The 44,524-nt window shown below is 67.8% G+C and carries 44 protein-coding genes; 29 read left to right on the forward strand and 15 right to left on the reverse strand.

Going from position 1 to position 44,524, the window contains the following annotated elements:
* Positions 1 to 124: 124 nt before the first annotated feature.
* From GD1_RS09690 to GD1_RS09700, 3 genes are read right to left on the reverse strand one after another with little or no spacing between them, the layout of a single operon-like run.
* On the reverse strand, positions 125 to 1,657 hold the full coding sequence (locus GD1_RS09690; protein ID WP_059036855.1) for an AMP-binding protein: 1,533 nt from the start codon (positions 1,655 to 1,657) through the stop codon (positions 125 to 127).
* 9 nt (positions 1,658 to 1,666) lie between these two features.
* Positions 1,667 to 2,800, reverse strand: a complete 1,134-nt coding sequence (locus tag GD1_RS09695) for an acyl-CoA dehydrogenase family protein (protein WP_059036856.1) — start codon at positions 2,798 to 2,800, stop codon at positions 1,667 to 1,669.
* A gap of 33 nt (positions 2,801 to 2,833) precedes the next feature.
* Positions 2,834 to 4,051, reverse strand: coding sequence for an acyl-CoA dehydrogenase family protein (locus GD1_RS09700; RefSeq protein ID WP_059036857.1), 1,218 nt, complete (start codon positions 4,049 to 4,051; stop codon positions 2,834 to 2,836).
* Positions 4,052 to 4,215: 164 nt separating this feature from the next.
* Here GD1_RS09700 and GD1_RS09705 point away from each other — a divergent pair, with 164 nt between their 5' ends.
* The 12 genes from GD1_RS09705 to GD1_RS09760 all read left to right on the forward strand — a co-directional run bounded on the left by GD1_RS09705 (position 4,216) and on the right by GD1_RS09760 (position 16,039).
* Complete coding sequence (locus GD1_RS09705) at positions 4,216 to 4,407, forward strand: ferredoxin (protein WP_059036858.1); 192 nt, start codon at positions 4,216 to 4,218, stop codon at positions 4,405 to 4,407.
* Positions 4,408 to 4,507: 100 nt separating this feature from the next.
* Positions 4,508 to 5,398 carry a 3-oxoacyl-ACP reductase gene (locus GD1_RS09710; RefSeq protein ID WP_059036859.1) on the forward strand — a complete coding sequence of 297 codons (891 nt, stop codon included), beginning with the start codon at positions 4,508 to 4,510 and terminating at the stop codon, positions 5,396 to 5,398.
* Between the two features lie 95 nt (positions 5,399 to 5,493).
* A complete protein-coding gene (locus GD1_RS09715) occupies positions 5,494 to 6,258 on the forward strand; it encodes an MlaE family ABC transporter permease (protein ID WP_053776188.1) in 765 nt (254 codons plus the stop codon).
* Position 6,259: 1 nt separating this feature from the next.
* Positions 6,260 to 7,111 carry an MlaE family ABC transporter permease gene (locus tag GD1_RS09720; RefSeq protein WP_059036860.1) on the forward strand — a complete coding sequence of 284 codons (852 nt, stop codon included), beginning with the start codon at positions 6,260 to 6,262 and terminating at the stop codon, positions 7,109 to 7,111.
* Positions 7,112 to 7,114: 3 nt separating this feature from the next.
* Positions 7,115 to 8,296: an MCE family protein gene (locus tag GD1_RS09725; RefSeq protein ID WP_083534025.1), complete on the forward strand. Its 1,182-nt coding sequence runs from the start codon at positions 7,115 to 7,117 to the stop codon at positions 8,294 to 8,296.
* The gene (locus tag GD1_RS09730; RefSeq protein ID WP_059036862.1) at positions 8,289 to 9,350 is read left to right on the forward strand and encodes an MCE family protein; all 1,062 of its coding nucleotides are present in this window, start codon (positions 8,289 to 8,291) and stop codon (positions 9,348 to 9,350) included. Before GD1_RS09725 ends, GD1_RS09730 begins: the two co-directional genes overlap by 8 nt.
* Positions 9,347 to 10,570 carry an MCE family protein gene (locus GD1_RS09735; RefSeq protein ID WP_053776190.1) on the forward strand — a complete coding sequence of 408 codons (1,224 nt, stop codon included), beginning with the start codon at positions 9,347 to 9,349 and terminating at the stop codon, positions 10,568 to 10,570. The genes GD1_RS09730 and GD1_RS09735 overlap by 4 nt, the downstream gene beginning before the upstream one ends.
* A 1-nt stretch (position 10,571) precedes the next feature.
* The gene (locus GD1_RS09740; protein ID WP_020790506.1) at positions 10,572 to 11,846 is read left to right on the forward strand and encodes an MCE family protein; all 1,275 of its coding nucleotides are present in this window, start codon (positions 10,572 to 10,574) and stop codon (positions 11,844 to 11,846) included.
* Positions 11,846 to 13,048, forward strand: a complete 1,203-nt coding sequence (locus tag GD1_RS09745; RefSeq protein ID WP_059036863.1) for an MlaD family protein — start codon at positions 11,846 to 11,848, stop codon at positions 13,046 to 13,048. The genes GD1_RS09740 and GD1_RS09745 overlap by 1 nt, the downstream gene beginning before the upstream one ends.
* Complete coding sequence (locus tag GD1_RS09750) at positions 13,048 to 14,472, forward strand: MCE family protein (protein ID WP_059036864.1); 1,425 nt, start codon at positions 13,048 to 13,050, stop codon at positions 14,470 to 14,472. The genes GD1_RS09745 and GD1_RS09750 overlap by 1 nt, the downstream gene beginning before the upstream one ends.
* Positions 14,469 to 15,404 (forward strand): Rv1363c family protein, encoded by a 936-nt coding sequence (locus GD1_RS09755; protein WP_244882631.1) that lies wholly within the window; start codon positions 14,469 to 14,471, stop codon positions 15,402 to 15,404. The genes GD1_RS09750 and GD1_RS09755 overlap by 4 nt, the downstream gene beginning before the upstream one ends.
* Entirely contained in the window at positions 15,404 to 16,039 is a 636-nt protein-coding gene (locus tag GD1_RS09760; RefSeq protein WP_373855293.1) for a hypothetical protein, read from the forward strand. The genes GD1_RS09755 and GD1_RS09760 overlap by 1 nt, the downstream gene beginning before the upstream one ends.
* 223 nt (positions 16,040 to 16,262) lie before the next feature.
* Here GD1_RS09760 and GD1_RS09765 read toward each other — a convergent pair whose 3' ends face one another.
* The 3 genes from GD1_RS09765 to GD1_RS09775 form a co-directional block, all read right to left on the reverse strand.
* Entirely contained in the window at positions 16,263 to 17,744 is a 1,482-nt protein-coding gene (locus GD1_RS09765) for an aldehyde dehydrogenase (protein ID WP_059036867.1), read from the reverse strand.
* A 134-nt stretch (positions 17,745 to 17,878) separates the two neighbouring features.
* On the reverse strand, positions 17,879 to 18,502 hold the full coding sequence (locus GD1_RS09770; protein WP_059036884.1) for an LON peptidase substrate-binding domain-containing protein: 624 nt from the start codon (positions 18,500 to 18,502) through the stop codon (positions 17,879 to 17,881).
* Positions 18,503 to 18,546: 44 nt separating this feature from the next.
* Complete coding sequence (locus GD1_RS09775; RefSeq protein ID WP_059036868.1) at positions 18,547 to 18,855, reverse strand: antibiotic biosynthesis monooxygenase family protein; 309 nt, start codon at positions 18,853 to 18,855, stop codon at positions 18,547 to 18,549.
* A 104-nt stretch (positions 18,856 to 18,959) separates the two neighbouring features.
* Here GD1_RS09775 and GD1_RS09780 point away from each other — a divergent pair, with 104 nt between their 5' ends.
* Positions 18,960 to 19,754, forward strand: coding sequence for an alpha/beta fold hydrolase (locus GD1_RS09780; protein ID WP_083534031.1), 795 nt, complete (start codon positions 18,960 to 18,962; stop codon positions 19,752 to 19,754).
* 153 nt (positions 19,755 to 19,907) lie between these two features.
* Here GD1_RS09780 and GD1_RS09785 read toward each other — a convergent pair whose 3' ends face one another.
* Together GD1_RS09785 and GD1_RS09790 are read right to left on the reverse strand one after the other, a co-directional pair.
* The gene (locus tag GD1_RS09785) at positions 19,908 to 21,050 is read right to left on the reverse strand and encodes a hypothetical protein (protein ID WP_059036870.1); all 1,143 of its coding nucleotides are present in this window, start codon (positions 21,048 to 21,050) and stop codon (positions 19,908 to 19,910) included.
* Between the two features lie 96 nt (positions 21,051 to 21,146).
* The gene (locus GD1_RS09790) at positions 21,147 to 22,046 is read right to left on the reverse strand and encodes an iron-sulfur binding domain-containing protein (RefSeq protein ID WP_059036871.1); all 900 of its coding nucleotides are present in this window, start codon (positions 22,044 to 22,046) and stop codon (positions 21,147 to 21,149) included.
* On the opposite strand from GD1_RS09790, the gene GD1_RS09795 reads away from it, so the two are divergent.
* Both GD1_RS09795 and GD1_RS09800 read left to right on the forward strand, forming a co-directional pair.
* Positions 22,045 to 22,731 carry a carbonic anhydrase gene (locus tag GD1_RS09795; RefSeq protein ID WP_053776197.1) on the forward strand — a complete coding sequence of 229 codons (687 nt, stop codon included), beginning with the start codon at positions 22,045 to 22,047 and terminating at the stop codon, positions 22,729 to 22,731. The two genes, GD1_RS09790 and GD1_RS09795, sit on opposite strands and share 2 nt — an antisense overlap.
* Positions 22,732 to 22,839: 108 nt before the next feature.
* Positions 22,840 to 23,592, forward strand: coding sequence for a hypothetical protein (locus tag GD1_RS09800; protein WP_059036885.1), 753 nt, complete (start codon positions 22,840 to 22,842; stop codon positions 23,590 to 23,592).
* A 131-nt stretch (positions 23,593 to 23,723) separates the two neighbouring features.
* Here the strand turns inward: GD1_RS09800 and GD1_RS09805 are convergent, their stop codons facing one another.
* Positions 23,724 to 24,725, reverse strand: coding sequence for a LacI family DNA-binding transcriptional regulator (locus GD1_RS09805; protein ID WP_020791662.1), 1,002 nt, complete (start codon positions 24,723 to 24,725; stop codon positions 23,724 to 23,726).
* Positions 24,726 to 24,862: 137 nt separating this feature from the next.
* Between GD1_RS09805 and GD1_RS09810 the strand changes: the two genes are divergently transcribed.
* The 3 genes from GD1_RS09810 to GD1_RS09820 all read left to right on the forward strand — a co-directional run bounded on the left by GD1_RS09810 (position 24,863) and on the right by GD1_RS09820 (position 28,077).
* Positions 24,863 to 26,047: an acyl-CoA dehydrogenase family protein gene (locus GD1_RS09810; RefSeq protein ID WP_020791661.1), complete on the forward strand. Its 1,185-nt coding sequence runs from the start codon at positions 24,863 to 24,865 to the stop codon at positions 26,045 to 26,047.
* Positions 26,044 to 27,159: a CaiB/BaiF CoA transferase family protein gene (locus tag GD1_RS09815; RefSeq protein WP_020791658.1), complete on the forward strand. Its 1,116-nt coding sequence runs from the start codon at positions 26,044 to 26,046 to the stop codon at positions 27,157 to 27,159. Before GD1_RS09810 ends, GD1_RS09815 begins: the two co-directional genes overlap by 4 nt.
* Positions 27,160 to 27,276: 117 nt before the next feature.
* Positions 27,277 to 28,077, forward strand: coding sequence for a crotonase/enoyl-CoA hydratase family protein (locus tag GD1_RS09820; RefSeq protein ID WP_020791655.1), 801 nt, complete (start codon positions 27,277 to 27,279; stop codon positions 28,075 to 28,077).
* Positions 28,078 to 28,092: 15 nt separating this feature from the next.
* Here the strand turns inward: GD1_RS09820 and GD1_RS25425 are convergent, their stop codons facing one another.
* The 3 genes from GD1_RS25425 to GD1_RS09835 all read right to left on the reverse strand — a co-directional run bounded on the left by GD1_RS25425 (position 28,093) and on the right by GD1_RS09835 (position 31,765).
* The gene (locus tag GD1_RS25425; protein ID WP_244882633.1) at positions 28,093 to 30,012 is read right to left on the reverse strand and encodes an NHL repeat-containing protein; all 1,920 of its coding nucleotides are present in this window, start codon (positions 30,010 to 30,012) and stop codon (positions 28,093 to 28,095) included.
* A gap of 234 nt (positions 30,013 to 30,246) precedes the next feature.
* A complete protein-coding gene (locus tag GD1_RS09830) occupies positions 30,247 to 30,915 on the reverse strand; it encodes a hypothetical protein (protein WP_059036872.1) in 669 nt (222 codons plus the stop codon).
* Positions 30,916 to 30,982: 67 nt separating this feature from the next.
* Positions 30,983 to 31,765 (reverse strand): SDR family NAD(P)-dependent oxidoreductase, encoded by a 783-nt coding sequence (locus GD1_RS09835; protein ID WP_059036873.1) that lies wholly within the window; start codon positions 31,763 to 31,765, stop codon positions 30,983 to 30,985.
* A 240-nt stretch (positions 31,766 to 32,005) separates the two neighbouring features.
* On the opposite strand from GD1_RS09835, the gene GD1_RS09840 reads away from it, so the two are divergent.
* Positions 32,006 to 32,929, forward strand: coding sequence for a LysR family transcriptional regulator (locus GD1_RS09840; RefSeq protein WP_244882634.1), 924 nt, complete (start codon positions 32,006 to 32,008; stop codon positions 32,927 to 32,929).
* Positions 32,930 to 33,186: 257 nt separating this feature from the next.
* Here the strand turns inward: GD1_RS09840 and paaI are convergent, their stop codons facing one another.
* From paaI to GD1_RS09855, 3 genes are all read right to left on the reverse strand, one after another.
* Positions 33,187 to 33,615, reverse strand: coding sequence for a hydroxyphenylacetyl-CoA thioesterase PaaI (gene paaI, locus GD1_RS09845; protein ID WP_059036875.1), 429 nt, complete (start codon positions 33,613 to 33,615; stop codon positions 33,187 to 33,189).
* Between the two features lie 3 nt (positions 33,616 to 33,618).
* Entirely contained in the window at positions 33,619 to 35,658 is a 2,040-nt protein-coding gene (gene paaZ / locus GD1_RS09850; protein WP_059036887.1) for a phenylacetic acid degradation bifunctional protein PaaZ, read from the reverse strand.
* 75 nt (positions 35,659 to 35,733) lie between these two features.
* Entirely contained in the window at positions 35,734 to 36,351 is a 618-nt protein-coding gene (locus GD1_RS09855; protein WP_059036876.1) for a TetR/AcrR family transcriptional regulator, read from the reverse strand.
* Positions 36,352 to 36,462: 111 nt separating this feature from the next.
* Here GD1_RS09855 and GD1_RS09860 point away from each other — a divergent pair, with 111 nt between their 5' ends.
* From GD1_RS09860 to GD1_RS09905, 10 genes are all read left to right on the forward strand, one after another.
* Positions 36,463 to 37,185 (forward strand): enoyl-CoA hydratase/isomerase family protein, encoded by a 723-nt coding sequence (locus GD1_RS09860; protein ID WP_059036877.1) that lies wholly within the window; start codon positions 36,463 to 36,465, stop codon positions 37,183 to 37,185.
* Positions 37,182 to 38,045, forward strand: a complete 864-nt coding sequence (locus GD1_RS09865) for a 3-hydroxyacyl-CoA dehydrogenase family protein (RefSeq protein ID WP_059036878.1) — start codon at positions 37,182 to 37,184, stop codon at positions 38,043 to 38,045. The genes GD1_RS09860 and GD1_RS09865 overlap by 4 nt, the downstream gene beginning before the upstream one ends.
* Positions 38,042 to 38,821 carry an enoyl-CoA hydratase/isomerase family protein gene (locus tag GD1_RS09870; protein WP_059036879.1) on the forward strand — a complete coding sequence of 260 codons (780 nt, stop codon included), beginning with the start codon at positions 38,042 to 38,044 and terminating at the stop codon, positions 38,819 to 38,821. The genes GD1_RS09865 and GD1_RS09870 overlap by 4 nt, the downstream gene beginning before the upstream one ends.
* Before the next feature lie 88 nt (positions 38,822 to 38,909).
* Positions 38,910 to 39,872 carry a 1,2-phenylacetyl-CoA epoxidase subunit PaaA gene (paaA, locus tag GD1_RS09875; RefSeq protein WP_020790748.1) on the forward strand — a complete coding sequence of 321 codons (963 nt, stop codon included), beginning with the start codon at positions 38,910 to 38,912 and terminating at the stop codon, positions 39,870 to 39,872.
* Entirely contained in the window at positions 39,869 to 40,162 is a 294-nt protein-coding gene (paaB, locus tag GD1_RS09880; RefSeq protein ID WP_020790749.1) for a 1,2-phenylacetyl-CoA epoxidase subunit PaaB, read from the forward strand. The genes paaA and paaB overlap by 4 nt, the downstream gene beginning before the upstream one ends.
* Before the next feature lie 9 nt (positions 40,163 to 40,171).
* Positions 40,172 to 41,119: a 1,2-phenylacetyl-CoA epoxidase subunit PaaC gene (gene paaC, locus GD1_RS09885; RefSeq protein WP_059036880.1), complete on the forward strand. Its 948-nt coding sequence runs from the start codon at positions 40,172 to 40,174 to the stop codon at positions 41,117 to 41,119.
* Between the two features lies 1 nt (position 41,120).
* Positions 41,121 to 41,633: a 1,2-phenylacetyl-CoA epoxidase subunit PaaD gene (gene paaD / locus GD1_RS09890; RefSeq protein ID WP_059036881.1), complete on the forward strand. Its 513-nt coding sequence runs from the start codon at positions 41,121 to 41,123 to the stop codon at positions 41,631 to 41,633.
* Positions 41,630 to 42,784 carry a 1,2-phenylacetyl-CoA epoxidase subunit PaaE gene (paaE, locus tag GD1_RS09895; protein WP_373855296.1) on the forward strand — a complete coding sequence of 385 codons (1,155 nt, stop codon included), beginning with the start codon at positions 41,630 to 41,632 and terminating at the stop codon, positions 42,782 to 42,784. The genes paaD and paaE overlap by 4 nt, the downstream gene beginning before the upstream one ends.
* 22 nt (positions 42,785 to 42,806) lie before the next feature.
* Positions 42,807 to 44,141 (forward strand): phenylacetate--CoA ligase PaaK, encoded by a 1,335-nt coding sequence (paaK, locus tag GD1_RS09900; RefSeq protein WP_059036882.1) that lies wholly within the window; start codon positions 42,807 to 42,809, stop codon positions 44,139 to 44,141.
* Positions 44,138 to 44,455 (forward strand): EthD family reductase, encoded by a 318-nt coding sequence (locus GD1_RS09905; protein WP_059036883.1) that lies wholly within the window; start codon positions 44,138 to 44,140, stop codon positions 44,453 to 44,455. Before paaK ends, GD1_RS09905 begins: the two co-directional genes overlap by 4 nt.
* Positions 44,456 to 44,524: the final 69 nt, after the last annotated feature.

Genomic DNA, 44,524 nt, shown 5'->3' on the forward strand with positions numbered 1-44,524 from the left:
TGGGCTGCGGAGTTTTCGACTCGGGTCCTCGCTCCGCTCGGTCCCGGCTCAATCATCGTAGGATGCTCGGCTCAATCTGCTACTCGCCGTTGGTGGTTGAGCCGACGAGGAGTACGGTCTGGGTTCAATCGACAGGGGGCGCAGGCGGAGCGAACGTGTGGCCCGACCGCACCCAGGTCGGCGGCTGATCGGCTTGGCGGAGATGTCGTTTGACCGTCTTGAACGTCGCGGTCTCCGGTAGCGCGTCGACGATGCGCACCCGATGTGGCCACTGCTTGGGGCCCAGATCCGACTGGGACTCCAGGAATCGGGTCAACGACGACGGGTCGAGGGTCCCGTCGATCACCAGCGCCGCCTCGATCTCGTCCCCGATCTCCACCGGTACCCCGAAGACCGCTGCCTGACGTATCTTCGGATGACGCAGCAGGATTCGCTCGATCGGGCCGGTGCCGAGGTTCTCGCCGTCGACGCGCAGCCAGTCGCCCAGACGGCCGGCGAAATGAATGTAGCCGGCGTCGTCGACCCAACCGAGATCACCGGTGTGGTAGATACCGCCGCGCATCCGCTCGGCGGTGGCCACCGGATCGTTGTGGTAGCCGCTGAACAGTCCCGGACCCGCGGCATTGACGATCTCACCGATCTCTCCGGTGGGCACCGGAACCCCGGTCTCCGGGTCGACGATGGCCGTGGGTGTGCGCAGCGGACCCAGCGCGTCCACCGGGGTGTCCGGGGTTCGGGTGATCGCGACACCGCCCTCGGTGGAACCGAATCCGTCGATCACCCGACAACCGAAGCGGCGGGCGAATCGTTCCCGATCGGCGGCCGGGGCCTCGTTGCCGTAGACGATCCGCAGCCTAGTGTCGGCGTCGTCGGGCTGCTCGTCGGTGGCCAGCACATAGTTGAGCGGTTTGCCGACGTAGTTGGCATATGTCACGCCGTACCGTTTGACATCGGCGACGAAGCCACGAGCGGAGAACCTGCGGCGCAACGCGATCGACGCCCCGCCGGCCAACGCCACCGACCACCCGGCGATCATCGCGTTGGAGTGGAACATCGGCATCGACAGGTAGACGACGTCGTCGGCACCGATCGAGAACCGCTCGGCCAGCATGGTTCCCGCCGCCGCGAAGGTGCGTTGGGTGCATCGCACCGCCTTCGGATCGCCGGTGGTACCGGAGGTGAAGATCAGCATCAGGAGATCGTCGGCGTCGGGGGAGTGCTCGGGAGCGACCGCCGAACCCGCGGACCACTGTGCCGCGTCGGCCACGTCGACCACCGGCACCCCCACATCGACCCCGTCGAGAAGGCCCGCGGTATCGGAATCCACCAGCACCAGCTGGCATTCGGACCGAGCGATGTCGGCGGCGAGTGCCGCGCCCCGTCGGGTGGTGTTGAGCCCGACCACCACCAGGCCGCCCATCGACGCCGCCGCGACCAGGACACTGAACTCCACCACGTTGTCGAGCAACACCCCGACATGTGGTGGACGTGTGGGGTCCAGGCGATCACGCAGCGCCGCACCGCGCACCCGCGACAACCGGAGATGCTCGGCCCACGAGACGAATCCGTGCTCACCCATCACCCCGCGGTCATCGACCTCGGCGAGGGCGTCGAGCAGAGAACCGATCGTCGCATCGGACACCGCCGGTGTGGTCATCGGGACACCTCAGGCGGGAGTGGCGGCCAGTGCGGAACCGATGTGGGCCAATGTGACCGGCGCCGAACCCAGCGTGAACTCGTTCTGCTTGGCGCGGAGGAAGTATCGGTGCACCGGATGGGTGGTGTCGAGTCCGACGCCGCCATGCACGTGAACAGCGGTGTGCGCCACCCGATGGCCGGCCTCACACGCCCAGAACTTGGCGGTCTGGACAGCGACCCGCAGATCCGGGGCACCGCCGTCCTCGCCGTCGCCGAGCGCGAATCGCCAAGCGGCCTGGGTGGTGGTCAGCGACAACCCCTGCGCGTCGATGTAGCCGTCGGCAAGCCGTTGGGCCACCGCCTGAAACGATCCGATGGCCCGGCCGAACTGTTCGCGTTCGGCGGCATAGGCCGCGGTCAGCTCCAGTGCCCGCGTGACGGTCCCGCTCTGATCGGCGCACACGGCCAGCGTCATCCGGTCGGCGAGTTCGGCCACGGTGGCGGCCCCGCCGGCGAGGATGTCGTCGGCACCGACCGCCACGTCGTCGAACTCGACGATCGAGACCGGGGTCCGGCCGGTGGTCAGGGTGGGGACCACCGTGACCCCGGGGGTGCCGGCGGGGACGAACACGACATGAACCCCGGCGTCATCGACCGCGTTCACCAGGAATGCGCCGGCGACGTCGGCATATCCGACGTTGACCTTGGCCCCGGAGAGCCGCACGCCGTGGTCGGTGTGGACCAGCCGTGCCTGCGGGATCAGCGGATCGGTGCCCAGGTCCTCCTCGAGTGCCACGGTCAGCAACAGCGTCCCCGATGCCGCGGCCGCCGGGACCGAGGAACGCAACGCCGGTGAACCGTGTGCGGCGATCACCGGTGCCGCCGCCACGGCGTGGGCCCCGAACGGAACCCGGGCCAGCCGACGGCCCAATTGCTCGGCGACGGTGACCGATTCGACCATGCCCAGGCCCAGCCCGTCGGAGGTCTCCGGGATCTCCACGCCGAGTAGCCCGGCCACGGCCAGTTCACGCCACAGGGCGTCGTCGACCGGGGCGTCGGCGGCCTCGAGTTGCTCGGTGTGCTCGTCGGTGCAGATCTTCTCGGCGATGTCGCGGGTCAGGTCCCGCAGCGCTACGGCCTCGTCGGAAAGCGTGAAATCCATGATGACTCTTTCGGATTCGAGATGATGTCGGGATCAGCGGCGCTGGTGGGGCTGGCCGAGGGCGAGCATCGCGATGATGTCGCGTTGCACCTCGTTGGTGCCGCCACCGAAGGTGAGGATCAGTGAAGTCCGCTGGAACCGCTCGAGACGGCCGCGCAGGTGCGCACGATCGCTGCCGGCCCGGATGGTGGCGGCCGGGCCGACCACCTCCATCAGCAGACGGTAGGCCTCCGTGGCGAACTCGGTGCCGAACACCTTGGTCGCCGAGGCATCGGCCGGATTGGGCGCCCCGCCCGAGGCCGCCGCCGAGGCGATCTTCCAGTTGATCAGCTTGAGGAACTCCACCTCGGCGTGCACGCGTGCCAGGTTGTGGCGGACCCAGTCGGTGTCGATCAGCGCGCTGCCGTCACCGGTCTTGGTCTGCTGGGCGAAGGCCACGGTCTCCCGCAGTGCGGTCTGGATCGGCGCGGCGCTGCACAACGCCACCCGCTCGTTGTTGAGCTGGTTGGTGACCAGCGACCAGCCGCGACCCTCGGGTCCGACGAGCGCGGTGGTGGGCACCCGGACATCGGTGTAGTAGGTGGCGCTGGTGTCGACCCCGGCCATCGTGTGCACCGGCGTGTAGGCGAAGCCGGCGCTGGAGGTCGGCACGATCAGCACCGAGATGCCGTGGTGCTTCTTGACCCCGGCGGCCTGGCCTTCTGTGGTGAGTGCGGCCGGGTCGGTGCGGCACGCCAGCCAGATGTAGTCGGCGTAGGGCACCAGGCTGGTCCACATCTTCTGCCCGTTGATCACGTACTCGTCGCCGTCGCGGATCGCGGTGGTGCGCAGCGCGGCGAGGTCGGTACCGGCCCCCGGCTCGGAGTATCCGATCGAGAAATGCAGCTCCCCGGCGGCGATCTTCGGCAGGAAGAACGCCTTCTGCTCGTCGGTGCCGTACGCCATGATGGTCGGCGCCACCGAGTTGATGGTCAGGAACGGCACCGGCGCCCCGGCGATCGCGGCCTCGTCGGTGAAGATCAGCTGATCCATCATCGAGCGGTTCTGGCCGCCGAACTCCTCCGGCCAGCCCAGCGCCAGCCAGCCGTCGGCACCCATCTGGCGGACGACGTCGCGGTAGGCGTCTCCCTCGCCGAGTTCACCGTCGCCGCCGGAGAGGGCGGCGCGGCGTTCGTCGGTCATCAGACCCGCGAAGTAGCTGCGCAGTTCGGTCTGGAGGGCGGACTGTCGATCGGTGTATGCGATTCGCATCGTGGGCTCCGTGATCGTCGCCGAGAGGTATGTCGGATCGGCGGGCCGGGGCGCGTCCCGTTCCGGCTGGGATCCGCGCCGATACTCGCCAATATCTGAAACACGTTCTAACCTGTTTGACGTAGCCCGTCAACCAGCGGGGGGAATGAGAGGGAGTGGCTGCCATGCGAATCAAGGCTGATTTCGAGTTGTGCGAGTCCAACGCGATCTGCGTCGGGATGGCGCCGGACGTCTTCGATCTCGACGACGACGATTACCTGGTGATTCTTCAGGAAGAAGTTCCTGCCGACCGGGTCGAGGAGCTGCGCCAGGTGGTCGCCAGCTGCCCGAAGTCGGCGTTGTCGCTCGAGGAGTGAGTTTCTGACGAATCGGCCACGGCTTGACGCCGCAACCGGCTAACGTGTTAGAACAAGTTCTAGTTTTTCGTTCAGGCCGGTTCTCGGATAGGGGTTTGCAGTGGCTGGATCGTTGGAGGGGCGCGTCGCGGTGGTCACCGGGGCGGGTGCGGGACTCGGCCGGGCGGAGGCGCTCGGCCTGGCCGCCGACGGGGCGGCGGTCATCGTCAACGACCTCGCGTCCGCACTCGAGCACAGTGACGTCGTCGACACCATCCGGGCGGCCGGTGGGACCGCCGTACCGGTGGTCGGCGACATCTCCGACGCCGCCACCGCAACCGAGATCGTGCGCACCGCGACCGACGACCTCGGCGGCCTGCACATCGTGATGAACAACGCCGGGATCACCCGCGACAAGATGTTGTTCAACCTCACCGACGACGACTGGGACCTGGTCATCCGGGTACACCTGCGGGGCCACTTCCTGCTCACCCGCAACGCCGCCGCGTACTGGCGGGCGGAGTCCAAGGCGGCCGGCGCGCCGGTCTATGGCCGGATCATCAACACCTCGTCGGAGGCGGGTCTGCTGGGCCCCGAGGGGCAGGCCAACTACGGTGCCGCGAAGGCCGGTATCACGGCGCTGACGCTGTCGGCATCGCGGGTCCTCGGTCGATATGGGGTGCGCGCCAACGCGATCTGTCCGCGCGCCCGGACCGGGATGACCGCGGGCGTGTTCGGCGAGGCCCCGACCGACGGCATCGACCCGCTGTCCCCGGAGCACGTCGTGCGACTCGTGACCTATCTGGCCGGTCCGGATTCGGAATCGGTCAGCGGGCAGGTGTTCGTCGTGTACGGTCCCCGAGTCATGGTGATGCGTGCACCGACAGTCGACGAGGTCTTCACCGCGGACGGCGATGCGTGGGATTCGGGGGACCTCGCAAAGGTCCTGAGCAGTCATTTCGCCGACCGTGATCCGAGGCGGACCTTCTCCGCGAGCGACCTGATCGGTTGAGTCACAGACCGAGCCGGGGGGAGTGGGTCAACTGACCTACTATGGTGCGGTCGAGTGTTTACGTTGCGCATGACATCCGAGGGATGAGGAGTGCTGTGCTGAACAGGCTGGCGGGGCCCCTCGACGGGGTGGGCGATTTCGTCGCGCTCGGCGTCGATTCGGCTCGAGAGCTCTTCCGGCGACCATTTCAGTGGCGCGAGACTGTCGAACAGTCCTGGGCGATCGCCCGGGTGTCGATGGTGCCGACCCTGCTGGTCGCCATTCCGTTCACGGTCCTGGTGAGTTTCACGTTGAACATCCTGTTGCGTGAGATCGGCGCCCAGGATCTGTCCGGGGCCGGTGCCGCACTGGGCACGATCACCCAGATCGGGCCCATCGTCACCGTGCTCATCGTCGCCGGTGCGGGTGCCACCGCGATCTGCGCCGACCTCGGCGCCCGAACCATCCGTGAGGAGATCGACGCGATGAAGGTGCTCGGTATCAATCCGATCCACCGGCTCGTCGTGCCGCGCATCATCGCCTCCACCGGGGTGGCGCTGCTGCTCAACAGCCTGGTCTGCACCATCGGCATCGGCGGCGGCTTCGTCTTCTCGGTCTACCTGCAGGACGTCAACCCGGGCGCCTTCATCGCCAACCTGACGCTGCTCACCGGCTTCGGCGAACTGATGATCTCGATGGTCAAGGCAGCCCTGTTCGGACTGTTCGCCGGCATGGTCGGCTGCTACCAGGGCCTCAACGTCAAAGGCGGCGCCAAGGGCGTCGGCGACGCGGTCAACGAGACGGTGGTCTACTCCTTCATGGCACTGTTCGTGGTCAACGTCGTGGTGACCGCGGTCGGTCTGAAGGCGACGGCGGGCTGACATGGTACTTCCGTTCACCACCCGCCTGCGTACGGCACGGGTCGCGGTCAAGCGTGCCGGCGAGGACTGGAACCAGATCGGCGACCAGGCACTGTTCTACTGGGACAGCATCGCCGCCATCCCCCGCGCCCTGCGTCTCTACAAGAAGGAGACGCTGCGCCTGATCGCCGAGATCTCCATGGGCACCGGCGCACTCGCCATGATCGGCGGCACCGTCGTCGTGGTCGGCTTCCTGACCCTGTTCACCGGCGGCACCATCGCCGTGCAGGGCTACAGCTCGCTGGCCAACATCGGCGTCGAGGCGCTGACCGGCTTCTTCTCCGCCTTCATCAACGTGCGCATCGCCGTGCCGGTGATCTCCGGTATCGCCCTGGCCGCCACCATCGGCGCCGGTGCGACGGCACAGCTGGGTGCCATGCGGGTCAGCGAGGAGATCGACGCCCTCGAGACCATGGCCATCTCGTCCATCCCGTACCTCGTGAGCACCCGGATCGTGGCCGGCATGATCGCGATCATCCCGCTGTACTCGCTGGCCTCGCTCGCATCCTTCCTGGCGAGCCGGTTCGCGACGGTCGTCCTCTACGGCCAGTCACCGGGCGTCTACGACCACTACTTCGACACCTTCCTGATCCCGTCGGACATCCTGTGGTCGTTCGTGCAGGCCATCTGCATGGCCATCGCGGTGATGCTGATCCACACCTACTACGGCTACAACGCCACCGGTGGTCCCGTCGGCGTGGGCGTCGCGGTCGGCAACGCCGTGCGCGCCTCGCTGGTCGTGGTCGTGGTGATCACCCTGCTCACCTCCCTCGCCATCTACGGCGCCGACGGCAAATTCAACCTGGCGGGCTGAGCGATGAGCAGACGACAAGAACGCAGTGTCGGGGTCCGACGACTCGCCGCGGTCATCATGGTGGGAGTGCTCGTCGCCCTGGTCGTGGGCGCATCCGCACAGTTCCTCGGGTGGTTCGCCTCCACCGAGCGGGTCACCCTGCAGGCCCCGCGCGCCGGCCTGGTGATGAGTCCCGACGCCAAGGTGCGTCTACGTGGTGTCCAGGTGGGCAAGGTCGCCTCGATCACCGAGAACGGTGAGCAGGCCGTCCTCGAACTCGACATCGACTCCGGTCAGATGTCGCAGATCCCCGGCAACGTGACCGCCCAGATCAAGTCCAACACCGTGTTCGGCGCGAAGTCGGTGTACTTCGAGGTGCCCGACAACAAACCGTCCGGCACCCTGCAACCGGGACAGGTGATCGGCGCCGAGCACGTCGTCGTCGAACTCAACACCGTCTACCAGCAACTCGTGTCGGTTCTCGCGACGCTGCAGCCGGAGAAGCTCAACGCCACCGTCGGCGCGCTCACCACCGCCCTCGACGGCCGCGGCGAACAGCTCGGCCGGTCGCTGGAGGACCTGCACGAACTGCTCGGCAAGACCAACCCGCATCTGCCCGAGCTCAACGAGCTGATCCGGCAGACCGCGGCCACCACCGACGTCTACGGCGACGTGGTGGACGACCTGATGCGGACAGTCGACAACGCGGTCTACACCGGCAACACGCTGCGGGCCAACGCCTCGAACTTCGCGTCCCTGCTGCTGAACGTGACCTCGATGGCCGACACCATCAACAACGATGTGGTCGCGCCGTCGAAGAAGGACCTGATGGCCACGCTCACCCAGTTCGACCCGGTGTCGCAGCTGCTCGGCTATCAGGCCCCCGGCATCGCCTGCTTCCTGCGCACCTCCGCGGTGGCCTCCGACATCGCCAAGCCCTACATGGGCGGGCGCAACGGGACGCTGCTGCTGTACGCGGGTCTGCTGCCCGGCAAGGAGCCCTACACCTATCCGCAGAGCCTGCCGCGGGTCAACGCCGACGGTCCGCCGACGTGTGCGGGCGGTCTGAGCGATCCGACCACCACCGCGCACTCGGACTTCTACGTCACCGACAACGCACCGACGCCCTATCAGCCGCGCACGACACCGAAATTCGATCGGACGAAGCTGTTCCAACTCCTGTTCGGGGAGCCGAAACTTGGATAACCGCGCACGCGCCTTCCGCGCGACAGTGATCAAACTCGGTGCCTTCGCCGTCGTGATGGTCCTGGTGTTCATCGGCCTGGTGGTGGTGTTCAGCAACTATCGCGGCGGTGGCTCCGACGGCTACAAGGCGATCTTCACCAGTGCCTCCCAGATCAAGTCGGGCAGCAAGGTCAAGATCGCCGGCGTCGAGGTTGGTACCGTCAAGAACGTCTCGCTCACCCGCGACAACCAGGCGCTCGTCGGCTTCAGCGTCGACGACAAGTACACCTTGCCGAGTTCGGTGCGGGCCCTGATCCGCTACCAGAACCTCACCGGTGACCGCTACCTCGAACTGACCCAGGGCGCCGCCGATCCCGGCGAGACGCTGTCGGCGGGCGACACCATCCCGGAGACGCAGACCGAGCCCGCCCTCGACCTCGACAAGCTGCTCGGCGGGTTCAAGCCGCTGTTCCGCACGCTGAACCCGAACGAGGTCAACGAGTTGTCGGCGTCGCTGGTGGAGGTGTTCCAGGGCCAGGGCGGTGCGCTGAACAAACTGCTCGCCGACACGTCGTCGTTCACCAACGCGCTCGCCGACCGCGACCGGCTGATCGGTTCGGTGATCGACAACCTCAACGACCTGCTCGGCACCCTCGACGGCGACCGCAAGGGCCTCGACACCAGCCTCGACCAGATGCAGCTGCTGATCAGCGGGCTGTCGGCGCAACGCGGCACCATCGGCAACGCGATCAGCGAGACCGCCGAGACCACAGAGGGTCTGGCCGATCTGCTGGCCGACACCCGCCCGGCCCTCAAGTCGACGCTGACCAGTATCGGGGTGGCCTCGGACAACGTGGTGCAGGCAGAACCGTTCCTGCGGTCCCTGTTGCCGCGACTGCCCAACGACTACAAGATGTTGTCGAACCTGGGCAGCTACGGGGCATGGCTGCAGATCTACTTCTGTCGAATCCGGTTGTTGCTCAGCGGACCCGACGGCAAGCAGTACTTCTTCACATCCAACGATGTGATGGGTGACAAGACCAAGGCCGGGGGGAGGTGCAGTTACCCGTCATGAGCGGACCTTTCGGAAATCTGTTCCGCAGTCATCGATCCGAATCGGATTCGGCCGATGTCGAGCGTGAGAACAAGCGGGGCGGCCGCACCCGCACCCAGATCGGTGTGATCGGCATCGTGGTGACGTCGATGGTGGTGCTGGTGGCATTGCAGATGGACAAGCTGCCCTACCTCTCGCCGATCAGCACCTACACCGCCTACTTCGACGACGCCGGTGGCCTGGTCACCGGTGACATCGTGACCGTCGCCGGCATCAATGTCGGTACGGTGGAGAAGATCTCGCTGGCCAAGACCGACGACGGCACCAAGGCCGCGGTGGCCTTCCGGCTCGCCGACAGCGTCGTCATGGGCACCGAGACGCAGGCGGCGATCAAGACCGAGACCGTGCTCGGCCGACGCAATGTCACCATCATCCCGCACGGTGCCGGCCGCATCGAGCCCGGCGGGGAGATCCCCAACCGCAACACCGTTGCGCCGTACTCGCTGACCGACGCCCTCGACGACGCCACCGATACGCTCGCGAAAACCGATACGACACAACTCAACCGGGCCCTGGGCGTGATGTCGGAGACCTTCTCCCAGACCCCGGATCAGGTGCAGGGTGCCGTCGACGGTGTGGCACGGCTGTCCAAGGCGATCGCCGACCGCGACAATGCGCTGCGCGAGCTGCTGGCCAAGGCCAACTCGGTGAGCTCGATCATCGGTGACCGCAACGAACAGATCAATCGCCTGCTGATCGACGCGAACTCGTTGCTGGGGGAGTTGCAGTTCCGGCGTGCGGCGATCGCGCAGCTGATCCAGGGCACCCGCGACGTGGCCGCCCAGATCAGCGGCTTCATCGACGACAACAACGCCCAGCTGACCCCGGTCCTGACCAAGTTCAACCAGGTGCTCGACATCCTCAACGACAACGAGCAGAACCTGAAGGACACCGTCGACCGGTTGGGGCCGTACGCGAATGCGCTCGGCGAGGCCGTCGCCAACGGTCCGAACTTCGACTCGCTGGTCGGCGTCAGCACCTTCGGTGACTACACCGCCACGTTCATGAAGATCCTGCAGCAGAAGTATCCGGAGGTCGCAAAGGCATGGGGATACAGCGGATTCCCGCTGCTGCCGCAAGCATGGGGGCCAGAACCGACGCCGCGCACCACGCGGCCGGCGGTACCGTCGCCGACCATCCCGACGCCGGAACCGGCGCCGTCGACCAGGTCGGGAGGCTGAGATGAGTTCTCGCACCCTGGGAATCGGCAAACGCACCTGGCTGGTCGCCGCGGTGGTGGTGCTGCTGGCGCTGGTCGCCGTCGCCGCCTACGTCGGTTACAACCGTGCGACCACCAAACACATCACCGCCTACTTCCCGACCACCACCGGGCTCTACAACGGCGACCCGGTGAAGGTGCTCGGTGTCGACGTCGGACACGTGACGTCGGTGACCCCTCGGGAAGGCGACGTGAAGGTCACCCTCGAGGTGCAGCGCGACCTGCAGATCCCCGCCGACGCCAAGGCCGTCGTCGTCGCCCAGTCGCTGGTGTCGGGCCGGTTCATCCAGCTCACCCCGGTGTACTCGACCGGTCCCGAACTCGCCGACGGCGCCGACATCCCGATGGAACGCACCGCGGTGCCGATGGAGTGGGACCAGGTCAAAGAGCAGCTGGAGCGGATCACCGAGGCGGTCGGCCCGAACGGAACCGACAAGGGTACCGCGGCCGAGGCCATCGACGTCGGCGCCCGCAACCTCGACGGCAACGGTGAGGCGATCCACCAGTCGATCACCGAGATGTCCGACGTGCTGGCCACCCTGTCCTCGGGCCGCGACGACCTGTTCGCCACGATCCGCAACCTGCAGAAGCTGACCGACGCACTGTCGACCAGCCACGAACAGCTGGTGCAGTTCAACGGCCGCATCGCCTCGGTGTCGGATGTGCTCGCCGACAACACCGAGGCACTCGACGGCGCCCTGCACAACCTCGACTCGGCGATGGGCGACGTGCAGGACTTCATCGACAAGAACCAGGCCGCACTGACCGCGTCGGTGTCGAAGCTGGCGCAGACCACGGGCATCCTGGCCGAGAAGAACGAGCAGATGCGCGGGCTGCTGCACTCGGCGCCCAACCAGCTCGCCAACTTCTACAACATCTACAACCCGCTGACCGGATCGCTGTCGGGGGTGTTCGGTCTCGGCATGGGCAACAACCTGATCACCCTGCTGTGCGGCACGATGGAGGCCAACAACCGTCCCGGCCAGAGCGAGGCCGACGTGAACTTCTGCGTCGACACCCTCGCACCGCTGCTGTCGCAGATGTCGGTGGCCTACCCGCCGTTCATGATCAACCCGGTCACCGGCGTCAACGCCACCCCGGACCAGGTGACCTACCAGAACGCGAGCGTCAAGGCCCGCGCCCAGGCCGGGATCCGGGCGCAGGATGCCGCCACCCGCAAGGCCAACGGCGGTGGGCCACTGGCCGACCTGCTGGTCCCGTGGGGCGGTGAGGGCTGATGCGACGCACACGCCTGGGGCGTACACGTCTGACGGTGGCCGTGGCCACCGTCGCCGTCGCGGCCATGGCCACCAGTTGCGGATTCGACGGGATCAACAGTCTGCCGGTGCCGGGTGCCGAGGGCACCGGCTCGGGGGCCTACAAGATCAGCGCGGTCATCCCGAATGCCGCAGGCCTGGTGAACAATGCGCCGGTGATGATCGACGACGCGACGGTCGGCAGTGTGGGCTCGATCGACGTCGACAACTGGAACGCCAAGCTCGACCTGCGACTCAACTCCGGGGTGCAGGTGCCGGCCGGTTCACACGTGATGGTCGGTATGACCAGCGTGCTCGGTTCGACGCATCTCGCGATCGTGCCGCCGGAGCACCCGACGGGCGCATACATGCAGCCCGGCGATCAGATCCCGTTGCCGAAATGTCCGGAGAGCCCCAACCTTCCGCAGCCCGGCGGGGAGCGGATCCCCGACGTCACCTCCGCACAGCAGGTGCCCGGCTGCAGCTATCCGACCACCGAGCAGGTGCTGAGCTCGTTGTCGGTGGTGCTCAACGGCGGCGGACTGTCGCAGTTCGGTGACATCGTGCACGAGGTCAACGCGATCTTCGACGGCCGCGACAAGGCCATCAAAGCCCTGATCCCGCAGCTCAATGTGCTCGTCGCCGACCTGAACGGGCAGCGCAACAACATCATTCGTGCGATGGAGGGTCTCGACCGGCTGACCGCCGGGATCAATGCACAGACCCCCACCGTGCAGAAGGCGTTGCAGGACGGGCCGGAGATCCTGAAGTTGCTCAACGAACAGCGTCAGCAGTTCGTGGCCGCCCTGGACTCGGTGGGCAAGTTGTCGGCGAACACCAACGACATCCTCGAGCAGAACGGGCAGGACATCCGGACCATCGTGGACAACATGTCCAAGGCGTTCCAGGGTCTGGCCGACGCCGGTCCGGCGCTGCCGGGTTCGCTGCGCATCCTGCTGACCTTCCCGTTCCTGGAGGAGATGATCCCGACGATCGTGCGCGGCGACTACGTCAACTCCGACCTGGTGCTCGACCTCACGGTGCCGACCCTGCAGAAGACCATCCTGCGGTCGGTGGGTGTGGTGGGTCCCGAGGGCGTCTCCGGCACGCCGGCCGGCTCGGCGGGACGCGGACTCAATCCGTTCACCTCACCACTGGTCCCGAGCGGCGAAGGGGGTAACTGATGAAGATCACCCGGTTCGTCCGGATGCAGCTGACGATCTTCGCGATCATCACCGTCATCGCCATGATCGCCATGGCCGTCTACTACGTGCGGGTCCCGGCGATGTTCGGGATCGGCCGCTATCACGTGACCCTCGAACTGCCCAGTACCGGCGGCATCTACGAGAACGCCAACGTCAGCTTCCGCGGCGTCAACGTCGGCAAGGTGCAATCGGTGCGACTGACCGACGGCGGCGTGCAGGCCGACCTGTCGATCCGCAGCAGCGCGAAGATCCCGGCCAACTCCCAGGCGGCGATCCGCAGCGTGTCGGCGGTCGGTGAGCAGTACGTCGAGTTCACCCCGCCGCCCGGCGACACCAGCACCGAGATGCTCGCGAACGGTTCGGTGGTGCCCACCACCGATGTGCCGGTGGAGATCTCGGCCGTGCTCGATCAGGCGACGGCACTGCTCGACGAGGTCGGCGACACCCAGTTGCGGTCGCTGATCGACGAGGCGTTCACCGCGTTCAACGGCACCGCCGAGGATCTGCGACGACTCGTCGACTCGATGATCCTGTTCGTCGGTGACGCCAACAAGAACGCCGATGTCACCGTGCAACTGGTCGAGCAGGCCGGACCGCTGATGGCCACGCAGTCCACCACCGCCGGCCAGATCCGGGCGTGGACCGCCGACGCGGTCAAGGTGACCGATCAGTTGCGGGCCAACAATCCGGAGATCACCGACCTGCTGCAGAAGGGTCCGTCGACCGCGGCGTCGGCGCAGCATCTGTTCGAGCAGATGGACCAGTCGTTCCCGCTGCTGATGAGCAACCTCAACGTGGTGTCCAAGACCACCGCGGTGTATCTGCCGAACCTGCAGCAGGTGCTGGTGATCTACCCGCGCCTGATCGATGCGCTGCTCACCTCGCTCAACGCGGGTAGCCCGGAGTACGGCCCCAGCGTGATGTTCTCCCTCGGACTGCAGGATCCCGCGCCCTGCACCGTCGGCTACCTGCCGAAGTCGGAGTGGCGTTTCCCGTCGGCGCAGACCGCCCGGGAGCTCCCGCCCGGCATGCTGTGCCGGGTGCCGCAGAACTCGCAGATCGCGGTGCGCGGCGCCCGTAACTTCCCGTGTGTGGAATACCCCGGCCGCCGGGCGCCGACGCCGGAGGAATGCGCGGAGGGCTACACGCCGATCAGCAACCGTGTGGTGCCGTTCCCGGAGGGCATCCCCGGAGTGCTGCCGGCGCCGGCCGGATATGTGACGCCCGGGACGCCGTCGAACCACGAGTCCGGACCCGCCGTGTACGCCACCACGTACGATCCGGTGTCGGGGGACTTCATCGGTCCCGATGGCAAGACGTACAACGCCGGGACCGGCGAGCAGGACCAAGGACGAGACTCTTCATGGCAGAACCTGATCACACAGGCGGTGAGCGCCAAGTGACGGTGCCGGTACGGTCGGCACCGCTGCGGCGTCGCCGCAAGGACACCAACCGACCGTCCACCGCTGACACGCCGGCCGCCGACAAGGTCGCCGACACCGGGACGACCGGCGGCGAGGTCACCGAGGACACCACCGTCGACGACACGGTTGCCGGCGAGACGGTTGCCGAGGACGCGGTTGCCGAGCACACGGTGGCCGGCGAGAAGGTCGCCGACACGGGGGCGGAGGAGACCGCCGCCGATGTGGCCGCGATCGAGGTACCGCCGGGCGAACGATCCCCGGTCACGCTGACCGAGTCCGACGACGATGTGGCCGCCGGCGACGCCGACACCGTCGAGGCCAACCTGTCCTATCGGCAGCGTCGCCAGCGCCGGCAGGCCACGACCGGGGAATCCGGTCCGGGCGGGGTCACCAGATCGTCTGCGCTGAAACGACGTTCGGACCGGCCGATCGGCTGGCTGGTCGCGGGACTGCTGTCGGTGGTGGTGATCATCGCGCTGCTCGTCACCGCGGCGGTGTTCGCGATCGGGTTGAACCGGATCGATCATCGCAACGACCTGCGTGCGGAGTACTCGCAGTTCGCCCAGCAGATGACGGTGTCGATGACCAGTCTCAACCCCAAGAACGTCGACGCCGCGCTGAAGACCATGCAGGACAAGACAAGTGGCACCGCGCAGCAGCGGTTGTCGCAGTCGATGTCGCAGGTGGTCTCGCTGGTGCGGGAACAGAATCTCGAGGTCGCATCGACGGTCCTGTCCGACGCGGTCACCAAGGCGACCGGCTCCGACGGGTCGGTGATCGTGGTCTACGGCTGGCAGATGAAGCCGGAGGACCCGAAAGAGGAGACCATCGTGCAGACCTTCCGCTGGCGGATCGACATCACCCGGATCAACGGGGAGCTCAAGATGACCAACTTCGAGTGGGTGACCTAGTGCGGATCACCACCTCGCGCATCGTCGGTGCGATCCTGGCCGTGCTGCTCGTCGCATCGGCGGCGGTCGCCGGTTTCCTGGGCTACCAGTACTTCGACGCCCGCGCCGTCGAGAACTCCCGAGACGAGTCCCTGGCCGCCGCGAAATCGTATGCGACGACGATGTTCGGCTATGATCCGGGCAATGTCGCCGAGCATGTGTCGCGCTCCCAGTCGGTGGTCACCGGATCGGCGAAGTCCCAGTACGACAAGCTGATCCAGACCCCGATCGAGGGTCAGCAGATCACCTTTGTCGAGGGCGTCAAGAAGCAGCAGGTGGTGTCACAGGCGGTGATCCAGGACGCCGGGGTGGTGACCAACACCCGCGACACCTCCACCGTGCTGCTGTTCATGAACCAGTCGGTGAGCCGCAACGGCAAGGACCTCGTGCGCGTCGACCCGAGCCGGCTGACCTTCACCATGACAAAGCAGGACGGGCGGTGGATGATCGAGAACATCGACATCATCACCGACGACTCGTTCCGCAGCCGCATCTCCCAGGTGTCCACCCCGCCGTCGAATGCCGTGCCGCTCCCCGGCCCGAGTTCGGCGCCGTCGTCGGCGTCGGCGGTGCCGTCCCAGCAGCCGGCGGGGTAGCCTCCGTCGCAACGGCTTTCGTGCCCGGCCGGCGTAGGTCTCGACTCGGGTCCGCGCGGTGCCCGGCCCGGTTCGGTCATCGACTCGGTCCATGGGATGGCGGCGAATGCGCCGGGTCCACATCCCGAGATGGCCGGGCCCGCAACCGGTCCGAATGCACGACCAACGAGAAGGGCTCCCGCCGGCCGGCGGGAGCCCTTCTCGTACTGCGTGTCTCAGCTGATCACGGCTGGTAGCCCAGCGGCAGCATCGTCGACTTGTGCTCGACGAAGGCCTCCAGACCCTCGGGGCCGCACTCGCGTCCGATGCCGGAGTTCTTGTAGCCGCCGAACGGGGAGCCCGGGTCGATGGCGTAGAAGTTGATCCCGAAGGTCCCGGTGCGGATCTTCCCGGAGATCTCGATCCCGCGCTCCACATCGGAGGTCCACACCGACCCGGCCAGGCCGTAGTCGGAGTCGTTGGCGATCGAGATGGCCTCGTCGACGTCGTCGTAGGCGATCACCGACAGTACCGGACCGAAGATCTCCTCCTGGGCGATGGTCATGTCGTTGGTGACGCCGGTGAAGATGGTCGGGGTCAGGAAGTGTCCTCCGTCGAGCCCTTCGGGGCGGCCACCCGCGAGTGCCATGGTGGCGCCGGCCTTCACCCCGGCCTCCAGATAGCCCTCGATGCGCTGGAGCTGTCGTTCGCTGATCACCGGGCCGAGCTGCACCTCGGGGTCGGTGGGCAGACCCACCTTCATCGCCTTGGCGGCGTCCACCATCGCCGCGACGATCTCGTCATGTCGGCTGCGCGGCACCAGGACCCGTGTCTGTGCGACGCAGGCCTGGCCGGTGTTGAACAGGCCGAGGAACACCAGCATCCCGACATTGGCGGCGAGGTCGACGTCGTCGAGCACGATGGCCGCGGACTTGCCGCCGAGCTCCAGCGAACACCGCTTGAGCGACTGCGCGCACACCGCGCCGATGGCCTTGCCCGCCGCGGTGGAACCGGTGAAGGTGATCTTGTCGACGTCGGGATGGGCGACGAGGGCCTCGCCGGTCTCGGTGCCACCGGGCACCACCGAGATGACGCCCTCGGGAACGCCTGCCTCGGTGAAGATCTGGGCGATCAGGTTCGCGGTCAACGGGGTCTCCGGCGCGGGCTTGAGCACCACCGAGCAGCCGGCCGCGAGCGCACCGCCGAGCTTGTTGCACACCAGGAACAGCGGCACGTTCCATGCGGTGATCGCACCGACCACACCGACCGGATCGCGGGTGACCTTGGTGGTGCCGAACAGGCCGGTCCGGAACTCCTCCCACGGGTAGGCGCGGGCGGCGGCGGCATAGCCGCGCAGCACACCGGTGCCGGGGAGCTTCTGCAGCATGTCCACCGCCGACGGCGGGCCGCCCATCTCCGACGACACCAGCGCACTGATCTCCTCGGCGCGGGCATCGATCAGGTCGGCGACACGGTCGAGGACATCGGCGCGATCGGCCGGCGGGGTGTCGGCCCACACCCCAGACTCGAAGGATGCGCGGGCGGTGCGGACCGCGGTGTCGACGTCGGTGGCGTCGGCGCTCGGGACCGAGCCGACGCGCTCACCGGTGGCGGGGGAGAACACCTCGAGGGTGTCGCCGGAATGCGGGTCCACCCACGTTCCACCGATGTACAGCTGGGTGTGATCGACGCCGGCCCCGACCCCGCGCTCGACGATCTCGGTCATGAATGCGCTCCTCGATTGTGTGATCCCCCCGCGCTGCGCGGGAAATGTGAACTACTCCACAATCGATACTAGAACACGTTCTAACTTGGTGGCGACGGCTCCGCGGCGATACCTCTGGGTCAGATGACCCGGTGTCAGGCCCCGAATCGGATGCGGGCGATCAGGGTTTCCACCGCGTCGTCGAGCACTCGGGCGCGGGTGGCCGGATCGTCGGCCTCGAGCAGCGTCTGCCGGTCCGCCGAGCCGATCGGCAGCCGCGCCGCCCAGCCGTACACCCCGACCGCGGCGAGGTCGTCGGCGTCGAAGCGGGGGACGTCGTCGTCGATGGGGACCCCACGGGCGGTGAACGTCTCCTCGACGAGTTCGCGGATGCGTGCGCCGACGTCGAGCAGGCCGGGGACCAGTGTGGGGTCGTCGGCGGGTTCGGACAGGCGCCGGATGCGGGCCCGCGGGTACGGGTCGTCGGGCAGCCACTCCTCGACGACGAAGCGCCACCGCCCGACGCAGGTGAGCGTCGACTGGCCCGTCCCGGGATCGGTGACGAGCTGGTCGATGGTCGCGAAGGTGCCGACGTCGTAGCGTTCCTCGCCGCCGCCGACCTCGTGTCCGCGCGCGATCAGCACGACCCCGAAACCGGAGGGGCGCTGGTCGTCACCGGCGGTTCGGGTGACGTCGTCGAGCATCCGGCGGTAGCGCGGCTCGAAGATACGCAGGGGGAGTTGTTCCCCGGGCAGCAGTGCGCTGCCCAGGGGGAACATCGCGATCGGCACCGACGCTGCGCCGGTGCCGTGATCGGTGTCGGTCAGGGCTTCGGCTTCGCGTCCAGGACGACCTCGAACTCGAGCAGATCTGCTCCGGTCGCGACCGGCTGCTGCCGTTCCCCGGCATGTGCCGCGCGGGCCGGGCCCGATGCCCACGCCTGGAAGTCCTCCTCGGTCTCCCACTGGGTGACCACGAAGTATCGGTCGTCGCCCTTGACCGGGCGCAGCAACTGGAATCCGAGGAATCCCTTGGAGCCGTCGACCGATCCCGCACGGTGGGCGAAACGCTTCTCGAGTTCCGCGCCGGCACCCTCGGGCACATGGATTGCATTGATCTTCACAACTGCCATGCGACCCACCCTAGTCCGGGCCACCGGCAACCGAGTCCGATCTGCCCGGTCCGGCGCGTGCGCAGGTAACGTCGTCGCCTGTGGGGATTCCTGTGACGAGACCGGTGGCCGATCGGGGGCTGCTCGACCACGGCGGACTCGGGCCCGACGATGCGGGGAGCCTCGGGCCGATCGTGCTGGTGCACGGGCTGATGGGACGTGGCCGAACGTGGCGGCGGCAGGTGCCGTGGCTGCGGCGATACGGCCGTGTGTTCACCTTCGACGCCGCTTTCCACACCGGCGCCGGAGCGGAGGGACCGGAGGGCCCCGACGACCTCGCCACCGAACGATTCGTCGCCGACCTCGCCGAGATCCTCACGTGGATCGACCTCGGCCCCGCGGTACTGATCGGGCACTCGATGGGTGGGCTGCATGCCTGGTGCACCGCGGCGCAGTACCCGGAGATGGTGTCGGCGATCGTCGTCGAGGACATGGCTCCCGACTTCCGCGGCCGCACCACCGCCGCCTGGACGCCGTGGTTCGAGTCGTGGCCGGAACGCTTCGCCACCGAGGCCGATGCCGTCGCGATGTTCGGCCCGGTCGCCGGACGCTACTTCTACGAGGCCTTCGACGACGGCCGGCTGCACGGCGAGCTGTCGACGTGGGCGGAGGTCGCCGAGGAATGGGGCCGCCGCGACTTCTGGACCCAGTGGCGCAAGGTGGGCGTCCCGACGCTGCTGGTGGAGGCCGAGCACGGGGTCACCCCGCCCGGGCAGATGCGAAAGATGGCCTCGATCAACGACACTGCGATCCACTTGCGAGTGCCCGGTGCGGGGCATCTGGTTCACGACGACGCCCCGGATCTGTATCGCGGTGCGGTGGAGGCATTCCTGTCCGGGCTGCCGCCGAGCCCTCACTGACGCGCCACGACGACAAACCCCGTACCCGACGACAAACCCCGTACCCGACGACAAACCCCGTACCCGACGACAAACCCTCCACACTTCTTCGGATGCACAGCCTTTGGGGGTGATGCGTCTGTCGAGGTGTGGAGGGTTTGTCTCAGATGGGGGTTACTGTGGGGCCGGGGCGACGTAGCCGCCGGACATGCGCCGGTAGCAGTGCGCGTAGAACAGCTGCCCGATCGGCCAGGTGACGATGAGCCCGACGTAGCACAGGAGGGTGCCGACGTAGGACAGGGCATTGGCGACGACGAGGGTCAGCAGCGAATTCGACACCGACGTCTTCGCCAGATTGGCCGATTCGCCGAGCGCGGCCGTCGGCGAACTGCTCTTGTCGATCACGAAGAACACCGCGAACTGCAGGAAGAACAGCGCGACCAGGCCGGGGATGATGCACAGGATCAGGCCGATGCCGACGATCAGGCCGACCAGCAGGCCGGCGAGGAACACCTGACCGATGCGCTGCGGCTTGAGGAAGGTGGCCACGGTGACCGGTTCGCCGTTGGCGACGCGCAGGGCGCCGGTGGTCATCGACACCTGCAGGTAGATCAGCACGATCGCCATGACGATGTAGATCAGGATGCCGATGATGAAGCCGCCGACGCTGAACGAGGAGACCTCGTAGCTGTAGCTGTATCCGTTGCCGTAGTCGGCGGTCTGCGTGGTGGTCGTGCTCGACAGCGCGGCGACGACGAAGTAGAGCGCCGTGGCGACGGCCGCAACGACCAGCACCAGGAGTCCGGGCACGATCATCGGTCCCGGGTTGGCCTTGAACTGGGCCCACGCCCAGCTCAGCGCCTCACCGATGTTGACGTTCTGCGGTGCACCGGGAGCCCCACCATAGGGGGCGCCGGCCGCAGGCACACCGTATCCGGGGGTGGCCCCGTAACCGGGAGTGCTGCCGTAACCCGGGTTGCTGCCGTAGCCGGGAGTGCTGCCGTAGGGCGGCGGGGTGGCTCCGGGCGGGGTGGTTCCGGGCGGAGGAGTGCCGTAGGACGGGGGCTGCTGGTCGCCGGGGGTGCCGTACGTGGGCGGAGTGCCGTAGGACGGGGGCTGTTCGCCACCTGTGGGGGTGCCGTAAGGCGGTGGGGTCTGCGGCGGCTGGTACTGGCCGCCGGCGGGGGGTTGCCCGTATTGCGGTTGCCCGTACTGGGTCTGGCCGTACGGATCGGCACCGCCGGCACCCGGCTGCTGGGACGGGTCGTCGTCGGGGCCCTTGGAGAAGTTGGGATTCTGATTAGGGGGCTCGCTCATGGCGGTCAAGGTAGCAAGCCGAACATACTCCGGAGAAGACCGTGTAGAGCGTCCGCCGTACGTGGCGCGCGAACGGCCCGCCGATCGGGTAGGCGGTCAGGCCCCCGATTCCCCGGCGAGACAGAACCTGCCGTCGGCGGTGATCTCCACCAGGCCGTCGGTCAGCAGCGAGTCGAGCGCCCGCGAGCGCTGCGGTGGATCGGTGGTCCAGGCCTCGTCGAGCCGAGCCTTCTCGACGGGGATCTTGCTGCCGCGCAACACATCCAGGAGCAGCCCCCGAACCTGGCGGTCGGTCCCCGCGAACTTCTGCGCGGCCCGGCGCGGCCCGGTGTGTGCCGGTCGGCCGCGTGCCACCCAGGCGCACTCGGGGACCGGGCATCGATCGCAGTCGGGGTTGCGCGCAGTACAGACGAGCGCGCCGAGTTCCATCAGCGCCGCGGAGAATCGTGGCGTGTCGCGGGCGTACGCACCCCGGCGTGTCCGCGGCAGGATCGCGTCGGTCTCGGCCAGATCACGCTTGCTGGGGTTGCCGGGCTCGGCCCGACCGTGCACCGCACGGGCGATCACCCGGCGCACATTGGTGTCGACCACCGGCACCGCCTGGCCATAGGCGAAACACGCGACGGCGCGTGCGGTGTAATCGCCCACCCCGGGCAGTGTCAGCATGGTCGCGACGTCCTCGGGGACCCGGTCGTCGTGCTCGGTCGCCAGGACACGGGCGCACTCGTGCAGTCGCAGCGCACGGCGCGGATAGCCCAGCTTTCCCCAGGCCCGCAGCACGTCGGCCTGGCTCGACGCGGCCATCGCCGACGGGGTCGGCCAGCGCTGCACCCACTCCTGCCACGGACCGACGACCCGGGCCACCGGAGTCTGCTGCAACATGATCTCGCTGATCAGGATGTGCCACCCGCTCAACCCCGGCTCTCGCCAGGGCAGATCCCGTTCATGGACGTCGAACCAACCGACGATTGCGGAGAATGGCAAAATGGATGGCATGGCGAATATGACCCCGAAGCGTGCGTGGCAGGTTCTCGTGGAAGGCAACAAGCGTTTCGTCGCCGGTGAAGCGAAACATCCCAGCCAGGGTATCGAGGATCGGAACCGGCTCGTCGGGGGGCAGAATCCCCACGTCGTGCTGTTCGGATGCGGTGACTCCCGCCTCGCTGCGGAGATCATCTTCGATCAGGGTCTCGGCGACATGTTCGTCGTCCGGACCGCCGGCCACGTCCTCGACTCCGCGGTGCTCGGCTCGCTCGAGTACGCCGCCGAGGTTCTCGAGGTCCCGCTGATCGCGATCCTCGGCCATGACAGCTGTGGCGCGGTCAAGGCGACCCTCGAGGCCCTCGACGACCTGCAGATCCCCGGCGGATACATCCGTGACGTGGTCGAACGCGTCACCCCGAGCATCCTGGCCGGCCGTAGTGAGGGACTGACCCGGGTCGACGAGTTCGAGGCCCGCCACGTCGTCGAGACCGGCCAGCTGATCATGCAGCGCAGCCGGATCATCGCCGACCGTGTGCTCGACGGGAAGCTCGCGATCGTCGGCCTCACCTACCGGCTCAGCGAGGGCGCGGTGCAGTTGCAGGGCGTCTACGGCGACATCGGCAGCACCACCCTGCCGCCGCGCGCGGCGGCCACCGAGGCGCTCCCGGCCGGGCAGTCCGACGCCGAGTCGGCCTGACCGGGTCGTGGTCTTCTCCGGCCGTTAGCGCACGATCGCCCTACCGAAGTGGCGACACGCCGATGACGGTCGCCCGACCCCGCCGATCCGGCCGATAGCGTGGGGGCCGTGATCGAACCGCAGGGCCCGCTCCCATCAGAGATCTACTGGCGACGACGCATCGTCGCCGGTGGAGTGGTGGTCGCCGTCGTGGCCCTGGTGATCGGTCTGATCGTGTGGACCCAGACCGGTGGTGACGACAACGCCAAGAACGCGGCCACCACCGCGTCTTCGAGTGCCACCACGACGCCGTCGACGGCCACCCCGAATGCCTCGGTCGATCCGTCGCAGGCCCCGTCCGGTGGCGGCCTCGGCGGTGGCGGTGGAGACGCCGGCACCGCACCCGAGTCCAGCACCCCGGTCGAGTCGTCGGCCCCGGTCGTACCCGGTGCCACCCCGGCCGACGGTTCGGTCCCGCTGTGCACCGACCAGTCCATCGCGGTGGTGCTCTACACCGACAAGCCGACCTACACCACGGGCAGCCAGCCGGTGTTCACCATCGTGACCACCAACGCCGGCCTCACCGCGTGCACCCGGGATGTGGGCAAGGCCGCCCAGAATGTCATCGTCCGCACCCTCGACGGCACGCGGACCCTGTGGTCGGCACGTGACTGCTCGCCGATCAACACCGTCGACAACCAGGTGCTGCAGCCGCAGCAGCAGGTCAAGGACGAGATCACCTGGTCGGGGACCACCAGCACCGCCGGCTGCAAGACGCCGCGTCAGCCGGTGCCCGCGGGCTCCTACCAGGCGATCGGCAAGATGGGCGAGAAGGAGTCGGCGCCGGTGACGTTCAACGTCGTCGCCCCGGCCCAGCCCTGATCACCCCAGCCCTGATCGCTCGTGCCCTGATCAGCCGGGACTGACCATCCCGGTCCGGCCCTGATCGCCCGTGCCCTGCCCGGGCAGCCCGATCACCCCGCCCTGACCTGCCGCGGCGTCGTGATCGGAGATCAGGTGGTGGCGCGCACCATCAACTCGACCGGCAGACGTGTGCTCTCCGCGTCACGTCCGGCCACCACATCGAGCAGTCGACGTGCCGCGGTCGCGCCGATCTGACGTGCGGGGGAGCGGACGGTGGTCATCGGTACCGGGAGCTGCGCGACGATCGGGATGTCGTTGTAGCCGATCAGCGCCAGATCGTCGGGGATCTGCAGACCCAGGTCGCGGGCCACACCCAGGACGCCGATCGCGATGGTGTCGGAGACGGTGAAGACCGCATCCGGCCGGTCCGGGCGATCGAGCAGCCGACGGCCCGCCTCGATCCCGCCGTCCACCTCGAATGCCGACGACACCACCCGATCCGGTCGCAGCGGTATCCCGGCGGCATCGAGTGCGGAACGGAACCCGGCGAGCCGGTCGGTCGACGTCGTGGCATGGTCGGGCCCGCAGATCACCGCGAGGTCGGTGTGACCGCGGTCGAGCAGGTGCCGGGCCGCGAGATAGCCGCCGTGGTGGTCGTCGGCGCCGACGAACGGCAGCCCGGCGTCGGCGTGCCGGGTCACCGTCACCATCGGCACCGACACGGTCAGCGATTCGACGAAAGCCTTTGCCGGTGCGTGCAATCCGCTCAGCAGTAGGCCGTCGACCTGACGTCCGGCCAGCAGGTCGATGGCGTCACGCTGGGCATCGGCGTCGTCGGGTGGACTCGACAGCAGCACCGAGTAGCCGGCGCGCGCCGCCGCCTCCTCGATCCCCTGATAGGTGGTGGCGACGACGCCGTCGGTCAGCCGCGGCATGACGACGCCGAGTGTGGTGGTCTTGCGGGTGCGCAGGCTGGCGGCCCAGACGTTGCGGCGATAGCCGAGTTCCTCGGCGGCCTGGCGTACGCGCAGGGCCGACTCCGACCAGCCGTCGGCGGGCTCGGGCTGTCGGAGGACGCGCGATGCGGTGGACACGTGGACCCCGGCGCGTTCGGCGATCTCCTTGAGCGTCGGTGCCCGATCGGTTCCCATGTGAGTCGCGTCCTCCTTCGGTGCCAGGTGTCTCGGCCGACCTGGTCGTCGGGGAAGGTTGACCGAACCCCGGTGATGGATCTAGCCTACGTGATGCAAACGTTCTTGCAAACGTTCTCGCCATCTAGGAGGAGCCCATGTCCACTCAGAGTCTCGGTGAACTCTTCGCCCTCGATTCCCTGCTCGACGAGGACGAGATCGCCATCCGCGACACGGTCCGCCGGTTCGGGGCCGAGCGACTCCGTCCGCACATCGCCGACTGGTTCGAGGCCGGTGACATCCCGGCCCGGGAGATCGCCAAGGAACTCGGGCAGCTCGGCGCCCTCGGCATGCACCTCGACGGCTACGGCTGCCCCGGCACCAGTGCCACCGCCTACGGTCTGGCCTGCCTGGAACTCGAGGCCGTCGACTCCGGCATCCGCAGCCTCGTCTCGGTGCAGGGTTCCCTCGCGATGTTCTCCATCCACCACTGGGGCAGCGAGGAGCAGAAGAACGAGTGGCTGCCGAGGATGGCCGCCGGTGACGCGATCGGCTGCTTCGGCCTGACCGAACCCGACTTCGGCTCCAATCCCGCCGGGATGCGTACCAACGCCAAGCGCGACGGTGACGACTGGATTCTCAACGGCACCAAGATGTGGATCACCAACGGCTCCATCGCCGACGTCGCCGTGGTCTGGGCCCAGACCGACCTCGAGGACAGCCCGCGCGGCATCCGCGGCTTCGTCGTCCCGACCGACACCCCGGGATTCTCCGCCCCGAAGATCACCAAGAAGCTGTCCCTGCGCGCATCGGTGACCTCCGAACTCGTCCTGGAGGACGTGCGCCTGCCCGCATCGGCGATGCTGCCCAAGGCCGCAGGCCTGCGCGGACCGCTGACCAGCCTCGGTGAGGCCCGCTTCGGCATCATCTTCGGCGCCATCGGTGCCGCCCGTGACTGCCTGGAGACCGCCGTCGAGTACGCGCAGTCCCGCGAGGTCTTCGACAAGCCGCTGGCCGCCTACCAGATCACCCAGACCAAGATCGCCGACATGGCACTCGAGGTGGGCAAGGGTCATCTGCTGGCCTACCACCTGGGCCGGCTGAAGGACAGCGGGAAGATCCGCCCCGAGCAGGTCAGCACCGGCAAGCTGAACAACGTCCGCGAGGCCATCGCGATCGCCCGTGAATGCCGAACCATCCTGGGCGCCAACGGGATCACCCTGGAATACCCGGTGATCCGGCACGCCAACAACCTGGAGAGCGTGCTCACCTACGAGGGCACCTCCGAGGTGCACCAGCTGACCATCGGCAAGGCACTGACCGGGTCGGGCGCATTCCGGTGACCGACGGTGCTCTCGACGGACTGGTGATCGCCGACTTCGGTCGTGTGCTCGCCGGGCCGTACGCCACGATGCTGCTCGCCGACCTCGGCGCCGAGGTGATCAAGGTGGAACGTCCCGGAACCGGGGACGACACCCGCACCTGGGGCCCGCCGTGGGTGGGTGACCAGTCGTCCTACTTCCTCGGCGTCAACCGGAACAAGTCGTCGGTCGCCATCGACCTCGCCGATCCCGAAGGACTCTCCGCTGCACGGGAACTCGCAGCCCGGGCCGACGTGGTGGTGGAGAACTTCCTGCCCGGCACGCTGGATCGGCTCGGCCTCGGCTACGACGATGTGGCGCAACTCAACCCGGATGTCGTGTACTGCTCGGTCACCGGCTTCGGCGGGAACAACCTGCTGCCCGGATACGACCTGCTGATCCAGGCCGTCGGCGGTCTGATGAGCATCACCGGCCCCGATCGCGACACCCCCACCAAGGTGGGCGTCGCGATGGTCGATGTGATCACGGGATTGCATGCGGCCGTGGGCATCCTGTCCGCGCTTCGGTATCGCGACCGCACCGGCACGGGGCAGCGGGTGGAGGTCAATCTGCTCTCGTCGTTGCTGTCGGCGCTGGCCAACCAGTCGTCGGGATATGTCTCGGCCGGTGTGGTCCCGCATGCCATGGGCAACCGGCATCCGAGTATCGCGCCGTACGAGGTGTTCGCCGCGTCGGATCGTCCGCTGGTGCTCGCGGTCGGCAACGACCGCCAGTTCACCGCGCTCGTCGACGTCCTCGGCCGCCCGGAACTGGCCGTTGATCCGCGGTTCGCCACCAACACCGACCGCGTCGCACACCGCGAGGTGCTGGTGGCGATCATCAACGAGCTCCTCGCCGCCGACACCGCCGACGGCTGGTTCACCCGGCTGACCGAGCGGCGGGTCCCGTGCGGGCCGCTCAACGACATCGCCGACGCGATCGCGCTCGCCGAGCGGCTCGGCCTGTCCCCGGTGGTGGAGATCGACGATCCGAACCGTGACGAGCCACTTCGACAGGTGGCCAACCCGATTCGGCTGTCGGCGACCCCGGCCACCTATCGGTCGGCACCACCGCGACTGAACGAGCACGGCTAGCCGCGGCCGCACCGCACCGCGGGGCCGGGTGGATGATCCATTCGTCCCGCGGTGCGGTGCACCTGTGGGGTCCGCCGAGTCCCGATCACCGGTGTCGGCCGAGTGCTATAACGGGGCATGGGCGAATCCGTACTGTACGAGAGCTCCGGTGAGATCGTGACCATCACGATCAACCGCCCTCATGTCCGCAACAGCATCGACGGCCCCACCGCGCTCACGCTGCGCAACGCCTTCCGGCGGTTCGACGACGACGCCGGAGCCAAGGTCGCGATCCTCACCGGAGCCGGTGGAACATTCTGCGCCGGAGCCGATCTCACCTCGGTCGGCGATCCCGAGCGGCGTAACGATCTCGACCCGGAGGGCGGCGGTGCCGGCCCCATGGGGCCCACCCGCATGACACTGTCCAAACCGGTGATCGCCGCGATCGCCGGTCATGCGGTGGCCGGTGGACTCGAACTCGCCCTGCTCGCCGATCTCCGCATCGTGGAACGCGATGCGGTCCTCGGGGTCTTCTGTCGACGCTGGGGTGTACCGCTGATCGACGGCGGAACCGTCCGCCTGCCGCGGATCGTCGGACTCGGGCGGGCATTGGACCTCATCATGACCGGACGGCCCGTCGACGCCGACGAGGCACTGGCCATCGGACTGGCCAACCGCGTCGTCGAATCCGGCCGATCACTTTCGGCAGCACGCGAACTCGCCGAGCAGCTGGTGACCTTTCCGTTCGAATGCCTGCTCACCGACCGGGCATCGGCCTATGCCGGTCTCGACATGACCGTCGCCGATGCCCTGCGCGCCGAGGGGGTGGCGGGCGTACCGGTCGTCGCCAGAGAGGGAGCGGCCGGTGCGGCACGCTTCGTCGGCGGTGCCGGACGGCACGGACAGTTCGACGAGGACCCGCCCGAACCCCGGTGGTGAGCGCCCCGGTGTGGGTCAGTTCACCGCCACCGGTGCCGCGGCCCCGACAAAGGCGACGATCTGCAGTCCGCCGGGATTGGTCTGCAGCGGAACCTCTTTCCAGTTGTTGGTGACCCACACATTGCCGGACGGGTCGACGATGATCCCGGTGCTTCGGGTCAGCCCGTCGAAGAAGTAGCCGAGTCCGTCCGGCGAGATCGCATCACCGGTCCGGCTTCCCGGCGGGCAGGTGGACGGGTCGGCGCCACAGAACTTCGAGACACGCTTGCCGACGAAGTTGCCCACCCAGACGTTGCCGTCGCCGTCGGTGGTGATGCCCCACGGAACGGTGACGCCACCACCGTGCAGCGGACCGGCCAGGGTCTTTCCGGTGGCGGTCAGTGCCGCGACCGAACCGAGGGACCCGGTTCCGGTGGGTCGGTCGGGACACGGCAGCGTGATGATCCCGGAGTTGGCGATCCACACGTTCCCGTGCCGGTCGGTCGCCAGGCCCAGCGGATTGTCCACCTGCGGTCCGGAGATCGGGCTGCGCAACGGACGTCCCTGCCGGTCGAGAATCGCTATCTTGCTGTCGGCGAGACCGCTGACGAACAGTGCGCGCCCGTTGTCGACGATGTGGAACGGCTGCTTCACCCCGGCGGGGACATTGCGCGCGCGACGCGGATCACCGTCGGGGTAGACCGTGAGGGAATCGTTGCCGCAGTTGGTGGTCCAGACCGCGCCGGTGCGGTCGGTGGTCATCCCCTGCGGCCAGTCGATCTGCCCCTGCGTGAAACCGGTCGCGGGAGAGAGCGCCACGCCGTCGGGGGAGAACTTCGACATCGAGTTGTGCGGCGGCTGATCGGCTGCAGGACAACCCGGTTCGGGTGCAGCGAAGCCGAAGTTGCTCACCCAGATGTTGTCGGAGTGGTCCCGGGTGATGCCATAACCGGCTCCACTGAGCCCACCCCCGGTGATCGGCCGGCCACCCACCAGCCTGCCGTTCGGCGAGAATCGGAACAGATACCTGCTGCCGCACACCGGGGTCCGCGGATCACTCGCATACTCGTAGTTCGCGTTGACCCAGACATCGCCCTGCCTGTCGATGGTGAAATTGCCCGGGCCGGAAAGCAGTCCGCCACCACCGTCGAACCTCAGCGCCAGCGTCCAGGCCACCGGCGGGACCACGAGTGCGCCCGGATTCCGTGGTGCGCGCACAGACACCGCGAACACCTCGGCCACCTTCGACGACGGGCTCTTCGCGAGGTTCGCCATCCCGGCCATCACGGTGCCGGGGCGGCCGTGTGAGGCAGTGGTGGTCGCCTGTCGCAGTGCCACACACCCGGCGGTGGCGGTGGTACAGGCGGCCACCGCATTCGACAACGAGGTGAACGCGGCCATCGTCGAGGTCTGGGGACCGTTGGGAGAACTGCGCAGTACGGACCCGATCCATCCGGTGACCGGATCGGCGAGATCACCTGCCATCATGGCCGCATTCCGGACGCCCGGTGCGGGCCCGCCGATACCCCGGCCGCCGGCACCCCCGATGAACTGGGCCATGCCGTATCCGGCTGCCACCGTGGTCATCTCGTTGACGGTGAGATGCCCGGGAACCCCGGGGCTGATCGCGGCGAGCGAGAGGAACGAACCGGGTTGTCCTGCGGGTGTGGCGGTCACGTAGAACGCCTCGCTCGGGCCGGGACGTGCCGTGGGGCGCAGGGTGAACCGCCCATCCGACGAGGTGAGCGCGGTGCCGGCGGGCCGGGCGGTGCCCTTGGCCGAGCCGGTGATCCACGCCTGCACATCCCAGGCCCGGGATGGTCCTGCGGTGGCCACCGTGCCGGTCACCGTCGACCCGGCCGGCGCGGCGTGCGCAGGTGGAGTGGTGGCGACCATCGTCGAACCCAGCAGCAGGGCCGTCGCCGCGATGACAAGGGAGATCCGTCGGATACGCACTGATCCTCCGATGTTCCGGTGGCGCGGTCGGGCCTGCCCCGCGGTGTCGAGGGGCAGCGTACCGGGCATCTCGGGCGTGGGTGCGGGGATCGGCGAACCCCGATCGCGGGTGTCGGTGCAGATCAGGTGGCCGCGAGCGGCGTCGGAGGCCGCCGGACAAAGATGACACCTCAGAGCGGGTTCAGATGGATTATCCACCCGAACCCGCTCTGAGGTGTCGGTTCTGTTCGGGACTCAGCCCTCCAGGGAGTACTTGTCGATCAGCGGCGCCAGGAGCTCGGCGGCGCGGTCGCCGGTGATCACATCGGCCTTGTCCACCTTGGTGATCTGCTTGGAGGCGCTGTCCTCGTAGACGTGCTCACCGATCATCCGCACGTTCTCGTCGTAGGGCCACACGAAGGCCAGTGTCCGCCGGACGAGGTAGTAGGCATCCGGGTCGTAGGCGCTCTCAGAACTCTCGGCCGCGTCGTCGCCGATCGAGGCGAAGACGTTGTCGCCGAGCATCTTTCCGGGGACGAACTGGTTGAACTCGGCCTCTCCGGCGAATCCCCAGTCGGCCACGGCCATCTTCTGGCGTCCGGTCCACATGACGAGAATGTCGATGTCGGCGAGGGTCCGGTAGAACTCGCGGACCTGATCCATCCCGTCGAGGATCACGCCCTGGCCGCCCTCGAACAGGCGGTAGTGGGGGTGGCGGACGGTCATGTTCTCGGCGAGCAGCTCGTCATAGCGGCCGGACACCTCCAGCAGCCCGTGGCGGCGGTAGTTGACCAGGATGCGCCGGTGGGTGGGGTTCTGCTCCTGCTCGATGAGGGTGTCGATGTCGTCGAACATGTGCACCAGCTCATGCTCGTAGGGGGACTGCGGCTGGGCGGACTGTTCGGTCGAGGCGAAGGCGGTCATGGGTTCTCCTTGTGATGTGCGGCGGCGGATCGACATCCGACGCCGGGTGGGCTGAGTGGGACTGTGGTCAGAGGTAGCGGCTCAGATCGGGGTATCCGCCGATCTCGTAGCCGCCGTCGACGACGAGGCTGGTTCCGGTGACGTAGCTCGCGGCCGAACTGGCCAGGAACACCGAGGGTTTGGCCAGTTCGGAGGGGTTCGCCGGACGTTTGATCACGGCGTTCTCGTTGAACTCGCCCATGATCCCGTCGTTCTGGATGATGAAGCCGGCCATCGGGGTGTCGACCAGGCCGGGAAGGACGGTGTTGACCCGGATGTCGTGGCGTGCGAGTTCGAGTGCGGCGTTCTTGCTGAACATCTCCACGCCCGCCTTACCCGCGGCATAGGCGCTGCCCGCGTACAGCGGCATATGGGCGTTGACCGAGGCGATGTTGACGATCGCGCCTCCCTTGCCGCCCGCGATCATCGACGTCGCGGCGTACTTGGTGCACAGGAAGACCCCGCGCAGCACGACGTCGATGGTGAAGTCCCAGTCCTCGACGGTGAGGTCGACGATCGGTGCCGGTCGCAGCGCGCCCGCGACGTTGAACAGGCTGTCCAGCGGGCCCTCGAGTTGGACCTCCGCATGGGCCACGGCCTCCTCGACGACCTCCGGGTCGGTGACACTACCGGCAAACGGCACATACGCGTCGCCGAATTCCTTGGCGCCGAGCGCCATTGCCTCGGCATCGAGGTCGAAGGCCAGAACCCGCCCACCCTGCGCGATGACCTCGGTGGCGATGGCCTTGCCGATGCCGGAGGCGGCGCCGGTGACCAGTGCGCGCTGTGGAGGGGTCGATACGTTCGTCATTGAGTGCTCTCCCAGGGGGCGATGGATGTCGATGACGCGGCCGGCCAGTGCCGAGGACTGGTCTGCCGGACCGCGTCGGGTGAGGTGATGCATTGGACTGCATCGGTTTTCGGATCGGCGCCGGGGCTGCCGGTCGCGCATCACAACCTTCTCGCAGCCCGGCTGTGATGTCCATTACATTCCTGGAGTCGATCTGTTAGCCTGATGCTTAACCTGCCAGGTAGAAGGAGTGCACAGCCCGTGGCATCCGAAATGGCATCGGCCATCGATCTGAACCTGCGACAAGTCCACTACTTCGTCACCGTGGTCGACGAGGGGCATCTGGGGCGTGCGGCCGATGGGCTGTACATCAGTGCTCCCGCACTGTCGCAGCAGATCCGCAAGCTCGAGAAACGGCTCGGTACCGAGCTTCTGGATCGCTCGGCACACCCGTTGCGACCCACCCGCGCCGGCGATCGTCTCCTTGCCGAGGCGCGTGTGCTGTTGCAGTCGGCGACGCGTGCGGTGGAGGCCGTGCAAGAGGATTCCGCACGATTGCGGATCGGATTCATGACCGCGTCGATGACCCCACAGACGCGACGGCTGCTCGCCGAACTGCGTGACCGTCATCCCGGATGCGAGATCGAACTCGTGGAACTCGCTTGGGACAAACAGGCATTCGCGGTTCAGAAGGGCATCGTCGACGTGTCGCTGATGCGGCCGCCGGTCGCCGATCCAGAAGGGCTGCGGTTCGATCTGCTGTGTCGCGAAGGGCGAGTGGTGGCGCTGCCGGTGGATCATCCGTTGGCACAACGGGGCTCGGTTGCACTTGCCGATCTGGACGGAGAAGTACACGTCACCGACGACGAGGCCGACGCGGTGTGGGTCCGCTGGTGGGCATGCGATCCGCGGCCGAGTGGACGGCCGGTGGTGTACGGCCCGTCGGTGCACACCATGAGCGAATTGCTGGAGGTGGTGGCCGACGGGAACGGGATCTCGATCACCGGCGAGTTCGTCCCCTCCGCCCACGTCCATCCGGACGTGGTGTTCGTCCCGGTGTCCGACGTCGAACCGTCGTCATTGTGCCTGTGCTCGCGGTCGGGCGACTCGTCGCCGATGGTCCGGGCCGCCAGGGAGGTGGTCCGGACCATCGGGGGTGCGGCGAACGATCGTGTGGGGTCGTGACCTCGCCAGGGTGAGGTCACCCGGTTGCCGAAACCTCCGCGGCGTGCGGTGGAGCGTGTTCGCCTGGGGTGGTGGTTGCGTTCCGGCCTCGGGTTGCGGGCGTTTCGACTCGACTTGTCGCTACGCTCCGCGTCGGCTCAACCATCAACTGCTGCTTGTTGGGTCGGTTCAACCGTCAGATGCTGTTTGCTGGGTCGGCTCAACCGTCAACTGCTGCCGGCTGATCGACTGTGTGGACGTGATCCGGGAGGAAGAAGTCAACCGGCGGCAGGCGCAATGGTGCGGCTGTCGCCGCGGAACTCGGCCACCACGTGGTCACCACACCGCACGGTGACGTCGTAGATACCGTTGCGGCCGAACCGTTCCCGCTCGACCGCCTCGGCGACGAGGATGTCGCCGAGGCGGGTCGGGCGGAGGAAACGGATGTCGGCGCGGGCGGCGACCGCGGCATCCGAGCCGCTGTTGCACGCCATCGCGAACGCGGTGTCGGCGAGGAGGAAGACGAAGCCCCCGTGGGTGATCTCGTGACCGTTGACCATGGTCGCGGTCACCTGCATGGACATTCGCGCGTGCCCGGGACCGAGTTCGTCGAGCACGATCCCCGAGGCGCGGGATGCGGCGTCGGCGTCGAACATGGTGCGGGCGATCGGATGGTCGGTGCCGACCGCGGACTCGGTGGCCGTCATGGGTCAGTCCTGTTCCGGCTTGGCGACCAGGGTCAGCACATCGTAGGTGGCCACCGGGTCACCGTCCTGGTTGGACACCACGGCATCCCACCGGACCTCGCCGTAGTCGGCGCTCTGCCGCGGGGTGATCTGCTTGGCGGTCAGCGTGACGGTGAGGGTGTCGTCGGCCTTCACCGGGGTGAGGAAGCGCAGCCCGTCCACCCCGAAGTTGGCCAGCACCGGCCCCGGCGCCGGATCGACGAACAGTCCGGCCGCCAGGGACACCACCAGGTAGCCGTGTGCCACGATCCCGCCGAACATCGGATTGGCCGCGGCGGCCTCGGGATCGGTGTGTGCGTAGAAGGTGTCGCCGGTGAACTCCGCGAAGTGGTCGATGTCGGCACGGGTGACCTGCCGAGAGCCGCCGACGATGGTGTCGCCGAGGCATAGCGCTCCCAGATCCTTGCGGAACGGGTGGATTCCGGACTCGATCCGGTCGGCACCGGTCACCCACTGGCGGCCGACAGCGGTCAGCACGTTCGGGGTGCCCTGGATCGCGGTGCGCTGCATGTGATGCAGGATGCCGCGGATACCGCCGAGCTCCTCGCCGCCGCCGGCCCGGCCGGGACCGCCGTGCACCAGGACCGGGAGGGGAGAGCCGTGACCGGTGGACTCCCGGGCGTTCTCGGCGTTCAGCACCAGCACACGACCGTGATAGGCGGCCAGCCCGCGGACGATCCGCCCGGCGAGAGCCGAATCCTTGGTCACCAGGGATGCCACGAGGCTGCCCTTGCCGCGTGCGGCGAGCGTCACCGCGTCGTCGGCGTCGGTGTATCCGATGACCGTGGCCACCGGGCCGAAGGCCTCGATGTCGTGGGGCTCGGGAGCGTTGCTGTCGTTGGCACGCAACAGGATCGGGGAGAGGAACACCCCGCGTGCGGGATCGGCGCCGACGACGTCGACATGGTCGGGATCGCCGAAGACGATCTCGGCCGATTTGGTCAGACCCCGAAGTGAGGTCAGGACCTCGTCGCGCTGCTCGAGCCCGGCGAGTGCACCCATCCGCACATCGGGGTTCGCCGGATCGCCGATCACCACCTGTGCCAGCCGTTCGGATGCGGCGGCCACGACGTCGTCGACGAGGGCGGCGGGTACCAGTGCGCGTCGGATGGCGGTGCACTTCTGTCCGGCCTTGGTGATCATCTCGTTCACGAGTTGCCCGACGTACAGATCGAACTCGGGATCGGAGACCTCGACATCGGGACCGAGGATCGACGCGTTGAGCGAGTCCGCCTCGGCGGTGAAGCGCACCGCGGCCGAGACCACCTGCGGATGGGCCCGCAGGATGGCTGCGGTACCCGCCGACCCGGTGAACGCCACCGAGTCCTGGCCATCGAGATGATCGAGCAGATCCCCCGCGCTGCCGCACAGCAGCTGCACCGAACCCTCGGGCAGAACACCGGATTCGACGATCCGCCGGAAGACGAGTTCGGTGAGGTAGGCGGTGTTGCTCGCGGGTTTGACGATCGACGGCACGCCCGCGATGAAGGCGGGTGCGAGCTTCTCGAGGAATCCCCACACCGGGAAGTTGAAGGCATTGATCTGCACCGCGACCCCGCGTCGCGAGGTGTGGATGTGCCGGGCGACGAACGTACCGTTGCGGCCCAGCACTTCGACCGGACCATCGAGGTGGACGGTGTCGTTCGGCAGTTCCCGACGTGCCTTGCTCGCATAGCTCAGCAGGGTGCCGAAGCCCCCGTCGATGTCGATCGCCGAATCTCGAGCGGTGGCACCGGTGTGCCGGGACAGCGCATAGAACTCGTCCTTGCCGGCCATGAGGGTGAGCGCGAGCTGCTTGAGCAGGGCTGCGCGCTCGTGAAAGGTCAGGGCGGCCAGTGCCGGGCCGCCGACCTCACGGGCATGGTTCACCATCGCGGCCCGGTCGAGTCCGGTGGCCGAGATCCGGGCCACCTCCGAGCCGTCGACCGCGCTGAGCAAGGGGGTTCCCCGATCGGCGGCACCGAACCATCGGCCTTGCGTGTAACTCTCGAGCAGTGTGCTCACATTCGACTCCATCCACCGTCCATTCGGTCGGTAATTACGATGGGCCGGGGCCCGGTGGAATGTCAAGGGTGCGGGTCAGGCGGAGGTGTGGCCCAGGCCGTGGAAACTCATCCGGACGATCGCGTCGGCGATGGTGTCGGCGTCGGCGCCGGCCCGCGGGCGATACCACTCGATGAGCGAGTTGACGGTGCCGAACAGCAGGCGGGCCACGAGTGCGGGATCGATGTCGGGATCGAGGTCGCCCTCGCGGACGGCTTGCTCGACGAGGTCGGTGACGAACGCGTCGAACTCGCGGCGACGGGCGAGTGCGCGGCGTTCGACGGCGCTGTTGCCCCGGACCCGCAGCAGCAGGGTCACGTAGGGGAGCTCGGCGATCAGGATCTCGACACTGCGTCTGGCCAGGTACTTCAGTCGATCGATGTAGGGGCCCTCGGTGCTCCCGGACTCGGTGGTGGCCGCGAACAGTGCGTTGAGGGCACGGTTCAGTGCGAGCTCGAGCAACTCCTGCTTGCCGGATACGTGGTGATAGATCGAGGACTTGCTGAGCCCGAGCCGGTCGGCCAGGACGTCCATCGACGTCCCGTCGTAGCCCTTCTCGTTGAACACCTTGACCGCCACCGCCAGCAGCGAGTCGAGGTCGTATCCCGGACGTCCGGGCTTACCGGTGCGGCGCGTGACGGGTCTGGTGCTCATGTCGCCATCCTTCCATTTGCGGGGGTGCGGACTCGGCCTCGGAGGCGGCGCGGTCTTGAAACCGACCGAAAGTTCGGTTATTAATTGTTCTCACACCCCAAGGAGTCCGGCATGAACACGATCACCCTCGAGGTCCACGACGACCGGTACGTGGTGACCCTCGACCGTCCGGCGCGCCGCAATGCCATCGACGCCGAGATGATCGGCGAACTGCATCAGGCCTGCGCGAGCATCGAGACGACGCCCAGGCCGGTCCTGCTGACCGGAAACGGTGACCACTTCGCGGGCGGCGCCGACATCGGTGAGCTCCGCGACCGTGGCCGCGAGCAGGCCCTCGCCGGCATCAACCGCAACCTGTTCGACCGGATCGCTGCGCTGCCATCGCCCACGGTGGCGGCGGTGAGCGGATACGCGCTGGGTGGTGGGGCCGAGCTGTCGTATGCCTGCGACATCCGGATCGCCGCGCCGACCGCGGTGTTCGCCAACCCCGAGCCTGCCCTGGGCATCATGGCCGCGGCCGGTGCCGGCTACCGGCTGCCCGGCCTGGTGGGCCACTCGGTGGCCAAGCAGGTACTCCTGGCCGGACGCACCCTCGATGCCGCCGCCGCACTCGCGGCCGGACTGGTGATGGAGGTGGTCGACGACCCGGTCGCCGCAGCACATGGGGTGATCGACCGCATCGTGCGCCAGTCGGCGCTCGCGCTGCGGCTGACCAAGACCCTCGTCGACGCACCCGGCGCACACGCGTGGGCCGACGACATCGCACAGGCGGTGCTCTTCGAGTCCGAGGACAAGTACGAACGGATGACCGCATTTCTGGAGAGGAAGCGATGACCAGCAATCCCACCCACGTCGGCGTGATCGGAGGTGGACGGATGGGTGCAGGGGTCGCACAGGTCTTCGCGGGCCTGGGCGCATCGGTGACGCTCGCCGAGTCCGCCGACCGTGACGCCGCCCGTGCGCGTATCGACGAGGGCCTCGCGCGGGCCCACGAGCGTGACAAGCTCGGCGGCGCCGACCCGGCCCTGATCGGGGACCGGATCGTCGTCGTCGATGCGGTCGAGGCGCTCCCCGGAGGTCTCGACCTGGTCGTCGAGGCGGTGCCCGAGGACGCCGCGTGCAAGCTCGCGGTGCTGTCGGCGGCCGAGAAGATGGTCGACGACACCACCGTCCTGGCCTCCAACACGAGCTCGCTGTCGATCGGTGAACTCGGTGCGGCGCTGAACGATCCGAGCAGATTCATCGGGATGCACTTCTTCAACCCGGTGCCGGCGTCGGCGCTGGTGGAGATCGTGCGGGCACCGGCCACCGCCGCGGGCACCGTCGAGAGCGTCCGTGACTGGGTGGCGGCGCTCGGCAAGTCGGCGGTGGTGGTCAACGACGCGCCCGGCTTCGCGACCAGCCGCCTCGGCGTGTGCCTCGGGCTCGAGGCCATCCGGATGCTGGCCGAAGGGGTGGCGTCGGCTGCCGACATCGACCGCGCCATGGAACTGGGCTACCGCCATCCGATGGGCCCGTTGCGCTCCACCGATCTCGTCGGCCTGGATGTGCGGCTGGCCATTGCCGACCATCTCGCCGACACCTTGGGTGACCGCTTCGCCGCACCGGAACTCCTGCGCGACAAGGTCGCCCGCGGTGAGCTCGGACGCAAGACCGGACGCGGCTTCTACGACTGGGAGGACGATCGACGATGACGGTGACCCTGGAGGTGGACGGCGCCCTGGCGACGATCACCATCGATCGCCCCGCTGCGCACAACGCACTGGACCTGGACACCAAGACCGCATTCCTGCGGGCGGTGCACGCCGTCTCCGGCGACGGCACGATCCGGGCGGTGCTGCTGCGTGCCGAGGGCAAGAACTTCTGCGTCGGACAGGATCTCGGTGAACACGTCACCGCACTCGAGGCCGACGCCAACACCGCGATGGATACCGTTGCCCAGCACTACAATCCGCTGATCGAGGCACTCGATTCCCTGCGGGTCCCGGTGGTCGCGGCAATCCAGGGTGCCTGTGTGGGGGCGGGCTGGGGTATCGCGCTGACCGCCGACATCCGCGTGGCCGGTACCCGGACCTCGTTCGCGACCGCCTTCACCGGTATCGCCCTGGCGAGCGACTCGGGTCTGAGCCGGGGCCTGGTGGCCGCCCTGGGCCCCAGCCGGGCATCGGGTCTGATGCTGTTGGGCGAGAAGGTGTCCGCGGCGCAGGCCGCCGAATGGGGACTGGTGCACCGGCTCGTCGACGACGCCGACGTGCACGATGTCGCCCGTGAGATCGCGGCGACCCTGGCCGCCGGCCCGACCGCGGCCTACGTCGAGGTCAAGGCCCTGATGCGGGCGGCCGACGGCACCCTTGCCGAGACCCTCGACCGGGAGGCGAAGGCGCAGTCGCGGCTGGGCGCCACCGCCGACCACAAGGCCGCGGTCACGGCCTTCCTGTCCAAGACCCGACCACAGTTCATCGGGAGCTGACCCGGGACGGGCGCAGGCGCCCTTGTGTCCCGGGTCACCTTCCGGCATACTATTACCGACCGATTATTCGGTATTGAAAGTAGGCTCGATGTCCACCTCGAATGTCTTGGACACCAACGCATCCGACGATCTGGCAGCACAGTTCGACCAGATCGTCGCCGACGGTGCTCGAATCGAACCCCGCGACTGGATGCCCGACGGCTACCGCAGCACGCTGATCCGGCAGATCGCACAGCACGCACACTCGGAGATCATCGGGATGCAACCCGAGGGGAACTGGCTGACCCGTGCCCCGTCGTTGCGCCGCAAGGCGATCCTGATGGCCAAGGTCCAGGACGAGGCCGGTCACGGCCTGTACCTGTACTCGGCCGCCGAGACCCTGGGCGCCGACCGGGCCGACCTCACCGGCAAACTCATCGAGGGACGCCAGAAGTACTCCTCGATCTTCAACTATCCCACCCCGACCTTCGCCGACGTCGGCACCATCGGCTGGCTGGTCGACGGTGCCGCGATCTGCAATCAGGTTCCCCTGTGCCGCACCTCGTTCGGTCCGTATGCCCGGGCGATGATCCGGGTCTGCAAGGAGGAGTCGTTCCATCAGCGCCAGGGCTACGAACTGCTCACCACGATGATGCGGGGCACCCCCGCGCAGCGACGGATGGTCCAGGAGTCGGTCGACCGGTGGTGGTGGCCGGCGCTGATGATGTTCGGCCCACCCGACGACTCCTCACCCAACACCGCGCAGTCGATGGCGTGGGGAATCAAACGCCACACCAACGACGAACTGCGCCAACGCTTCGTCGACATGAGTGTCCCGCAGGCCGAGGCGCTCGGCGTCACCTTTCCCGACCCCGACCTGGTGTGGAACGCCGAACGCGGGCACCACGACTTCGGTGAGCCCGACTGGAGTGAGTTCATGGAGGTCGTGAAGGGGAACGGTGCGACGAACCTCGAACGCATCGCGGTGCGTCGTGCCGCCCACGAGGACGGTGCCTGGGTTCGTGACGCCGCCACCGCATTCGCCGCCCGAGAGCAGGAGGACGACCGATGAGTCGGATCAAGGCCGAATGGCCACTGTACGAGGTGTTCATCCGCGGTAAGCGGGGGCTCAACCACGTCCACGTCGGATCGCTGCACGCGGCCGACGACGCGATGGCGCTGCGGCATGCCCGCGACGTCTACACCCGGCGAAACGAAGGGGTGAGCATCTGGGTGGTCCGCTCCGACGACATCATCGCCACCAGCCCGTCCGAGAAGGACCCGTTCTTCGCCCCGAGCGGAGACAAGGTGTACCGCCACCCCACCTTCTACGACATCCCCGACGCCGTCCCCCACATGTGAGCGCCCCCGATGACCGATCATGACCTTCTCCACTCCGACCACCCCGACGGGGACCATGCACATGGGGGACTCGACGATCCACAGGCCCATGGACAGTGGGCATTCGGAACCGGCTTCGACGACCCACTCGCCGGCGTCGACACCACCGTGCCCGCCGACGTCGACCCCGCCGCACTGGGCGCCTACTGCCTGATGCTGGGCGACGATGCGCTGATCAGTGCCCAGCGCCTGGCCCAATGGTGCGCCCACGCACCCGAACTCGAAGAAGAGGTGGCGCTGGCCAACATCGGCCTCGACCTTCTCGGACAGGCGCGACTGCTGCTCGCGCGGGCCGCCGCGGCCGACGACGCGGTGGTACCGGTGATCTCGGCGACCTCACCGATCCCGGCCGACGACGCATTGGCCTTCTTCCGGGACGAATCGGACTTCCGCAACGTCCATCTCGTCGAACTCGCCAACGGCGACTTCGCACAGAGCATCGTCCGGCTGCTGGTCTTCGCCACCTGGCGACTGGCCCTGTTCGACCGCCTGCGGACATCGACCGATCCCGTCCTCGCCGCCGTGGCGAGCAAGGGGGTCAAGGAGTTGACCTATCACCGCGACTACTCCGCGCGCTGGGTGGTCACCTTCGGCTGCGGGACGGCGCAATCGCGGCGCCGTCTGTCCGATGCCCTCGCCGCGGTGTGGCCGTACGTCGACGAACTGTTCGTCCCCACCACCGAAGAACGCATCCTCGCCCGGTCCGGTATCGGGGTCGATCCGAGTACCCTGCGCGCCGAGTTCGACGCCGTGATCACGCAGGTGTTGTCGGCCGCCGAGACCGAACTCGTTCCCGGACCCCGGATCGGGCGGGTGGCCGGCCGGGCCGGACGGGCCGGGCTGCACACCGGGCAGATGGGCTACATCCTCGCCGAGATGCAGTCCGTCGCCCGCGCCCACCCGGAAGGGGTCTGGTGAGATGGACTGCGCCACAACCATCGCCCCGCGAGAGATCGTCGGATCGGTCCTCGACCCGGAGATGCCGATGGTCACCCTCGACGATCTCGGGATCATCCGGGCGGTCGACGTCGACGCCGACGGGTCCGGAGTGCAGGTGACCATCACGCCGACCTACTCGGGGTGCCCGGCGATGGCCACGATTCGGGACGACATCACCGCGGCCCTGAACCGCGCCGGCCACCTGCGGGTGCAGATCCACACCGCACTGCACCCGGCATGGTCGACCGACTGGATCTCCGAGGCCGGCCGACGCAAACTACGGCAGGCCGGATACTCGGCCCCGGGTGCCGCACCACGTCGTGCCCCGGGCCCCGTCCCGCTGACCCTCACCGTCCGGACGCGGCCGGTGCACTGTCCCCAATGTGATTCCGACCGAACCGAACTGATCTCGGAGTTCGGTGCGACACTGTGCAAGGCACACTACCGGTGCCTCGCCTGCGGGGAACCCTTCGACCATATGAAGGAGATCTGACGATGAGCAGCCCCACCATCGCCGATCCCACCGCCACCACTCCGGCAGGCGACACCCCCACCCCGCTCGACGGTGCGGTGCGTGCGACCACCCGTACCCGTGGGTTCCACACGCTGACCGTCGCCGACGTCGAGTCCCTGTGCGACGATGCGGTCGCCGTCCGATTCGATGTGCCCGACGAACTGCGCGCCGCGTTCGACTTCCGGCCCGGACAGTCGCTGACCTTGCGGCGTGAGGTCGATGGTGTCGAACACCGTCGGACGTACTCGATCTGCGCGCCCGCCGGACAGGCACCGCGGGTGGGGGTCCGCGAGGTCACCGGCGGATTGTTCTCGACGTGGTTGGTGCGCGAGGTCCGGGCGGGGGACCGGATCGACGTACAACCGCCCGCGGGTGCCTTCCACGCGGATCCGGACATCGCCGCCCGGCACCTGCTGATCGCCGCCGGGTCGGGCATCACCCCGATGCTGTCGATCGCATCGTCGGTGCTCGCCAACCCGCAGGCCGCGGTCACCCTGATCTACGTCAACCGGCGTACCCGGTCGGTGATGTTCGCCGAGCAACTGGCAGATCTCAAGGACGAGTACCGATCCCGGATCGAGATCATCCACGTGCTCTCCCGCGAACCCCGGGACGTGGAACTGTTCAGCGGACGCCTCGACCGGGAACGACTCGGCGAGATCCTGGAGAGCGTCGTCGCCGTGGACGACATCGATCACGCGTGGCTGTGCGGTCCGCTCGAGATGGTCGACGGCGCACAACAGACGTTGCGGGAGTACGGGATCGGCGCCGACCGGATCCATCACGAACTGTTCTACGTCGAGGGGGCGGCGCCGGCGGTCGACCGTCACCGCGAACCCGGCGTCACCGGACCCACCAGCGCGGTGACCATCGTGCTCGACGGACGAGCCGTCACCGGCGACCTGCCCCAGGACCAAACGCTGCTCGACGCCGGGGAACAGCTGCGCGCCGACATGCCGTTCGCGTGCAAGGGCGGAGTGTGCGGCACCTGCCGCGCCAAGGTGACGTGCGGCGAGGTGGACATGCACCGCAACTACGCTCTCGAGGAATCCGAGGTCGACGCCGGTTTCGTCCTCACCTGTCAAGCATTCCCCGTCTCAGACACCGTGACCGTCGACTTCGACGCCTGACCACCCGAACTGGAGCTTCGCGATGACCAGCACCTTGTCCACCCCGGCCGGCGGTCCCGACACCGCCGACATCGAATACGCCTCACGAGATCAGATCGCCGACCTGCAGCTGCACCGGCTGAGATGGTCCTTGCAGCACGCCTATGACAACGTCGAGCACTACCGGCGGGCCTTCGACGACCGCGGCGTACACCCGTCCGACCTGACCGAACTCTCCGATCTGTCGCTGTTCCCGTTCACCGGGAAGGCAGATCTGCGGGCCAACTATCCGTTCGGGATGTTCGCCGTCCCCCAGGATCAGGTCTCGCGGATCCATGCATCGTCGAGCACCACCGGACTTCCCACCGTGGTGGGCTACACCGCCAACGACCTCGGCAACTGGGCGGACCTGGTGGCGCGCAGTCTGCGGGCCGGCGGTGTGCGCCCGGGCGACAAGGTGCACGTCGCCTACGGCTACGGGCTGTTCACCGGGGGACTCGGCGCCCACTACGGCGCAGAACGACTCGGGTGCACCGTGATCCCGATGTCCGGGGGGATGACCGAACGTCAGATCCAGCTGATCGAGGACTTCCGTCCCGACGCGATCATGGTGACGCCGTCCTACATGCTCACCATCCTCGACGCCATGCTCACCAAGGGACTCGACCCGGCCGCCACCTCGTTGCGCACGGGCATCTTCGGTGCCGAACCGTGGACCGAGAAGATGCGTCACGAACTCGAGCAGCAGTTCGGCATGGACGCCGTCGACATCTACGGGCTGTCGGAGGTGATGGGCCCGGGTGTCGCGCAGGAATGCGTCGAAACCAAGGACGGGCTGCACATCTGGGAGGATCATTTCTACCCGGAGATCATCGATCCGATGACCGGTGAGGTACTGCCCGACGGGTCCGAAGGAGAACTGGTCTTCACCTCGCTCACGAAGGAGGCGATGCCCATCATCCGATACCGCACCCGCGATCTGACGCGACTGTTGCCGGGGACCGCGCGCTCGATGCGCCGGATCGAGAAGATCACCGGACGCAGCGACGACATGATCATCCTGCGCGGTGTGAACCTGTTCCCCACGCAGATCGAGGAACTGATCCTGACCGTTCCCACCCTCGCACCCCAGTTCCAGTGTGTCCTGGACCGACCGGGACGCATGGACACCCTGACCGTCCGCGTCGAGTACCGGCCCGAGATCCCGCGCACCGAGGACCGTGCCGCCGCCGACACCCTGCGTGCACTCATCAAGAACCGCATCGGGGTGAGCGTCGACGTCCAGATCGCCGAACCCGGCAGTCTGCAACGATCGACCGGCAAGGCCAGACGACTGATCGACAACCGCCCGAAAGACCAGAAGGAGTTCTCCGCATGACGATCCGACTGTCGGTCTGCTATGGACAGCCCGCCGATCCCGCCGCATTCGACGAGTACTACGCGCGCGTCCACATCCCGCTGGCCAACGCCATTCCCGGCCTGCAGGAATTCACCTGGGGTCCCGTGGCATCCGTCGACGGTTCGACGCCACCGTACTACGCGGTGGCCAATCTGTTCTTCGCCGACGCCGACGCGTTGAAGGCCGGACTGCAGTCGGCCGAGATGGGCGCAGCCGCAGCCGATGTGGCCAACTTCGCCGACGGCGGCGCCACCATGTTCACCCAGGAAGAAGTGTCGGTTCGAGCCGGCTGACCGGTTCCTCGCGATGCTCGATCCCAGCTCAATCATCCATGGGTTGTGCCATTTTGGTGGTTGAGCCGA

The organism is Gordonia desulfuricans NBRC 100010 (assembly GCF_001485495.1).
Lineage (GTDB): Bacteria > Actinomycetota > Actinomycetes > Mycobacteriales > Mycobacteriaceae > Gordonia > Gordonia desulfuricans.

Coding starts and splice junctions, on each gene's coding strand:
- GD1_RS09690 (WP_059036855.1), bottom strand. CDS start 1,657: ATGACCACACCGGCGGTGTCCGATGCGACGATCGGTTCTCTGCTCGAC.
- GD1_RS09695 (WP_059036856.1), bottom strand. CDS start 2,800: ATGGATTTCACGCTTTCCGACGAGGCCGTAGCGCTGCGGGACCTGACC.
- GD1_RS09700 (WP_059036857.1), bottom strand. CDS start 4,051: ATGCGAATCGCATACACCGATCGACAGTCCGCCCTCCAGACCGAACTG.
- GD1_RS09705 (WP_059036858.1), top strand. CDS start 4,216: ATGCGAATCAAGGCTGATTTCGAGTTGTGCGAGTCCAACGCGATCTGC.
- GD1_RS09720 (WP_059036860.1), top strand. CDS start 6,260: ATGGTACTTCCGTTCACCACCCGCCTGCGTACGGCACGGGTCGCGGTC.
- GD1_RS09725 (WP_083534025.1), top strand. CDS start 7,115: ATGAGCAGACGACAAGAACGCAGTGTCGGGGTCCGACGACTCGCCGCG.
- GD1_RS09735 (WP_053776190.1), top strand. CDS start 9,347: ATGAGCGGACCTTTCGGAAATCTGTTCCGCAGTCATCGATCCGAATCG.
- GD1_RS09740 (WP_020790506.1), top strand. CDS start 10,572: ATGAGTTCTCGCACCCTGGGAATCGGCAAACGCACCTGGCTGGTCGCC.
- GD1_RS09745 (WP_059036863.1), top strand. CDS start 11,846: ATGCGACGCACACGCCTGGGGCGTACACGTCTGACGGTGGCCGTGGCC.
- GD1_RS09750 (WP_059036864.1), top strand. CDS start 13,048: ATGAAGATCACCCGGTTCGTCCGGATGCAGCTGACGATCTTCGCGATC.
- GD1_RS09765 (WP_059036867.1), bottom strand. CDS start 17,744: ATGACCGAGATCGTCGAGCGCGGGGTCGGGGCCGGCGTCGATCACACC.
- GD1_RS09770 (WP_059036884.1), bottom strand. CDS start 18,502: ATGTTCCCCCTGGGCAGCGCACTGCTGCCCGGGGAACAACTCCCCCTG.
- GD1_RS09775 (WP_059036868.1), bottom strand. CDS start 18,855: ATGGCAGTTGTGAAGATCAATGCAATCCATGTGCCCGAGGGTGCCGGC.
- GD1_RS09785 (WP_059036870.1), bottom strand. CDS start 21,050: ATGAGCGAGCCCCCTAATCAGAATCCCAACTTCTCCAAGGGCCCCGAC.
- GD1_RS09795 (WP_053776197.1), top strand. CDS start 22,045: ATGGCGAATATGACCCCGAAGCGTGCGTGGCAGGTTCTCGTGGAAGGC.
- GD1_RS09790 (WP_059036871.1), bottom strand. CDS start 22,046: ATGCCATCCATTTTGCCATTCTCCGCAATCGTCGGTTGGTTCGACGTC.
- GD1_RS09805 (WP_020791662.1), bottom strand. CDS start 24,725: ATGGGAACCGATCGGGCACCGACGCTCAAGGAGATCGCCGAACGCGCC.
- GD1_RS09810 (WP_020791661.1), top strand. CDS start 24,863: ATGTCCACTCAGAGTCTCGGTGAACTCTTCGCCCTCGATTCCCTGCTC.
- GD1_RS09820 (WP_020791655.1), top strand. CDS start 27,277: ATGGGCGAATCCGTACTGTACGAGAGCTCCGGTGAGATCGTGACCATC.
- GD1_RS09830 (WP_059036872.1), bottom strand. CDS start 30,915: ATGACCGCCTTCGCCTCGACCGAACAGTCCGCCCAGCCGCAGTCCCCC.
- GD1_RS09835 (WP_059036873.1), bottom strand. CDS start 31,765: ATGACGAACGTATCGACCCCTCCACAGCGCGCACTGGTCACCGGCGCC.
- paaI (WP_059036875.1), bottom strand. CDS start 33,615: ATGACGGCCACCGAGTCCGCGGTCGGCACCGACCATCCGATCGCCCGC.
- GD1_RS09855 (WP_059036876.1), bottom strand. CDS start 36,351: ATGAGCACCAGACCCGTCACGCGCCGCACCGGTAAGCCCGGACGTCCG.
- GD1_RS09860 (WP_059036877.1), top strand. CDS start 36,463: ATGAACACGATCACCCTCGAGGTCCACGACGACCGGTACGTGGTGACC.
- GD1_RS09865 (WP_059036878.1), top strand. CDS start 37,182: ATGACCAGCAATCCCACCCACGTCGGCGTGATCGGAGGTGGACGGATG.
- GD1_RS09870 (WP_059036879.1), top strand. CDS start 38,042: ATGACGGTGACCCTGGAGGTGGACGGCGCCCTGGCGACGATCACCATC.
- paaA (WP_020790748.1), top strand. CDS start 38,910: ATGTCCACCTCGAATGTCTTGGACACCAACGCATCCGACGATCTGGCA.
- paaB (WP_020790749.1), top strand. CDS start 39,869: ATGAGTCGGATCAAGGCCGAATGGCCACTGTACGAGGTGTTCATCCGC.
- paaC (WP_059036880.1), top strand. CDS start 40,172: ATGACCGATCATGACCTTCTCCACTCCGACCACCCCGACGGGGACCAT.
- paaD (WP_059036881.1), top strand. CDS start 41,121: ATGGACTGCGCCACAACCATCGCCCCGCGAGAGATCGTCGGATCGGTC.
- paaK (WP_059036882.1), top strand. CDS start 42,807: ATGACCAGCACCTTGTCCACCCCGGCCGGCGGTCCCGACACCGCCGAC.
- GD1_RS09905 (WP_059036883.1), top strand. CDS start 44,138: ATGACGATCCGACTGTCGGTCTGCTATGGACAGCCCGCCGATCCCGCC.